This is a genomic window from Streptomyces sp. NPDC051286 (genome assembly GCF_044455345.1).
Lineage (GTDB): Bacteria > Actinomycetota > Actinomycetes > Streptomycetales > Streptomycetaceae > Streptomyces.
This window is the reverse complement of the sequence record NZ_JBITER010000039.1, coordinates 1-56372: the sequence shown is the minus strand read 5'-3', so window position 1 is coordinate 56372 and position 56372 is coordinate 1. Positions and strand designations below refer to the sequence as shown.

Below are 56372 nucleotides of genomic sequence, written 5' to 3'. Positions count from 1 at the left end.
GGTTACTGAGTCACCAGGGGATCACGGCCAGGGCTTCCACCTCCAGCATGAGCTCCGGCCGGTACAGGGCGGCCACCTGTACTGCGGTACTGGCCGGCGCACGCGCGGTGTCGATGTACGCGTCGCGGGCGGCCCGCACCTCCGGCAGTATGGCGACGTCGGTTACGTAGAAGGTGAATTTCGCGACCTCCGCGAACGTAGCGCCGCCTGCCGCCAGACAGCGCCGCAGGTTCTCGAAGACCTGACGGGCCTGGGCGGCGGCGTCGTTCTCCCCGACCACATTTCCCTTTTCGTCCAGTGCGACCTGCCCGGAGATGACAACCAGTCGCCCTTCGCCCACAACCACATGGCTGTAGCCGTTTCCCGGGGCGACCCCGTCGGGCGGGATGTGGGTGAGCATGGTCTCTTCTGACTCATCCGACACAGGTGTCCTCCTCGAACGACAGTTAACGAGGTAACGGTATAGGGAACCAACTACTGCCATGTCGCAGCCCGTTGAGCCGTGGTCGCAGCCTGTACCGCGTCTTAGCCACCTCCACCGGCGGAAGCCCGATGAGAGGTGATCTTCGAGTGAAGCCGCCTGTGACTCAGGCATCGCCGCAGCTCAGGAGTTGTGGCGAGCGACATCGCGCGACGAATCTCAGTAGAGACGTCACAACTCGACCTGGCCGCACTCGCGTTTGCGCGCGCCCCTGCGCACTTGCGTGCGCTCCGTGAGCGGGACCTACAGTCCGCTCCGGTTCAGTCACATGATGTCTCGCGAAGGGAACCCAGTGGACGAGGACGCACCCAAGCACACTGCCGAAGTACTGGACGAACTAAGTACCCCCTCGCACGTGCAGGTCCGCTCCTCCTCAGAACTGGCAGACAACATCGCTCATGCGGCATCGGTCGAAGACAAGAAGCGAGTTGAGGACGGGCGCGACCGCATGCGCCGGCGGACCGGCTATGGGCGGGTTCGTGGAGTTGAGCGGCAGGATCGAGTATCGGGGCCAGAGGCTCGGCCGGCCCAAGTTCGGCCAGCAGGCCGTACGCCTCCGGCCCAACACGTATCCCGGCTGCTCAGGAGGACCACCCCGAGAGGAGTTCCGCCGGGCCGTACGCAGCGTCGAGCCCCGCACAGTCGGTCCCGCTGCGCGAGACAGCGATCACAGGCACGGGAGCAGGCGTGAGCGCGGCGCGGTGTTGGTGCAGCGCCGCAAGATCATGCCGGTCGAACGGGGATTTCTCCAGCCACTTCACCGAGCCGACGAACAACAGCTCCTTGGCGATCGGCGCGCGGTCCGCTCCCACGATGTCGATCTCCACATCGTTGGTACGGGTCCAGTAACCGCCGATGGCGGGGGCGGCAGGGAGGTTCGCGTCGGGCAGCAGCCGTGCCAGCGCCTCACGCACCAGAGGTTCAACGGCCCTGCCACGCCAGCTGGTCCAGTTGTCACGGATGCGCTGCAGCGTCAGGTCACCCCGGCCCCGCTCGATCTCCTCCATCGCCGGCCCCAGGAGCTTCAGCCAGAAACGGAGGTAGGGATCCGCGACCCGGTAGCGACGATCCTTCGAAGGCCGCGTGGACACGGGAAGCTCCGCCGCGATCACCCGCTTGTCCGCAAGGATCCCCAGCGACCGCTGTAGCGGGGTCGCCCCAATGCCGCCGGCGGCGCGGGCAATATTGGAGAACGTCCGCTCACCGCTGCCGATCGCCGAGAGGACGGTGCGGGCTTGGACCTGCTGGGGGAACTCTGCAGCGAGCGAGCGCTCCGCCGACACCAGCAAGGCCGAGACCGGATCACTGAGTGCCGTCTGCAGGAACTCCCACATCCCGGCGCCGTGCGTCCACTCTGCACAGATCAGAGGCAGTCCACCAGTGATCAAGGCCGCATCGAAGGCCGAGGCGGGATCGAGGCCGAGCATCTCGCCCACCTCCGCCGGGTTGAGCGGACCCAGCACCATCTCCCGTCCGCGCTGGTGGAACGGGCGTCCATAGCTGTTCAGCGCTTCCATCATCGACAGGTCGGAGCCGATGAGAACCAACAGAACCGGCTTCTTCTCCAGCACTCGGTCCCAGGCCCGCTGAAGCATGCCCTCGAAGGCGCCCTCCGCATCCATCAAATAGGGCACCTCGTCCATGACCACCACACTCGCCCGGTCGTGCGGCAGTGCCGCCGCCAGTACATCGAAGGCGGCGTCCCAACTCGCCGGGCGGGCCGCGGACAGCAGATTCGCCAGCGGAAGGCTGGATGACTGCGCATCCTGGCTGAGCCGCTCCAGGTCCGCCCCCGGCGACGCCCCTGTGGCGGCATAGAAGAGGAACGGCGCACCAGACCTCTCGGCGAACCGCTCCACCAACCGCGACTTACCCACCCGGCGGCGCCCCCGAAGCATCACGCACCGCCCGGGCCTCTCCCCGCCGACCCCGGCCGTCACCTTGCCCAGCTCGCGATCCAGCGTCTCGAGCTCGTGCCGCCTGCCCACGAAATCTGCCATGTCGCCGCCTTCCCGAGTGTTACCCAACATCCTATGGTTACTAACATTACAGTTAGTAACATTAATGTTAGTGACAGCTAGCTCGAAGGAGCCTACTCACTCCGGACACCCACGGGGGAAAATCAGCCTTCGGCGCCACAGCATGGTCCGCCACTGGAGGCCCCACGGCCGCCGAATGCGTGGTGCGAGGGTGTGGTACGTCTCGATCTGCAGGTTCGGCGGCGCCGCGCCCATGCCCAAGGTAGGTAACGAGCGCCTTGTTGCAGGTGCCGAGCAGGATGCGTCCTCCGATTCTTGGAGCCGTGGCCAGGTGGTGAGCCCAGTGGGCCGCCGTCGTCGTCTTGCCGCCGCCCGCCGTACCGAGCACGACGCAGTGACAGTGTTCGTTCAGGAGGACGACGCCTCCCTGGTGACCCTTCGGTTCCGGTAACGAATGCCCCCTCGTGTCAGCGTGACGCGTCCATGATCATCTGGCATAGATGAGGCAGCGCCTTGCCCGACAGGCTGGTACGCGCCGCGCCCGCCGGGAGGTGGTGCGTCCAGCGACAAGGCCCCGACAGGCGCCATGCGCGCGAGCGAGCAGCCTGATCCCCATACCTTCTTCAATCGGTTGGAGGAACCGCGCTGCTCTGCTTGGCCGCGGTGCCGGTAGTCCAACAGCTGCGCCAGCGCAGCCAGCCCGCTCCTTGTAGATCTTGCTGGGCTCGCGTGCGCCGGTGCCCGCTCCACCGTAGGCAAAGAGCACCCGGGCGCGTGAGCGAACAGTCCGGCACGAGGTGTCAACGAGCGGGACTGAGCACTAGGGCCTGTTCTGTCCACAGAGGTTGGTGGCGGGGCTCTTGGCTCAGGGATCTCAAGGTGGGCGAGGGCCTTCTGGCCCGGTGTGGATTGCCACATCTGCACCGGCGACCAGAAAGGCCCTCGTGCCGCACGCTGACCGAATTCCGGGGGCGCCGCCCCCTGTGTGGCGCCCTGACCGGGTGGCGCTAGGGCAGCCGCTTCTCGTGGTTCTTGTCCTCGTCGGAGTCGTAGACCAGCTTGCTGTCGGCGTCATAACCCTTGATGCGCGGGGCCATGGTGACCTGCTGGTTCAGGACACCAGCGGCGACGAACCAGCCGTGGTCCAGGGCGGCCTGGCTGGTGGCGCCGCCGTAGGAGACGGTCACCCGGGCCACTGACGGCTCGACGGTGCCGATGACACCCCACCGGAACGGCAGCTTCCAGTTGCCGCGGTCGAGGACCGACTGCTGGTAGAGCTTGCCGCCGTTGATGTCGGCCATCACGGGGCCGGCTCCCGGCACATCGTCGGAGCCTACGCTGGCGTTGATGCCGGTTGCCTTGCCGTCCTTCACGTTGCAGATCAGTCGGGTCTGCTTCGGTTGCTCCTTCACCGCGACGACGTACATGCCATCGCCGGGCGCGTTGGAGTCGCCGATGCTGTTCATCGCCAGGATGATCCGGTACTCCTGGGCCGCGCCCAAGTCCGTGCGGAAGCCGGACGAGCCGCGTGTGTGCGACTGGTCGTATGCGAGGCACTTCTTCAGCCCGTTGACGGCCTGCCCGAAGGTGATCCCGTCAAGGAGCTGGTCCTTCGTGGCCGGCCGCGCGGGCCTCGCCGGCGACGCGGACGGCGTCGGTGTCGGCTTCGCTGATGTCCGCGGTGTGGCGCTGACCGACGGTGTCGATGCCACCGTGTTCCCACCTGCATCCCCGTCGGCCAGCGCGTACGCCCCCACGGGCATCGCCGCCAGCGTCACCAGGGCCGCCCCGGTCGCCGCCACCCGGCGTCGCCGCTCGATCGTGCCCCGGCGGCGGATCACCGGATACGGCACCGGCGCGGGCCGGATTGTGTTCGCGTCCTCGGCGAGCAGCTCGCGCAGCTGCTCCTCGAAGTCCCCGCTGGTTCCAGTCCCCTGCTGCTTCTGTTCCTCGTTCACCTGCTGCCTTCCTGCCCGGACGACACTCGGCTGCGGACAGGTTCGTCCACGACCTGCGCGAGCCCCGGATACGTACGCAACTTCGCCAGCGCCTTGGACGCCTGACTCTTGACCGTGCCGGGCGAGCAGCCGAGCATCTCGGCGACCTCGGCCTCGGACAGGTCCTCCCAGTAGCGCATGACGATCACCGCCCGCTGCTTTGGCGGTAGTCCGGCCAGCGCCGCGAGCAGGGCGCTGCGCTCGTCGGCCCACGAGACGGCCTCGTCGTGCCCGGCCACCTCCGGCGGCGCCGCGGTGAGAGCCTCCGTAACCCGCCGCTTGCGGAACCGGTCGCTGTTGCAGCTGACCAGTATCCGCCGGACGTACGCATCCGGTCTGTCGCTGCGCGAGACGCGCCGCCATGAGCGGTACGCCTTGGCCAGCGCCGTCTGAGTCAGGTCTTCGGCGTAGTGCACGTCGCCCGTGAGCAGATACGCGGTCCGTACGAGATGGGACCACCTCGCTCTGACGAATTCTTGGAACTCGGCCTCTTGTTCGGCCTGCATCGAGCACCCTCCCTCGCCCTCCAGACCACAGTTTCGGCGGATTCGGTTGCCCGGGATCCGGTGCCTCTTCGGTCAGGTGAGCGGGGCCACTGACAACCATCAGCTGGGACCGAAATGTCAAGCATCTCCCGGTACCGGACACAAGGCTCTCCGTCGGTGAGTTGCAACCTTCTCTACGAGTTCAAGGCACCCGACTCTGGCTGCGCCCGCGCTCCTGCCTTCGGCCCGTCGGACCGTTCAACCGCGGGAACCTGACGGTTGAGAAGTCCAAGGCCGAACTGCCCGCCGACGCCCCGGAGGATGGGGCGTGAGCGAGGTCAGCATGCCGGACGGGCGGCAGACAGTACGCTGAAGCAAGCGGGATCGGGCCCGCAGCGCAATGTCCGGGAGGTGCTTCATGACGGCCGAGATGGTGGCCCCGGCGTGGATGCATGAGCAGATCACGGTGGAGGAGTACGAGTCCTGGTCCGAGGAGCAGTGCGCCGGTATCGAGATCGTGGACGGGATGGTCGTAGTCAGGCCGAGTGCGTCCAAGCGGCACAACCGGCTGGCCCGGATTCTGGCGAACGCCCTGGATGCCGCCGCGGGCCCGGACTGGAACGCCGACACGGACTTCGACGTCCGGCTTCAGGACGTCCCGCTCACCAATCGCCGCCCGGACGTCGTCGTGTACCACGCGGACACGATCGACATCACCCCCACCCGCCCTGAGCACGTGCTGCTGGTCGCGGAGGTGGTGTCGCCAGGCTCGGAGACCACCGACCGGATCGTGAAGGCCGACCAGTACGCCAAGGCAGGCATCGGCTTCTACTGGCGGATCGAGCAGGCCGCGACGGGCGTGCCTCTCGTGTACACCTACGTCCTCGACCCCGCGACGAAGACCTACCGGGACGGCGACGTATTCACCGACGTCCTCAAGGTAGCGGCCCCCTTCCCAGTGGAGATCGACCTCGGCCAGATCTGACCCACGCGCTGCTCAGCAGCCCGCAGTGCGTGAGCGATGCGTGAGCGGACGGCCCGATACAGGGTGGCATGAGTCGGATCAAGCGTGCGTATAGACGTGGAGTGTGCGGGACGTGACGACCTCTCAGGCGTCGAGGTTCTCGATGGTTTCCTGCACCAGGCGGTTGCCCGAGCTGTAGAGCCATGCGGTCACCGGCGACAACTTGGTGACGGCCGCGCCCAGCCACTGTGGATCACCGAGGCGATCCAGTGCCTTCGCCTCGGAAAGCTTGCGAACCAGGGCCTTCAGCAGGAACACATGGCTGCCCGTGTAGTGGCGCTTGTGGTGCGTGTACCGCACCGACCACGGCTCGTGCGGGTGGCGGAGCAGCCCCTGCAGGGAGCAGCCGTCACGCCCGGTCCTATAAGGAGTCCTGCTGAACGCTCCGACGTGACCTCCGGTACGGGTGGCCTCCCACTTCCAGGAGGTCGCATGTACTCCCAGTTGCACGAACTGGGACCACTGGACAACGGACTGAGGCGCGGGTTCCGCGCGCCTGTAGTGCTCGATGCCCTCGGGCGTGAGCACCACGCACAAACCGTCCTTCCGCTTCGGATCCCCGATTATCCACCGGTCCCCGACCAGCTCCAGCGGCCCCAGGTGCTGCGCCACGATGTCCCCCTCGGTCCTGCCAATCCTCCGGACTGGCAACAGTATCCGGCGCCACAAGGGTCCCCGGCCCGGCACGCGGTCTACTACCGGTTCACCGCCCGGAACTGGGTGTGGCCGGCCGGCGACGACTTCCGATTGCCCTGGTTCCGGTCCATCTCGGCGTGTGGACCCTCCTCACCATGGCTCGCATCCGGTCCTTGAGCGGCCTGAAGGCTTGGTGGGCCGGGTTCATCGAGGGCATGCGGACGTCGTGCGGCCCGCGCAAGCCGATGAAGTGGCGCACGGTGTGGCGGATGACCTGGTTGGGGCGCCCGCCGATCCTCTGAGCTTGATTCGAGCCGACGGTGTTCAAGCTTTGGCTACACGGGACTTGGGTTCGTGAGGATGCGGTTGAGCTGTGTGATGATGCACGGACAACGACCGGCCCTGGGCGGGACCAGGTGTGCCAGAAGGGACGGGAACGCGTCGTAGGCAAGGACGGGGCGTCCATACCGGACGAGGAATGGGAGCGCTTCCTGCGGGAGGCCGAGGCCGGGACGCAGGGCGCGCCCAAGGAGCCGTCGGCGCGGGCCCGGATGGTGGCGCGGCGGATGCGGGAGGAGACCGACCCGCCAGAGGGGTGGCGGACTCACCAACCGGCCCGGCGGCGACAGGGCAAGGGCTGGTACCTGGTCGGTCTGCTGGTCGCGGTCGGCTTGCTGGTCGTGGCGCTGGATCCGGGGCGGGTGGCTGGATGGTTCGGAGGCGGAGACGGAGGCGGCGGGAGTGCCCCACTCGCCGCGGAGTCGGAGCCCCCGGATCACCCGCCGGCAACGGCGGCGGCAGCTCAAGCCCACAGTGAAACAGCCGTTCAGCGGGTCGTCGGCGGCACGGTGGGCCGACGGGGCGGCGGGGATCAGCCTTCCTGCGGCACGGGCGGCCGGCTGGATGAGCAAGGAGCAGGTCGCGCAGGCGCTCGATGGGACCCGGGACTTCCTTGTCGCGTCCAGCCTGGATCCTGATGTGCTGCGCGGGGAGCGGCCCACGAAGGCGATCGCGTTGATCAATCCGCATCAGCAGGATGTCCAGGACTACCTGGCGACCACGTTCCGCGCGCCCAGCCGGGAGAACGATCCTCTGCTGCTGTTCAGCCGATTCGCGAAATCGAAGGTGCGGCTCATCGGGAACGTGGTCAAGACACGAGGACGGATCACGTACCGGGAAGGTAAGCGCGGTGCGGTCGAGGTGACCACCGATGTCACGTACGTCTATCCGGTCGTACGTGCCGCATCGGGAAGCGACGAAGTCGCGCGCACCATCGTGCGCCGCGAGGTCGTGATGAGCTGGGACGACCCGGCGAAGGTGGTCATCGAGCCGGGGACGTTCTCCCTCGTCTCCTACAAGGTGGACACCACCAACGGAGGCTGTGACACCTTCACCGGCTACTTCACCCCCGAGTTCAGCGCCGAGCGCGCAGTCACGGACTCGGGAGACGGCCCCGAGGTCGACCCGTACGACCGGAGCACGTCGATGGACGCGCGCATGCGGGAGGCCGCCGAAGCGGGGTGCGGGACCGCCACACGGACTTAGCCAAGGGCTTCCTGTGCCACAACCGCGCCAGATCATGCGGGAACTCACGGGGAACTACGGGGGCCAGCAGGAGAGACGGCGAGTCCCCGTCGAAATGGGCGTGACAGGCCGCACGTTGATGGGGCGCGATGCGGGAACCTCACGCTCCATGCCGCCGGTCGCCTACGAGCCCGGTCTCGTAGGCGACGATCACGAGCTGGGCCCGGTCACGCGCGCGCAGCTTGGCGAGCAGGCGCCCGATATGGGTTTTGACCGTGGCCAGGCTCAGATGGAGATGCTCAGCAATCTCGGTGTTGGACAGCCCTCGGGCGATCAGGCCGAGCACCTCCAGTTCCCGGCCCGTGACCCCGTCCAACGAGCGATGCGGTGGCCGCCCCGGTTCCGGGCGGCGGGCGAACTCCGCGATGAGGCGGCGCGTCACCGAGGGGGCGAGCAGTGACTCACCCGCGGCGACGACGCCGATAGCTGTGAGGACATCGGCGGGCGGGGTGTCCTTCAGCAGAAACCCCGCAGCGCCGGCGCGCAGGGCGCCGTAGACGTACTCGTCCAGGTCGAAGGTGGTGAGGATGAGGACGCGGACGGCGGACATGGACGGGGCCGAGCAGATCTGGCGGGTCGCCTCGATGCCGTCCAGTTCCGGCATGCGTACGTCCATCAGCACGACGTCCGGCCGTTCGTGGCGCGCGAGGTCGACCGCTTCCCGCCCGTTCGCGGCCTCGCCCACGGCGATCATGCCGGACGTGTGGTCGACGAGCACACGAAAGCTCCCGCGCACCATCGCCTGGTCGTCGGCGATCAGTACCCGGACCAAGGTCTCGTCACTCACCCTTGTCGCTCTCCTTCAACAGGCAGCCGGACAGACACGGCGAATCCGCCATCCGGTCGGGGCCCCGCCGCGAAGCTGCCGCCGTACATCATCGCCCGCTCTCGCATCCCCAGCAGGCCGTACCCGCCCGGCAGTTCACCCCCCGCCGGTCGACGGCCGGCCGGTGGGCCCGCGTCGGTGATCTCGATACGGATCTCACGCGCATCCGCTTCGACCGTGACGTGGCAGCGGGTCGGTGCCGCGTGCCGCACGCAGTTGGTGAGGGCCTCCTGGACGATCCGGTAGACGGTCAACTGAGTCCCCTCGGCCAGGCCCTGTGTGCCGTTGACCGTCAGGTGGACCTCTACCCCGGCCCGGTCCGCCTCCGCGGCAAGCGTGTCCAGGCGGCCGAGGTCCGGAGCCGGCCCCAGGGGCGCACCCGAGGTGCGCAGTACGCCGAGGGTGCGCCGCATCTCGATCAGCGCGGAACGGCTGGTCTCCTCGATGACCTTGAGTGCGGCCCGTGCCTCCTGCGGGGCGGCCTCCGCGACATGACCGGCGACGCCCGCCTTCACGGCGATGAGGCTGAGATTGTGCGACACGATGTCGTGCAATTCACGGGCGATCCGCAGGCGTTCCTCGTCCAGCGCCCGCTCCGACCGACGCCGTTCCTCTCGCCTGGTCTCCGCGCGACGTCCGCGCACGATGAACCCCGCGCACCAGGCCCCACCGATCACCAGCAGCACGAGACCGGCCACCCCCACGGCACCCCGCCAGTCCTCAGCCGGGGTGACCACCGCTTCGCCGACGTAGACGGCGCCGCCCGCAACCGGCAATGCCAGTGCAAGCGCGCGCACGGATCGGCGTGTGGGTTCGGACAGAGCTACCGGATAGGCCGCCAGGCCCGCGGCGGCGTACGGCTCCCGGGTGATGTCGAGCAGCGACGCCGCGGCCAGCGCGGCGAGCACAATACCCAAAACGGCGAGCGGCCACCGGCGCCGTACCGCGACCGGAAGGCCGACCGCGGCGGCAACCAGGCAGCCCAGCCAGAACGGGCCTGAATAGGCGGGCTGACCGTCATCAGCGGTCAGCCGGACGAAGCTGACGTATACGGCAGTCAGGGCCAGCGCCGCGGTGAGGTCGAGAGCGTAGAGATGACGGCGGCCCCTGGGCTTCATGCCCCGACCGTATCCGTACGCACCCACTCAGCCGGCCTGCCCAAAGAGCACCATCAGACCGAGCGTCACCAGGGACAGGGGCACCCAGCGCAGCACCGCCGTTCGGCTGGGGCGGGGCCCCTGGCGCAGCAAGCCGCAGCCCAACGGCACCAGGCCGACACACAGTCCCACCAGTGCGACCAGCGACAGGGGCGTCGTCCCCTTGAGGACTCCAAGCGGCAGCGCCGCGGCCAGACCGAGGGCAATGGCTCGAACCGGGCCGAGCACACGGGTGCGCCACGCCCCGAGGGCGAGGACAACCCAACCCGCGACAATGGCGAGATTCAGCACGGAGAACACATGGAAGGCGCCGTAACCGGCCGAGACCACCTGGCCGGCGGACTCCACCCCCTGAGAACGCACCAGCTGGAAGGCCAGATGGTCCACCCCGGCGTGGAAGGCGCGGGCGAACAGCCCTGAGATGACCAACAACCCGCCCCACAGCCCCCAGCCCGCGCTGCGCGCGCCGATCCGGGTGGCGACCACGGCTACGGCAGGCCAGAGCAGCACACTCCCGGCAGCGAAGAGGCCGTACGCGGCCGCCATCAAGGTGGGATGCTGCGCGTACGCGGCGAGCTGGTCCGGGTAGAAGAAGTGGAAGCGGGCTCGGAGCAACGCACCCGCCAGCATCAGGAGCGGACCGAGCACCATGGCGGCGCCCCCCACCCAGCGTCCAGGGAAGCCGGCGGCCCCCAATCGCTCGACAGGCAGCACGCCGCGCAGCCAGGCGCCGACGGATGTAACCGGGGTGACCGTGAGGGCCGTTGGGTTCGTCATGTGGACGACGATGCCTTCGTCTCCCCTCCGGAGGCGTCGGATCAGGGGCTGGATTACGGGATCAGACCTGGGTATGACCCGTCAGCTGCGAACGCTTCCAGTCCGCACACCGTTCGCAGGGCACCCGGTCAAAACCGTCTGCACCGCTCAGCGAAGTTCCTCCGGGCACGGTGTGCCCGGCGAGAGCTGGTACGGCGCTGCCAGCCGGTACACCCCGGCGCGCGGCGCGAGCAGTTCCGTCCACTCGTCGCCGTCGGCGTTCTCGTCCGCCTTGATCAGGCAGCCGTTGGTGTTGACGAAGGTCCGCGGGCTGTCCTGGTCGGCGCGCTGCTTGGACGCCTCGGTCTCCTGCGGCCGCTCCACGCTCTTGCCCTCGTCGTCGACCAGGGCGAGCCAGCGCGAGTACGGAATCCGGATCAGCACCCGGCCCGCCCGCTTCACATGAATGGTCAGTTCGCCGTCGCCGGCCCGGTCCACGGTCGCCGGCGGATCGGCCAGCGGCACCGGGCTGTCGACCTCGAAGAGCTGCCAGTTGGAGTCGGACCAGATCCTGCGCAGATACGGCTGCCCCTTCTGGACGAGCTCCGCCTCCTGCACCGCGCCGGTGGCGTCCGGTTGCCCCTTGGGCAGCACCACGTAATGCACGGCCCAGCGGTCAAGCCACTGGCGGTAGTTCGCGGGGTTCAGGGTGTCGTCGTAGAAGAGCGGGTTGCGCTCCATGTCGGCCTGCCGGTTCCAGCCGCGGGCCAGATTGACGTACGGCGCGAGTGCGGACGCCTCCCGGTGGCTGCTCGCGGGCACGACCTCGACCCTGCCGCGCTCGGCGCCGACCTTCTGCAGCTCATTGACGAGCGGGGCCAGCTCACGCGTCCAGGAAGCGGTGGGGGCGGTCCGGACGATGTCGTCGACGCCCTTGAAGCCGATCCAGAAGTTCATCCCGACGAACGCGAGGACCAGCGCGTACCAGCGCCGGGAGCGCGGCACCGCGTACGGCAGCGCGGCGAGCAGCACCACACCGGCGAACAGCATCGCCATCCGGGTGACGTTCGAGCCGATCTGCGAGTCGACCACATAGGTCAGCAGCGTCCCGACGCCGTACACGCCGGCTGCGGTACGGACCGTCTTCCAGTCGCGCGGTACGAGGACGAAGACGAGGACCGCGAAGAGGAACGGCAACGACAGGGTCCCGATCGACATCGGCTGCGTACCGGAGAAGGGGAACAGCCACGCGGACAGCGCCACGACCGCGACCGGGGCCAGGCCCAGCGCGTACGCCCCCGGGCGCCGCTTGTTCAGGAACAGCGCCGCGGCGACCACACCCACGAAGAGTCCGGCCACGGGGCTGCTCGCCGTCGCGAGCCCGGCCAGCGGGGCGGCGACGGCTGCCTTCGCCCACCGCCTACGGGGGGCGCAGCGACAGTTGCTCCGGTGGAGCCGGTGCTCGCACCGGAGGTAGGGCCAGCAGAACACCGCGGCCACCGCACCCACCGCGAACATGAGGCCGAGCCCGAACGTCACGCGTCCGGACAGCGCGTTGCACAGATACGCGAACACCCCGGCGAGCGAGCAGGCGAGCGGATTGCGGACGGCCCGCACCCGGACCAGGATCAGCGCGGTCAGCGCCGCCGAGACGGTCCCGGCGACCATCATCGTCGTCCGCACGCCGAGCACCGACATCACATACGGCGACACGACGCTGTACGAGACGGGGTGCATGCCCCCGTACCAGGCGAGGTTGTACGCGGTACCCGGATGCCGGCCGACGAACTCGGCCCAGGCATCCTGCGCCGCGAGGTCGCCGCCACTGTTCGCGAAGAAGAAGAACCAGAGGATGTGGGTGACCGCGGCGGCCGCCGTCGCGATGGTGACGGGGTGACGCAGCAGCCGCCGGGCGCGGGTCCGCCCTGGCACCTCGGCCCGGGGTTCGGGGGTACGCGGGGCCGGCAGCCGGACGCCCGTGTTCCCGCCACCGCTGCCGCTCGTCACGTCGCCTCGCACATCGCTGCTCCCGGCCGCTGCACGGCCGGATCTCGGCTCCGCGGTGGTCACTACGGTCTCTCCCCGTCTCCGCCGGCCCCGTACCCCTGTCCCCGTACTTCGTGCCCGCGCCCCATTCGGTACACGTGTGAGGACGCGGTCCGGCGCTCCCCGGTTGTCCGGGGACGCTAACACGTGCGCAACAGGGAAGGGGGTGCCGGGACCGGCACCCCCTTCCCTGCAGGCGTCAGCTGATCCGGGTCAGCTTCTGGCCGAACGTCGGTTCCTTCATGTCCTGCTGAAGGGCCACCGGAGCACTGACCTTGCCGGCCCCCGATCCCACGGTCACCATGCCGACCTTTGTGCCCGCTGTCGCGGTGTTCGAGATCTTCTTGCCGTTCCCCGTCACGGACAGTTCGACCTTGAGGCCCGGCCAGCCCACCGCCTTGAGGTTCTCCGTCGCGACCACCGGCGTTTTGCCGCCGAAGCCGTCGTCCACGTACCCGACGACGTCGCCCTTCTTGACGACCGTTGCGGAGGTGACGGCCTTCTGCGCGCCCTGGATGAGCTTGAGGCTCTTGTCCAGCGACTGCTGAAGGCTGTCGTAGACCCGGCCGGTGCCGGCCTGCTGGCCCATGACGGCTCCGTAGATCCAGAGCTTCTTGCCGTCCACCATCGTGTTCGCGGACCAGAGGAGGTTGCCGCCGGCCGGGGTGGAGGAGCCCGTCTTGATGCCGCTCACACCGGGCTGCAGCAGAAGGGTGTTGTTGTTGTAGATCGTGCCGTCGATGCCCTCGATGTCGATCTGGGGTGTGTCGACGATCTGCCGGAACACATCGTTCTGCATCACTGCCTTGGCCAGCTTGAGCTGGTCCGCTGCGGTGGACATCGTGGTCTTCTTCAGACCGCTCGGGTCCGTGTATGTGGTGCTGTTCATCCCGAGCGCCTTGGCCTCGTCGTTCATCTTCGCCACGAAGGCCGCCTCGTTCGAGGCGTCCCAGCGGGCGAAGAGACGCGCCGCGTTGTTCCCCGAGGGGATCATCAGGAGCTGGAGCAGCTGCTTCTCGGTGAGCCGCTGTCCCTTCTTCAGAGGGGCCGTCGACTCCTCCGGGCGCTTGGACTCGTCCTCCGCCTGCTGATCGACGGTGATCTTCTCCCCCTCCTCCTTGCCCGTGAGGGGGTGGTCCTTGAGAACCACGTACGCCGTCATGACCTTGGCGACACTGGCGATCGGTACGGGCCTCTGCGCCCCCTCGGTACCGAGGGATCCCACACCGTCCACCGTCACCGCGGACTGGCCCTGTCCAGGCCAGGCCAGGCTCGGGTCACCCCCCTTGAAGGTGTACGTCGGGTCGGCCGACAGCGCCAGGACGGGCGTCGGCAGCGGACGCACAACCTGCACGATCGCAAAGACGACCAGGAGGAGCAGGACCAGCGGGGTCCAGATCTTGACCCGGCGAACGGCGGTACGGACCGGCGTCTCCGGGGGCGGGGGCGTGTTCGTCAGCTCGGCCAGCAGGTCGAGCGGCGGCCGGGGCGGCATCGGCTGCTGCCGGGTGCGCTCGGCTCCGCTGAGCGAGGGGGCGGGGGCCGGCTCAGGGCTCGGCCGGGCGGCCGGGGCGGCTGCGGATCCAGTCGTCCCGGGCTTGCGGGGCGCCGGGGCGGGGCGTGCGTCGTCGCGGCGGAGCGGTACGAACTGGCTGGTGCGCTCGGCTGGGCTCTCGGGCTCCGGCTTCTCCTCGGGCTTCGCCGAGGGACGGGTGATCTTCAGCGCGGTCGTCGGCTGGTCGATCCGGTCGCGCCGGACCGTCTTGAAAACGGCCGTGGGCTGATCGATTCCGCGCTGGTCCGCAGTGGGCTCGGTGCCGTCGGTGTCACCCGTGTCGTCGGTGTCGCCGGCGGGGTCCACGACATCGGCGCCGGTGGTCTTGGCGCCCTTGGCCACGGCGGCGGCGTCGGCGTCGGCAGCCGCCGCGGGTTCGCTGTCACCGGCGTCGCCGGCATCCTCGGCGGGGTCCGCAACGTCGGCGCCGGTGGTCTCGGCACCCTTGGCCGCAGCGTCAGCGTCAGCGTCGTCGGCCGCCGCGGGTTCGCTGTCACCGCCGCTCTTGTTGCCCGTGGCGTCCGCTGCGTGGCTCTCCTCGCGCCCCTCGGAGACCCGGGTCTCGTCGGAGGCATCGCCGGAGACCGCAGGCTCGTCCTCGCCGTCGTCCGCGTCAGTGGTTGCGGCTGCGGCTGCGGCTGCGACGTCATCGGACGCCGCAGGCTTGTCGGCGGCCTCGTCATCCGCATCGTGATCGGTGTCTGCTTCTGCTTCTGCGGCGTCGTCCGCCACTTCAGCCACAGCTGCCGCGTCCGCGCTCGATGCAGCCGGTTCGTCCGCGGTCGCTTCGGCGGAGTCCGTCCCACTCCCGCCCGCCTCTTCCGCCGGCGCGGTCGTGTCGCTCTCCGTGACCGCTTCGGGCTTCGCGACGTCGTCGGCGGCCTCGGGTTCGTCGGCAGCAGCGCCTGTGGCGTCGCCGTCACCCTTCTCCACCCACGCAGCCACCGCCGCACGCAGCCGCGCGTCGCCCTCCCCGGGCTCGGCAGGCCCGGAAGGCGTGGAGGTCGCCTCGGGGCCCTCAGAGGCGTTCTCCGTGCCCTCGGCACCCTCAACGTCCTCGGCGCGCTCCGCGTCCTCGCCGCTCTCGACCGGCTTCGTACGGAAGACCGCCGTCGCCGTGTCCTGCTTGCCGCCGGACTCCGCCGGGGAAGCCGATTCACGCAAGACGGCAAGCCGCGGATCGCGGTCGCTCCGAACCGTTCCCGACGACTTCCGCTGCTCCGACTTGTCGGGGGACTCGCCCGCCACCGATGCCTCCTCCTGCGCTGCGGGGCCGCCCCCGCGCTGTCCGAACCATCTACCAGTGTCCTGTGTGAACCCTCGGCTGCGTTGCCAGACGAGAACGACATACCTGCCGGTTCCCGCACGAAGCACCCAGGCACTCTCGACAGACCAATGTGAGAGGGGTCACCCTGTCATTCATCCACGCGGGGAGGCATGGATGGGCAGGAGCCGCAGAACAATTCCGGAGGAGCTTCTGCTGCTCGCTCTGGACCCGACCACGGGTACCACAGCGCAGCCGCAGTCGCTCGACCTCGGCCTCGCCGGAGCTCAGCTAGTGGAGCTGGCTCTGGCAGGACGGATAGCCCCTGACGGGGATCGTATCGCCGTGGTGATGCCACGGCCGACAGGAGATCCAACACTGGACTCCGCACTGGAACTGCTGCGCCGACGCGGCAGCCCGGTTCGGGCCGTCCACTGGATCGGCGGACCCCGACTGGGGTTGCGCCAGACCTATCTCTCGCATCTGGAGCGGTGCGGCATGGTGCATGCCGTGGCGGGCCAGATGTGCGGGGTGCTGCCGACGACTCGCTACCAGGCGACGGACACGGCGATCAGTCGGGAGATCAGATCCCGGCTGGACAGTGCGATCCGCACCGGTGTACCGCCGGACCCGCGGACCGCGGCGCTCGCCGCACTGGCCCACGCGGTCGGACTCGGCAAGCACCTCTACCCCGGGAACGAGGGGCGCTCATCGCGCTCCCGGCTCCGGGACCTGATCAGGCACGACCCGATGGGCGGTCTCGTGGCGCACGCCGTGATGGACGTCCAGAACGGGGCGATTGCCCAGCCGCGCCGCAACCCGGCGGCGGGAGGGCCGTTGCAACCGCAAGTGCAGTCGCAGTCCCGTCGCGACCGCATGGTGCACACCGCCGCCCGCTGAGGCAGCCCGCACCGCCGCACCACCGATCCGAATACCGCCGCACCGACGTCCCCAAGACCCGGTTCGGGAGCCGCACCACGCGCGGGGCAGCCGGCCCACCGGCTGCCCCGCGCGCCTGCGTGTGGCCATTTCCCAGCGCAACCGACCCCACGGGTGGCAATCTGCTGAGCAGTAGATACGCACAGCTACGTAGCCGGAGGTGCCGTTTCCGTGCCGTCCAACGTCAATCCCACTGTCAGGCGACGCCGGTTGGGCCAGGAATTGCGCCGCCTGCGCGAACTCAAGGGCATGACGGCCGAGGAGGTGGCGGAGCGACTGCTGGTCTCGCAGTCGAAGATCAGCCGCCTGGAGAACGGCCGCCGTTCGATCAGCCAGCGCGATGTCCGCGATCTCTGCGGGGTGTACGAGGTCGAGGACCACCGGGTCGTCGACTCGCTCATGCAGATGGCCAAGGACTCCCGCCAGCAAGGCTGGTGGCATGCCTTCGGCGACATCCCGTACAGCGTCTACATCGGCCTGGAGACCGACGCCGAGTCACTGCGGGTGTACGAACCGCAGGTGGTCCCCGGCCTGTTGCAGACCCGGAGTTACGCCGAGGCGCTGATCAGCGGCGCGCTGCCGGAGGCACCGCCGACCGACATCGACAAGCGCGTCAGCGTCCGTGCGCGCCGTCAGGACCGGATCACCACTCAGGAGGGGCCGCTGCGGCTCTGGGCGGTCATCGACGAGGCGGCGCTGCGCCGGATGGTCGGTGGCAGGCAGGTCATGATCGAGCAGTTGGAACAGCTCGTCGAGCTGTCGCACCTGCCCCATGTGACGGTTCAGGTGCTGCCGTTCGACATGGGCGCCCACCCGGGTATCAACGGGCAGTACGCCATTCTGGAATTCCCGGATGCCGCGGACTCCAGCGTCGTCTACATCGAGGGCGTGACCAGCGACCTCTATCTGGAGAAAGCCAATGATGTGCAGCGGTACAGCGTCATGTACGAGCACTTGCGGGCACAGGCACTGAACGTGGAACAGACCCGGCACTACATCGCCGACATCGCGAAGTCGTACGCCCAGCTCAGCACCGACTGACCAGCTGAACCAGACATTCCGCAAAGTCCGGCATGCGGGAAAAGGGGCGATGTTACGGGTGAGGCGACGGCACGGTACACCGTCGCCACATCAAAGCGGAAGGCCCGCATGGAATATGCCATCCGGTCGAGTGAACGGCCCTCTCGGCCGGCGATGTTGGCGAGTAGCGTCGATCACGCCAACGGTTACGCAGTTGGTGCGACTCACACAACTCTCTGAATCCGAACCGGAGTGAACATGGCTATTCGTCAGGGTGCCACGGACAATTGGACGAAGTCGTCGTATTCCGGGGGCAACGGCGCTTGCGTCGAGGTCAAGTCCCCCCTCGTCCAGTCGATCGCGGTGCGCGACTCGAAGGCCCCCGAGGGTCCTTCGATCACCTTCGTGCCCGGCGCGTGGAACGCCTTCGTGTCCGACATCGCAAAGGGCTCCGTCGACGTCTGACCCATGCCCACCCACAGAATGCGGCGCGGCACCGAAACGGTGCCGCAGGAAGCCCCCTCGACCTGTCCGCCGTCCTGGCCGAGGGGGCCCGCCGCCGGACGGACCGGTCAGCGCAGCTGATCCACGTACCTGTCCGTGCCGGGCACGGTCGGGATGAACGGCGCCACCAGCTCCACCCGTCCCAGGCCGGATTCCGCAACCGCCGCGTCGAGCCCGGTGAAGTGTTCCGTCCAGCACTCCCGCGGGTCCTCCTGGAGGAACCAGAGCAGGGTGAGCCGGGTGTCCACGCCCTCGACCTGCTTCACATAGGCCATTCGGTCACCGGGCAGCGGCGTGGGACGGAAGACGGTCACCATCGCCGCCGGTGAGCCGCCGAGCCGCTTCGGCAGATGCCGGGAGCGCAGCCATTCCAGCAGCTCCGATCGCTGCCCGGCCCCTTCGGCGTCGATCACCTGCAGCACGAGCCCGCGGTACGGGTGGTCGAGGGCGTGATGGTCCCGGGGGCCGGCGGCACCGTCCCGGTAGACCGTCACCTCGTGGTCCTGGAACGCGGTGAACACATGCGTGCGGTCCTGATAGACCCGGCCGTCCCGGTTCAGCCGCCTGTTGATCCCGACGGTCCACTTCATGTGGTCGTCGTAGCGCCCGCCCGTCACCCAGTACGTGGACAGATAGCACCCGGCGCCGACCGGCTGCGCGACCGCGGACTTCTCCGGATAGCGCAGCTCCTGGAGCTCCCGGGTGGCCACCCAGCGGCGCCCGGCGAACATCCAGGGCATCGCCATCGCGCCTGCGTAGTAGTGATCGTCTTCGTACCAGCGGTTGTACGCGTACTCATGGCCCGGGTGCGGTTCCACCATGGTGATCAGCGCGTGGCCGGGATGGACTCCGTACGGGCCCAGCGCGGCCAGTTCGGCGTACGTATCGCTGCGCGTCTCGTCGCTCATGCCGTTCCCCTTCCGTACTCCGCTGCGGCGTCCTACTCTGACGCCCCGTCAGACAAACTGCCAGAGCCGGGGGGCACCCGATGCTGCTCGCGGGGAAGACCGTCATCGTGTCCGGCGTGGGCGCCGGGCTGGGGCATCAGATCGCGGCGACGGTGGTACGGGACGGCGGCAGCGCCGTCCTCGGAGCGCGTACCGCGGCCAATCTCGCCAAGTCGGCCGCCGAGATCGATCCCGGGGGCAGGTACACCGCCCATCTGGCCACCGACATCACCGACGAGGCGCAGTGCGAGGCGCTCGCCGCGCTGGCACTTGAGCGGTTCGGGCGGATCGACGCGGTGGTCCATGTCGCGGCCTGGGACAGCTACTTCGGCGGGGTCGAGGACGCGGACTTCGCCACCTGGCAGTCGGTGATCGACGTCAATCTGCTCGGCACGCTGCGGATGACGCGCGCCTGTCTGCCCGGGCTGAAGGAGCGGGGAGGCTCCGTCGTCGTCATCGGCACGCAGTCGTCGGTCGCCGCGCCATCCCAGGTGCAGCAGGCGGCGTACGCGGCATCGAAGGGCGCGCTCACCTCGGCGATGTACTCCATAGCGCGGGAATTCGGCCCGCACCGGATCCGGGTGAACACCGTGCTGCCCGGCTGGATGTGGGGTCCGCCGGTACAGGCGTACGTACAGTTCACCGCACACACCGAGGGCGTGCCGGAGGCCGAGGTGCTGGGCAGGCTCACGGAACGGATGGCGTTGCCGGAGCTGGCCACGGACGGCGATGTGGCGGAGGCGGCGGTGTTCCTGGCCTCCGACCGGGCCCGGGCGATCACCGGACAGTCCCTGCTGGTCAACGCCGGCGAACTGATGCGCTGAGGCGCCGAGGCTCAACACGGACGGTGACGGGGACACCGCGGGCGCGACGGTTCCGGCACAGGCCGGTTCCGGCGACGCCGCGGTCGCGGAGGGTGTGAAGGACTGATCCCCCCTGCCTCCGTACGTCGGTCAGCCGCGCGGGTAGCGGGTCAGCCAGCCCGGCGCGACGGTCGACGGGCTGTGCAAGGCCGGGCCCTGGGGCATCCCCGTGGGCCGTAGCGGCTCTATAGTGAAACTATGGCTACTACGACCATCCAGGTGCCGAAAGAGACGCGCGACCATCTCGCCCAGCTGGCCAAGGAGCGCGGGCTGAGCCTGGGCCAGCTCGTCGACCAGCTGGCCGCCCAGCAGCCCACCGCGGCCCAGATCGCCGAGCGGGTCGCCACCACTCGCAAGGTGCTGCGTGAGCGCATGGGCTGCACGCTGACCGACGAGGAGTTCGAACAGGGACCGGACGTCCTCGCCAATGTGTACGCGATGGCAGCCGAGAAGATGCACGCCCGGCGAGGCACCGCCGCGTGATCATCCTCGACACGAGCGCGGTGTCGGAACTCGCGAAGGGACATCGCGCCCTGCACCTTCTCGCGGGCAACGTTGCCGCCACCTCGGGTGACTGGCTGCACGTCCCCGCCCTGTGCCTGATGCAGGCGGAGGCAGCCGACAAGGACCTCGCTCGCAACGTGCTCGCGCTTCCCGGCATCCTGGTCGATCCGCTCGACCAGACCGCAGCCGCCACAGTCGGCGGAATGGTCCGCGACGGCTGGGGCGGCCCCGACACCTGTCATGCGCTGTACGTCGCGACACCCCACCAGGAAAGCGGCGGCATGTCGATCATCCTGACCGGCCGCGAGGGCGACTATCCCCCCGGCATCCTCACGGTCGACATCGACTCGCCCGGCATGCTGGGCTTTCACTGAGCCTCGGCTCCGCCGCCCTCGGTGATCTGCTGCATCGAGTGACGGTGCAGCCGGGCTGAAGGCCTGCGGCTCAGTTCGGCAGTACCGGCAGCAGCTCCGGAAGGTGTCCGTCGGACGCGGCAGCCGCCGCCACCCGCTCCTGCGGCACCTCCCCGTAAAGCGTCGTACGCGGCTTCGCCGGGCGGCCCGCGAGTTCCGCGATCGCGACCAGGTCCTGGATCGAGCGGTACGAGCCGTAACTCGATCCCGCCATGCGGGAGATGGTCTCCTCCATCAGCGTGCCGCCCAGGTCGTTGGCGCCCGAGCGCAGCATCTCGGCCGCGCCCTCCGTGCCGAGCTTCACCCAGCTGGTCTGGATGTTGGTGATGTGCGGGTGCAGCAGCAGCCGGGCCATGGCGGTGACGGCGCGGTTGTCGCGGTCGGTCGGGCCGGGGCGGGCGATGCCTGCCAGGTAGACCGGGGCGTTGGTGTGAATGAACGGCAGCGTCACGAACTCGGTGAAACCGCCGGTCTCCTGCTGGAGTCGAGCAAGCGTGCGCAGATGGCCCAGCCAGTGGCGGGGCTGGTCGACATGGCCGTACATCATGGTGGAGGAGGAGCGCAGACCCACCTCGTGGGCCGTCCTGATGACCTCCAGCCAGGTCGCCGTCGGCAGCTTCCCCTTGGTGAGGACCCAACGGACCTCGTCGTCCAGGATCTCCGCCGCCGTGCCCGGGATCGAGCCGAGCCCGGCCTCCTTCGCGGCGATCAGCCAGTCGCGGATGGACATGCCGGTGCGGGTCGCGCCGTTGACGACCTCCATGGGCGAGAAGGCATGGACGTGCATGTCGGGGACGCGTTCCTTCACCGCCCGCGCGATGTCGAAGTACGCGGTGCCGGGCAGGTCCGGGTGGATGCCGCCCTGCATGCAGACCTCGACAGCACCGACGTCCCACGCCTGCGCGGCCCGGTCGGCGACCTGGTCCAGGGAGAGGGTGTACGCGTCGGCATCGGTGCGCCGCTGGGCGAAGGCGCAGAAGCGGCAGCCGGTGTAGCAGACGTTGGTGAAGTTGATGTTCCTGGTGACGATGTACGTGACGTCGTCGCCGACCACGTCGCGGCGCAGGGTGTCCGCGATCCGGCACAGTTCGTCGAGCGCCGGGCCGTCCGCGTGGAGCAGGGCGAGCGCCTGGTCGTCGGTGAGCTTCGTCGGGTCGTCGGCGGCCTGGCCGAGCGCGGCCTTCACGTCGGTGTCGATCCTGGACGGGACCATGCCGGGAGCCGCCGCCTCGCGCAGGGCCTCCCAGTCCCCGTACACCTCGTCGAAGTCATCGCGGCGGTCGCCGGTGCGGCCCTCCGTGTCGATGGTGCGGTGCAGATCGGTGCGGCCGGACGCGCCGAACTCCTCGTCCGGCTCCTGCCAGGGCAGGCCGACGGGGGTCGCGCCCTCCTTCGCGAGGCCCGTCTCCGGGTCGGCGAGGGCGCGGACGTGCGGGAGGAGGCGGGGGTCGAGCCAGGGCTCACCGCGCTGGATGAACTCCGGGTAGATGGTGAGCCGTTCACGGAGCTCGAAGCCCGACTCGGCTGTCTTCGCTGCGAGTTCGTCGATGTGCGGCCATGGACGCTCGGGGTTCACATGGTCCGGGGTGAGCGGTGAGACGCCGCCCCAGTCGTCGATCCCGGCGCCGATGAGCAGTGCGTAATCCGCGTCGACGAGGTTCGGCGGGGCCTGGATGCGGGCGGAGGGGCCGAGGATGTGCCGGGCCACGGCAATGGCGGCGGCCAGCTCCTCCAGTTCTGCGTCCGGCATCCCGCGCATCGCCGTGTCCGGCTTGGCGCGGAAGTTCTGGACGATGACCTCCTGGATGCCGTGGTAGGCGCGGGCGGTCTTACGCAGCTCGAAGAGGGAGTCGGCGCGCTCCTCGTACGACTCGCCGATCCCGATCAGGATGCCGGTCGTGAACGGGACGTTGGACCGGCCCGCGTCCTCGAGGACGCGGAGGCGGACGGCCGGTTCCTTGTCCGGGGAGCCGTGGTGCGGGCCGCCCGGCTCGGACCACAGGCGGGTGGCCGTCGTCTCCAGCATCATGCCCATGGACGGGGCGACGGGCTTGAGGCGCTGAAGGTCGGTCCAGGTCAGCACGCCCGGGTTGAGGTGCGGAAGGAGACCGGTCTCCTCCAGGACGCGGATCGCCATGGCGCGTACGTACGCAAGGGTGTCGTCGTACCCCTCGGCCTCCAGCCACTCCCGCGCCTCGGGCCAGCGGTCCTCGGGCCGGTCCCCGAGGGTGAACAGCGCTTCCTTGCAGCCCATGGCCGCGCCCTTGCGGGCGATGTCGAGAACCTCGTCGGGCGACAGGAACATCCCGTGCCCGGCCTTGCGGAGCTTGCCGGGGACAGTGACGAAGGTGCAGTAGTGGCACTTGTCGCGACAGAGGCGGGTCAGCGGGATGAAGACCTTGCGGGAGTACGTGATGACGCCCGGCCGGCCGGCGGCTTCGAGGCCGGCGTCGCGCACCCGGGCGGCGGACGCGGCAAGGTCCGTCAGATCGTCGCCGCGCGCCTGGAGCAGGACGGCGGCCTCGGCCACATCGAGGGCGACACCGTCACGGGCCCGCTTGAGCGCGCGCCGCATGGAGTTGGTGGTCGGGCGTCCGCGCTGAGGATCGGTCATGGAGCGAGCATACGAGCGAGGCCCCCGCCCCGGGCCGGGGCCTCCACCCTGTCACCTGCTACGGGCGACGGCGCCCATCCGGCGTGGGCCGACGCCTATCCAGCCTGGGCCGACGCCCCGCCATGGCGGCGAAGGTAGGCCAGGACGGCGCGGACGCGGCGGTGGCCGCTGTCGCCGGCCGACAGGCCGAGTTTGTGGAAGACGTTGCCGATGTGTTTGTGGACGGCGTTCTCGGTGATGACGAGCCGTTGGGCGATGGTCGCGTTGTTGTGGCCCTCGGCCATCAGCGCGAGGACCTCGCGTTCGCGAGGGGTGAGGGCGTCGACGGGATCGCCTCGGACGGCGAGGAGCTGGGTGATGACCTCGGGGTCCATGGCGGTGCCGCCGGCGGCCACGCGGCGCAGTGCGTCGGTGAATTCTGCGATGCGGCTCACCCGGTCTTTGAGGAGATAGCCGATGCCGCCGCGGGTGTCGGAGAGGAGACGGCCGGCGTATTCCTGCTCGACGTACTGCGACAGGACCAGGACGGGAAGTCCGGGATGGTCGCGGCGGGCCTGGACTGCGGCCCGGATGCCCTCGTCGCGGAAGGCCGGGGGCAGCCGCACGTCCACGATGGTGACGTCCGGTCGGTGGGTTTCGACGGCGGTGAGGAAGCCGGGGGCGTCGGCCGCGATCGCGACGACCTCGAAGCCCTGGGAGCCCAGCAGGAGTTCGAGTCCGGATGCCAGCAGGACGTTGTCCTCGGCGATGACTACGCGCACGGCAGCTCCACAGTGATGACGGTCGGCCCGCCCGGCGGGCTGCTGATCTTCATGGTGCCGTCCAGAGCGGCGGCGCGGCGGCGCATTCCGTCCAGGCCGGACCCTCGCGCGGCGTCCGCTCCGCCGGTCCCGTCGTCGGCGATCTCCGTGCGGAGCAGCGCGCCGTTGCGGGTGACGCGAACCGAGGCATGGGTGGCCCGGCTGTGCCGGGCGATGTTCGCCAGTGCCTCGGTGGCGGCGAAGTAGGCGACCACTTCGACCGCTGCGGGGATCTCACCGAGCGCGCCGATGTCGATGCGGGTCGGCACCCCGGCCCTGGTGGCCAGGGTGCTGAGCGCGCCGGACAGGCCCTGGTCAGCCAGCACCGGGGGATAGATGGTGCGGATGACGGAGCGCAGCTCGGTCATGGTCTCCTCGGTCTCGGCTTGGGCCTGCCGTACCAGAACGGCGGCCGCGTCGGGGTCCTGGGGAAGGCTCTCCCCGGCCACGGCAAGCCGCATGGCGATGGCCACGAGCCGGGCCTGGGTGCCGTCGTGCAGGTCGCGTTCGATCCGGCGGAGTTCCGCACTGTGCGCCTGCAGGACGTCGGTACGTGTCCGGGTGAGTTCGGTGACGCGCGCGGCCAGTTGCTCCGCGGGAGACGGTGCCAGGACTGCCAGGCAGCACCGCGCGTGCACCCGGGCGAGCGGTGGCAGGGCGATGGTCGCCAGCGCCGCAAGGAGCAGGAATTGCGCCAGGCTGATCGTCAGCGCGGGGGCCCAGCTGCTGATACGGACACCGAGCAGCGGCAGCCGTGGCGGACCCGACGTGGGAAAGGCCCACCACCCCACGGTGACGACAAGGGTGAGGAGCAGGTTACCCAGGCACAGCAGGGCGAGTGTGCCCGCGGGCAGGCCGATGGCCACCTGAGTCACGAGCCACGCAAGGTCGCGGCGGAGGGCGCGCGGGCGCGGCTCCACCGGTCGGCCCAGCAGCGCCCCGGCGCGCCGACGGTGGCGCTCCGCCCAGGGAGCCGCCAGCGACGGTACGCACAGCAGTGGCGCCGCCACGAGCGTCACCACCGCGGTCATCAGGGTGCCGAGTAGGTAACGTCCGCTGCGCCCGGTCTGGACCGACCATGCGCGGGACTCACCGATCACGCCGTGCACTGGATTCGCCTTCGTCTGTCGTACGGGACCGTGAGCGGTCCTCAGGCGCGCCACTGTAAGTGCCGGGCGCCCCTGCGGCACTACAGCCACCTGTAGGTTTCCATCGGCCGCCTGTGGTAGCGACACGCAACTCGGTGCTTACCTAGCGTGGGATTCATGAGATCCACAACTCCGGCCTCCGCGCCGCAGCACCGCCCGTCCCCGCAGCGTCACCGCCGGATCGGCCGAAGGTGGCTGGCCGTCGCGGCGGTCGCACTCAGCACAACGGGTGTGGCCATAGCTCTCCAGCCCTCGGAGGACGCGTCCGCGACGTCCGCGCCCGGCTACCGGCAAGACGACCTGCGCCTGGACACCGATGCCATCCAGGCGCTGGGGCTCACCGGCGTCCAGGCGCGGGTGACCACCGCCTCCGGCCGGGATCTGGTCGCCACCGCCGGCGTCGCCGTGGCGGGCACGAACCGCCCGGTGCCCCGCAACGGCTACTTCCGGATGGCCAGCACCGGCAAGGCACTCATGGCCACTGTGATCCTGCAGTTGGTCGACGAGGGCAAGCTGTCGCTGGACGACACGGTGGACAGCCGGCTGCCCGGTGTGATCGACGGCAACGGCAACGACGGACGGAAGATCACCGTGCGCCAGCTCCTTCAGAACACCAGCGGCCTCCACGACGACCTTCCCGGCTTTGACACCCCGCAGGACTACTACCGGCACCGCTACGACACCTACACCCCCGAACAGATCGTCGCCCGGGCGATGAAGCACCACCCGGACTTCAAGCCCGGCACCGGCTGGAGCTACTCCAACACCGGCTACGTCGTCCTCGGCATGATCGTCGAAAAGGCCGCCGGCCGCCCATGGCAGGAGGAGGTCCAGAGCCGGATCCTGAAACCGCTCGGCATGAACCACACCTACCTGCCGGGCACCACGTCCACCCTTCGTCGCCCGCACGCCGACGGCTACCAGGTCTTCGCCTCCGGCAAACCGACCGACGTCACTGAACAGATCGTCCCCGACCTCGGCGGCTATGTCTCCACCACGGCGGACGTCAACCGTTTCTTCCAGGGACTGCTGGGCGGCAAGCTGCTGTCCAAGGCGCGCATGGCCGAGATGCAGCACACCGTCCCGGTCGACAAGCGGATCGAGGCGTTCTGGCCCCGCGGACGCTACGGCCTCGGCTTGGTCAGCCGCCCCCTGACCTGCGGCGGCAGCTACTGGAGCCACGAAGGAGGCGAAGCCGGCTACATCACTCTGAACGGCGCCACCGACGACGGCAGCCGCACCGTCACCGTCTCCATGTCCACCAGCTTCAACGACCTCGATAAAACGCTCCGGCAACACAAGGCCGCCAGCGACCTCGCCGACCACGCGCTCTGCGACACGCCCGGCAACGGGCAGGACACGTAACGGCCTTGCCCGGCATCCGGGCATGGGCGACCGTGGACGGTGTCGGCGGCGAGTGGAACGAGGCGAAGGTCGCCGGCAAGGTCCGCAGCCGCTCCAGCTCCGAGACCCTTGCCGTCCGGCACCAGCAGCAACCCCGTCAGTGCCCTCCTAGCAGCCGTCCGACGCGCAACGGGCCTCTCGCTGGACCACCTTGCTGACCGCGCCGGAGTCGAGCGCCGCACTGTCCAGCGGTATGAGCGCGGCGAACATCATCCGCGCTGCACCGACCTGCTCACGCACCCGGGCAACACCGGTCACGTCCGGTTCAGCGAGCCGTGGTCAAGTGGACCCAGACCGTCTTGCCCACGACCCGATCGCTCACACCCCACGACGTCGCCAGCGCCTCGACCAGATGCAGGCCGTAACCGGATTCCGCACCGGGCCGGGGAGGGCGCCGCTCCGGTCCCCGCTCGCCCCGCGCGTCCGACACCTCAATACGGAGCGCGTCCGCCAGGCTGAGCAGCCTCAGCTCGAAGTCCCGCCCCTCCACGTGCCCGTGCAGCACCGCGTTCGCCGCCAGCTCGGCCACGACGACAGCGGCGTTGTCGGAGAGCTCGCACCCGTACGGCACACCCCACTCGTCGAGTTGATGGACAGCAAGCCGACGGGCGAGCCGCGCCCCGCGGCGGGTGGCGCTGAACCGCTGGACGAACTCGGCGCCCGCAAGGGTGATTTCGACGTTCATGTGACTCAGCGTGTCCGGTCCCTCGTACGCTGACCAGGAGTGACACCACGACACCGAGTAGCTGTACGGGCACGCCCGGTCGGCTGTACGGGGCGTCGGCCGTGACCGAACGGACAGAGGCGGTACGGGGTAGATGGCGAACGCGGAACGCGAAGAACGACCGGAGCGCCCGGCCGAGACGGATGGGACGGCACACCTGTTCAGGGCGCTGGGCAGACAGCTCAAGAGGTTCGCCAACTGAGCTGGATGTCGCACCGGTTGGCTGGCATATGCTCGCCGCGACAACCACAGACATGCGTCGGCCCCCGGCCGGGACTGCAATCCCGATCGAGGGCCTGACCACCGAGGAAGCGAACCCTTCCCGATGGATACCCAGCAGATTAGCGTGCCCTCGCACGCCCCGTCCCGCGTACCCGGGAGCGCCGCGCCGTCATCCGGTGTCGTGCACATCAACTCCCGGCACACCAGCCGCTTCACGGTCGTCGGCAACCATCTCGCCCAGCACCGGGAGCTCTCGCTCCTCGCGATCGGGCTCGCCACCCACATCCAGTCGCTGCCTGCCGGAGCGAAGATCGGCATCAAGACCCTCGCCGAGCGTTTCCCGGAGAGCGAAGCCCGTATCGCCGCCGCGTTGCGCGAGCTGGAAGCTCACGGCTACCTCCGGCGCACCCGGGAACGCCTCCCCGACGGCCGCGTCGTCACCCGCACCTGCTCGTACAACCAGCCGGGCGCCACTCCGCACGCACCCCCGGCACCCCAGCCGCAGCCCCGACCGAGGCCGCGCCCCGGACGCCGTGTTCCCGCACCCGAGCCGTGTGCGGCGCTCACACCGGTCGCGTCGCCCGCACCTGTATCGCAGCCGCCCGCACCCCTGGCTCCCCACCGGCCCGCAGCGCCGCCCGCGCCGCTCCCCGCACCCCACGCCGCCGGCGCCGAGCTGCTCCGCACCGCGGCTGATCTCCTCGCCGACCTGCGCCGGGACACCCCGCAGCTGGTCCTCTCCGAGCGCGACGTCGACCGTCTCAGCCCGGCCATCGCCGCCTGGCTCGAACGCGAAGCCACCCCCGAGACCATCAGGCGCGCTCTGACTGCCAACCTGCCCGTGCCCCTCAAGCATCCCGCGAATCTCCTCAGACACCGACTCGTCGCGTTCCTCCCACCGCCGCTCCCCCTCGCCCCGGTACGCCGGGAGGTGACGCGCTTCCAGACCTGCGACGGCTGCGAACGCGCCTTCCGCTCACCCACCCCTGGCCGCTGCCGGGACTGCCGGCCCGACGATCCCCACCCACCCGTCGGCCAGAGGACCGAATTCCCCCACGGCGTCGGCTCGGCCCTCCTCAGAGGGCTGTCGGTGGGCGCCCGCGCTCGCCCTCGGCGCTCCGGTACGTGAGCAGGTCGCCCGGCTGGCAGTCGAGGACCTCGCAGATGCGGGTCAGCGTGGTGAAGCGGATCGCGCGGGCCCGGCCGTTCTTCAGGATGGACAGGTTCACGTTGGTCACGCCGACCCGGGAGGCGAGCTCCGCGAGGGTCATGCCTCGCTCGCTGAGCATGCGGTCGAGATGGACCTCGATCGCATGGCTGTCGTTGTCGTCCGTCGTCATCACACCGTCCCTTCCAGATCCTCCCGCATGGCCACCCCGGCGCGCATGACGCGGGCGAACGTGAGGATGCCCAGAGCTGTGAAGACGAGTGCGTAGGGTGCCTGCAAGGTTCCCAGCCAGCTGTCTGCATTGAAGGTGTAGTCCTGGGTCAGGGTCGCCAGGAGCGCCGCGTGCGCGCCGGCTTCCACCACCTCTGCGACCAGGCAGCCGATCAGCAGCCACCAGCCTGCGACCCGCAGGTGCTTCACGGTCCGCGCGGTGAAGACTCCCTCGCGGGACGCATCTTGTATCAAGCGGTTGAGCAGGAAAAGGATGCCCAGGACCAGCAGCAACGAGGGGAAGCCGCCAAGGAAATCGAAAAGCCGCTGGGCACTGTCGACGTGATCGGTGCAGTACGACGGGCGGGCCATGACCTCGACCCCCTCATGGGGCCGGAACCTGCCGGTGAACCCGTCCGTGCTGAAGTCCGAGCGGGACTCGGCACACACGTACGAACCGCCCCATATCAGGCGCAGCTGCGTGCCGGCCAGGGGTCCCACGGCGCCGACAACGAGGCCCACGAGAAACAGACGGTAGACGCCTCGGACCACGGTGGCGACCGGCTCCAGCAGCCTGGCCTCGGCACGGTTTTCCTGTGACGTGGAGCTCTGTACCTCAGCAGACATCAGCAACCGCCCCCTCTTATCGAATATCGATGCTATCGAAGAACGATAAGAGCAACCGCGTCAGTGGTCAACACGTCTGAGCACCCGTCAACGCGCATCGCGAGCAGGGGTGCCCGGTCGCACATCTTCCGTACGCCCACGACGAGTTCGGAATGTCCATGGGCGTCAGCGAACCGCATGCATCCCCGTTGTCAGACGTGTGTCCTAGCCCACCGGCCGCCGACCGCCGGCCGCCAAACTCGCCGGGAGGGGCCCTGGTCCCCCAGCATCGCCTGCATCACGCGCCTAGGGCCTGTTCTGAGTTCCCCGTCGTTCGCGCGAAGCGCGGGCGCAGCGGCGGTCGGTGCGTGCGATCGGCATGCGGTGTCGCAGGTCATGTGGCGGAGCCACCTGTCCTGCGGGGCCGTGCGGCGAGTGTGCGTGCCGGGCGTCGGGGCGCAGGCGGGGAACTCAGAACAGGCCCTAGCGATCGGCGCGCCCGTGCGGCGGTTCAGGGCTGCGCCAGGTAGCCCGCAAGGGTGCCACGGGTGCGCCGAAGAGGGTGACGAGTTGTGCTGCGCGGTTGGTGAGGTGGCGCCGTTCCGGTGTGCTGGTGGTACGTCGGGCGGCGTCGCGGTAGGCGTCCGCCGCCGCGTCGTGCTCGCCGAGCAGTTCCAGGAGGTGCGCCCGGGTGGCGAGCAGGCGGTGGTGGCCGGCCATCCTTTTGTCGGACTGCAGTGCGGCGAGGAGGTCCAGCCCGGCGGCGGGTCCGTCCACCATGGCGACGGCGACTGCCCGGTTGAGGGTGACCATCGGGTTCGGCGCGATCTGTTCCAGGAGCCCGTACAGCACCAGGATTTGCGGCCAGTCCGTGGCATCGACGTCCTCGGCCTCGTCATGTACGGCGGCGATGGCCGCCTGCACATGGTAGGCGCCGACCTGGCCGCGGGGCAGGGTGCGGCTGATCAAGTCGGTTCCCTCGGCGATGAGTCGGCGGTCCCACATGCTGCGGTTCTGCTCCGCCAGTGGCACCAAGTCACCGTCGGGTGTGGTGCGTGCCGGGCGGCGGGCGTCGGTGAGCAGCATCAGTGCCAGTAGCCCTGCGGTTTCGCCGTCGTCGGGCAGCAGACGGTGCAGCAACCGGGTGAGCCGGATCGCCTCGGCCGACAGTGTCGGCGCGGTCAGGTCGATGCCGTCTGTGGTGGTGTACCCCTCGTTGAAGATCAGGTACAGCACGTGCAGCACCTCGCCCAGCCGCTCGGCGCGCTCTGCCGCCTGCGGCATGCGCAGCGGTGTGCCGGAGGTCTTGATGGTCTGCTTGGCCCTGCTGATGCGCTGGGCCATGGTCGCCTCGGGGACCATGAATGCGGCCGCGATCTGCGCGGTGGTCAGGCCGCCGACCGCGCGTAGCGTCAGCGCGATCCGGCTGGGCTGGGACAGCCCTGGGTGGCAGCAGAGGAACAGCAGCGCGAGGGAGTCGTCTCGGTCCGCCTGGGGCGTGGCGTCGGCGGCGGCGCTGAGCATCTCCGACTCCGGGGTGGCCAGGGCGATGCGGTCCTCGCGGTTCCTGCGTGCCTGTTCGCCGCGCACGTGGTCCACCAGCTTGCGAGAGGCGACGGTGACCAGCCAGCCCCTGGGGTTGTCCGGTACTCCCTCGGCCGGCCACTGGAGGGCGGCGGCGAGCAGCGCCTCCTGGACGGCGTCCTCACACGTGTCGAAGACGCCGTACCGGCGGACGAGCGCGCTGAGGACCTGCGGCGCCAGCTCGCGCAGCAGATCCTCAGCGCTTCGGTCCATGCTCACACGTCCGCTGCGGACTCGTGCATGACGGGCCACAGTTCGACGGGCTCCACGTCGGCGAAGGGCATGTCCGCCGCGATCTGCTGCGCGCGCTCCTGGCTTTCGCAGTCGAGCAGGTAGAAGCTGGCGATGTACTCCTTGGTCTCCAGGTACGGGCCATCGGTGACCGCCGGGGCCCCGTCCTTGCGGCGCACCAGCTGGGCGTTGGCCGCGTCCGCCAGGCCGTAGGCGCCCACAAGTTCCCCGCTCTCACGGTACTTCTTGTTGAACGCCTCCTGCTTGACGATGGCCTCCGGCCACGCCTCGGCCGGGAAGGAGTCCCACTTGGCCTGGTTGCCGTAGATCATCGCTACGTACTTCATCTCTGGTGTCCCCTCGGTCCCGCGCGCCCCGTCGGCACACTGTCACCCCTCAGTCGGAGCCGGAAGCCGGTCCTCGACATCCGACGACAACTTTCTTGAACTCTCTTTCCGGGCCGCCGTTGAGCAGCACGAACGCCCCGGCGACACAAACGATCGACCTACCCGGCACCCGGTGTACGGCAGCACCGAACGGATCACCTCGGCGGGCAGTCCCGCGTTCATGCGACCGCAGCAGCGGGATGCGGGGTCACGCGCGAGGCGTCGGCCATTCCTGGGCGTCCGTCCATGCGGCGTACGAGGTCCAGGGGACGGTGGGGAACTGCGCCCGCAGCGCTTCCAGGTCCACCTGGTATCCGGTGTTCGCCAGGAATCTGTACATGGCGAACATGTCGGGGCTGCTGGTGCGCAGGTCCTCCAGTGGCGTCTGCCGGAACGCGACCGGGCCGCCGGCGGCCCGTCCGATCTCCTCGGCCATCCGGACCGGTGTGGGATCGTCGCCCGCGACCTCGATCCGCTGCCCGGTCCAGCGGTCCGGATCCGCCACGACCGCGGCCACGACCCGGCCCAGATCCTGCCGTGCCACCTGCTGGAGAGGGGTGTCACCGGGGAGCGGCATGGTGAGGAGGCCGGCGGCGACCTCGTCCAGCGCGCCCAGCGCGTTGTCGTAGAAGTAGGTCGGTGCCACCACTGTCGCCGGAAGTCCGGAGTCGGCGAGCAGTTCCTCGGTCCTGGCCTTGGTCTCGAAGTGCGGGACGCCGGTACCACGGTCCGCACTGGCGACGGAGGCCAGCACCAGATGCGGCAGTGCGACGTCCGCGGCGGCCCGTACGATCGCCGCACCCTGGGCCACCTCCGCGTCCAGACCGTCCTGGAACGGGGTGGTGACGGCGAACGCGGCCGTCGTGCCCCGGAACGCCTCGGCGAGCGAGGCGGCGTCGAACAGATCCCCGGGAACGACCTCCGCTCCGGCCGCCGCCAGCGCCTTGGCCCGTCCGCTGCCGGGGTCGCGTACCACGGCGCGCACGCCGTGCCCTGCCTCCAGCAGGGCGGCGGCCACCGCGCCGCCCTGGCCTCCGGTCGCTCCGAGTACCGCGATGGACATGGGCTCTCCTTGATCGAGGGGCATGGGCCCCATGCTGACCGGCAGCGGCCCGAAATGCCACCAAGAGGGGATGGTCGTGACCCACCCGGCCTCACCTCCTGTTCTCCTCGATCCTGTCCCTCTCGCTTCTGCCCTCCCCCACCCTGCCCCCCTCGCGCCTTCGCCGACCGTCGGACCGTCCCTATCCTGGCCGGATGACCACGATGGCTGCGCCTCCCCTTGAACTCGTCATATTCGACTGCGACGGCGTGCTCGTCGACAGCGAAAAAATCGCCGTGCGCGTCCAGGTCCAGGTGGGCGCCGAGCTGGGGTGGGCGCTGACGGAGGACGAGGTCATCGAGAAGTTCGTGGGCCGGTCGAACGCGTCCATCGGCGAACTGATCGACGCCCGCCTGCCGGGCCGGGCCCCGGCCTGGCAGGAGCGGTTCGAGCAGCTGCACCGCGACGCGGTGGACACCGAACTCGTCGCGGTCGACGGCATCCACGAAGCGCTGGCCGCCCTCACGCTCCCCAGCTGCGTGGCGTCGAGCGGCAGCCACGAGAAGATGCGTCACACCCTCGGCCACACCGGGCTCCACTCCCACTTCGAGGGCCGGATCTTCAGCGCCAGTGAGGTCGCACGCGGCAAGCCCGCCCCCGATCTCTTCCTCCACGCGGCCCGGCGGATGGGGGTCGAGCCGTCCGCCTGCGTCGTCGTCGAGGACAGCAAGTACGGCGTCCAGGCCGCCCGTTCGGCCGGGATGCGGTCGCTGGGCTTCGCGGGCGGACTCACCCCGGCACACTGGCTGGAGGGCCCGGACACGGTGGTCTTCGACGACATGCGCGAGCTGCCGGCGCTCCTGTCCGACATCTGAGTGTCACTCGGGCCGGCCAGATGCGCATGACGGGCGAAGGGTTGCACCGGGGGCGGGCCCGCGGAAGGGGGCGCGGGCCCACCCGGCCGGGTTGTCGATCATTCCCGATCACCGACCCACGGGAGGCATGGCGCGCCCGTCCTCCCGGAGGTGCACGGCGGACATCACCCGAGCGGTCCCCGCCCGCGGTACCGTCCCGGCCCTGCCTCGGTCACAGATACTGCGCGTAATCGTCGAGGCTGCGCAGGACCTCCGCCTCCCCCGCCGGGGGAAGCTGCAGGACGACCTCCTCGATGCCCAGGTCCGCGTAGTGCGCCAGCTTCCCCGCGCTCGGCAGCACCGCGTACGGCACCACGTGGAGCTGCTTCGGGTCCCGGCCCGCCGACTCCCAGGCCTCGCGCAGAACGGGCACCGATTCCGTCAGCCCCCGGCCACCGATCGGGAGCCAGCCGTCCGCGTACTCCGCGATGTGGGCGAACAGCTTCGGCCCGGCCGCGCCGCCGATCAGGGTGCGCGGGCCGGTCACGGGGCCGCGCGCCTCCTGGACCGGCTTCGGGTACGCGTGGCTGGCCCGGACGGACCCGAACTCGCCCTCGTACCCCGTGGGTTCGTCCGCCCACAGGGCGCGCATCAGCGCCATCCGGTCGCGGCCCAGCTCCCGCCGGGTCCGCCAGGTCACTCCGTGGTCCGCGGCCTCCTCGACATTCCAGCCGAAGCCGAGTCCGAGCGTGAACCTGCCGCCGGAGAGGTGGTCGAGCGTGGCGATCCGCTTCGCCAGGTCGATCGGGTCGTGCTGGGCGATCAGGGTGATGCCGGTGCCGAGCGTCAGCCGCTCCGTCACCGCAGCCGCCTGGCCGAGGGCGACGAACGGATCGAGCGTGCGGCCGTACTCGGGCGGGAGATCGCCACCCGCCGGATACGGGGTGTCCCTGCTCACCGGGATGTGCGTGTGCTCCGGCAGATAGAGGCCGGCGAATCCCCGCTGTTCGAGCTCGCGGGCGAGCCGTACCGGCGTGATCGTCTCGTCGGTGAGGAAGATCGTTGTGGCGATCCGCATTCGAGAACACCTCCGTCGTCGTCTGGCCCCAACCTATGCCGTGCCGATCAGGGGGAGCCCCTAACGTTGTCCACTGTGAGCTTCGCGAACGCCGCGCCCGGCAAGGACGGCGGCACGGACCGGGCCGACCTGACGAAGACCGTGCGCGGCACCCTGCCGGCCGGGTCGCCCGACTTCGTCTATCTGCCGGTCGACGTGCCCCGCGGCGTACGGGAGATCGCCGTCGCGTACACGTACGTGAAGACACCCGTCCCGGCCGGCACCCAGGGCAACGCCCTCGATATCGGGATCTTCGACGAGCGCGGCACGGAACCGGGCGGGCGCGGGTTCCGGGGCTGGTCCGGCGGGGCGCGTGACTGCTTCTTCATCCGGGCGGACGACGCGACACCCGGCTATGTCGCGGGTCCGGTACGGGCCGGGACCTGGCACATCGCGCTGGGCCCGTACACCGTCGCACCCGAGGGTCTCCCGTACGAGGTGACGATCACCCTCCGTTTCGGCGAGGCCGGCACCACTCCGACGCCCGTGTACCCGCCCGAGCGCGCCGGAGGACGCGGCCGCGCCTGGTACCGCGGGGACTGCCATCTGCACTCCGTCCACTCGGACGGCACGCGCACCCCGGCCGAGATCGCCGCCGCCGCGCGCGCCGCCGGGCTCGACTTCATCAACAGCAGCGAGCACAACACCCACACCGCACACAGCGCCTGGCAGGGGCTGTGGGGCGACGATCTGCTCATCCTGACGGGCGAGGAGATCACCACGCGCAACGGCCATGTGATCGCGCTCTCCACCGACCCCGGCACCTTCGTCGACTGGCGCTACCGGGCCCGCGACAACCGCTTCGGGCACTACGCGAAGGCCGTCCGCCGGGCGGGCGGCCTGGTCGTCCCCGCCCATCCGCACGCCACCTGCATCGGCTGCCACTGGAAGTTCGGCTTCGGCGAGGCGGACGCGGTGGAGGTGTGGAACGGGCCGTACACCTCGGAGGACGAGATCGCGCTCGCCGAGTGGGACAACTCCCTCGTCTCGGCTGTCCGCGTGTCGAAGCCGTGGATCCCGGCGATGGGCAACAGCGACGCACACGGCGAGCCGGACACGGTGGGGCTGCCGCAGACCGTCGTCCTCGCCGAGGAGCTCTCGCGCGACGCGATCCTCGCGGGCATCCGGGCCGGGCACTCGTACATCGCCGAGTCGTCCGCGGTCACCCTCTCCTTCGGCGTATCGGACGGGCGCGGCGGGCACGCGGGGATCGGTGAGCGGCTGCGGGCCGGCGCGGACGGTCCGGTCACCGTACGGCTGGAGGTCACCGGGGTGCCCGGCTGCACCGCCCACTTCGTCACGGACCAGGGCACGCTGTTCACCTCCACCCTGCCGGAGTCGGGCTCGGGCACGGTGGAGTGGCGTACGACCCCGGTGTACGCCGCCTACGTCCGCGCCGAGGTCCGCCACCCGGCCACGGTGCCGGGGCTGCCGGGGGCACTGGCAGCGCTCACCAATCCGGTGTTTCTGGACATGCCCTCCTAGATCCTGTCCTGTCGATCTTCGTGGATCAGCCCGGGGCGTCCGCTGCGGTGCGTCGCACGGCGGAGGATCGACCTCGTACTGGACGTACTCGGGCGACTGACGACAACGCGGCGAGGTGCCGTGCCAGGCGTTCCGGGCCCACGACGACCCGCTCCCTGGCCGCGTACGTACGCAAGGAACTGGACGTCGCCAAGGAGCGGGTGAACGCACCGGGTTACTGACGCACGGCCTGATCATCACGCCGCTGCGGCCGTCGGTTCCGGTCCTGAACCTTGGTCCGGTACAGCCAGAGCAGCACCCCGGTCGTCAGCACCGCAAGGGCGATGCCGAGCTCTTTGTAGCCGCCGTACCCGGTGACCGAGAAGCCGGTCGCGCCGACGACCAGCACGACCGACATCGACGCGGCCAGCAGCCAGGCCAAGGGGACGAAGAGCCGGTGCAACCGGATCGGCCGGGGCAGGTCCGGCCGGTCCCTGCGCAGCAGCGCGAACCCGGAGATGGCCAGGATGTGCGTGAGGATGTAGCCGAGGTTCCCGGTGACCAGGATGGCCAGCGGGGTCTTCAGGACCACCAGCACCAGCACATTGATGACGAGGGCGACCACCAGGGCGCGGGCCGGGACACCGCGCCGGTCGAGGACGCCCATCTGCCGGATCGTGGTGCCTTCCCTGCCCATGTTGAACAGCACCCGTGAGCCGTCGGCCAACCCCGTGATCATGATGAGCAGCAGCGAGGCGATGAGGAAGACGGTCATCAGACCGCCTGCCCCGCCGACCAGTTGACGGAACGCGCCGACGTAGAACGTCGTCGGCTCCTCACCGATCGTCTGCTCCCCCAGGTATCCGGAGAGCGCGAGCGGCAGCAGGACGAACACGCCGAGGGAGAACAGCACTCCGGCGCGCAGGGCCCGGGAGGTGTCGCGGACGGTGTCCTTGTACTCGGGAGCGAAGGTCGCGCAGACCTCCACGCCGAACGAGGTCCATGCCATGACGTACAGCCAGACGAGCGCCTCGCGGACACCGCTCAGCCCGTGCAGGTCCCAGTGGAGTCCGGCCGTGGACCATTCACCGCTGAAGAACGGCACCACGAGGAAGACCGCGAGCGGCACCATCAGCATGCCGCCGGTCAGGTAGATCACCCACATCGCGACATGCAGCCCGATCATGGCGGCGCAGAACAGCAGCACGATGACGGCCAGGCCGACGACGATGGGGAAGCTGAGCTGCGCGGGTCCGAGTTCAACGGTCCAGGTCTGGTCGGGGAACCACTGGGCCTGTACGAACGAGCCGATGATGCCTGCGTAGATGGCGAGCGATGTCGTCCACGGGAACCAGTAGCCGACGCTGGCCAGCGGGCCGACGACCGGGGCACGCGACTTCCAGCCCTCGGTGGCGTAATGGGCGATGCCTCCGGACGATTCGGGGAACATCGCGGCGAGCTCGGTGTAGATCCAGTTGGTGGCCGTGGCCAGCACCATGGAGACCGCCCACAGGACGATGGCGCCCCAGGCGCCGAGACCCCCGATCGACGCGCCGAGCGAGGCAACGAGGGCGGCGGGCATCGTCAGTGACATGGCGAAACCGTCGTACCAGCGCATGCGTTTGGCGAGGGCGGGCTGCTCCTGCCCGGTGCCTGCGGTGTCCTCGGACGACGTGGCGAGGTGGGACATGGGTGACCCCTTGGGAGAGCGCACGGAGTGCGGGGAGAAGAAAGGGGGCCGACGGTTCCGGTGAACGCACCGGAACCGTCCGGCAGGTGCGGGGAGGCGTGTCCGTCCGGCTCAGAGGTCGAGGACGAGCCGTGCTCCGCGGCAGCGGGATACGCAGATCAGCATCGTGGTGCCGGCTTCCTGTTCCTCCGGCGTGAGCAGTGCGTCGCGGTGGTCGGGAACCCCGTCGATCACCGCGGTCTCGCACGTGCCGCAGATGCCCGCCTCGCAGGAGGATGGCACCTCGCCGCCCGCGGCCCGGATCGCGTCCAGGACGCTGGTGCCGGCAGGCACGTGCAGATCGAGACCCGTGCGGGCCAGCCGCACCTCGAAGGCGTGGTCGCCGTCCGGGGATCCGGCCGGATCCGGGGCGGTGAAACGTTCGGTGTGGACCGGGCCATGGTGCAGTGCGCGCACGGCGTCGAGCAGGCCGCCGGGGCCGCACGCGTACACCGTCGCGTCCGGCGCCGTGGCCAGGTATCCGGCCAGGTCGGGCCGGCCCGCCTCGTCCTGCGGGACGACGGTGACCCGGTCCGGCGGGAGCTCGTCCAGGAACGCCATCGTGGCGCGGGACCGGCCGCCGTACAGCATGCGCCAAGGCTTGCCGAGGGCGGTCAGGCGGCGGGCCATGGCCAGCAGCGGGGTAATCCCGATGCCGCCCGCCACCAGGAGGTATTCGGGGGCGTCGACCAGTTCGAAGTGGTTACGGGGCTCCGAGACCGCGACCGTGGCCCCCGCCCGGATCCGCTCGTGCACGGCCGCCGAACCGCCGCGCCCGTCCGGCACGCGCAGCACGGCGATCCGGTAGTGGCCGGTGTCGTCCGGGTCCGAGCAGAGCGAGTACTGCCGGACGATCCCCGGCTCCACGTGGAGATCCACATGAGCGCCGGGTGTCCAGTGCGGGAGCGGGGCGCCAGAGGGGTCGGCGAGCGTCAGGGACAGCACCCCGTCGGCGGCGGCCACCGCTTCCCTCACCTCCAGCAGCCGGGTACCGGCCGGGGCCGCCACGTCACACACGCGGCTCATGGGGCCACGCCGCCCGCCGCCTCGACATGCCGCGCCGTGCGGTTCATCAACTCGGAGAACGCGCGGCGGTAGTTGAGGGTGAACAGATCGGCGGGGACGGAAAACTCCGGCACCTCCGCGTCCCAGGGCACCTCGCGCGGCGAGAGGTTCTCGACGACGGGCATGTCCTCCAGGTAGACCATTTCCTCGACCCGCAGGCACTCCTCCAGGGAGTCGCCCTTGAAGTCGCGGTCGTTGGCGACTCCCCAGAAGATCTTGACCTGCTCGTACGACACCGGGGACGGAAAGCCGGCGACGACCCGGAGCCCGGCCTGCTCGTAGTGGTAGCTGATGCCGGCGAAGCCTGGGGCCGTGCAGTGGTACGCCATCATGCAGTCGCCCTGGTTCGCCCAGTCGCCGTCACCGGCGTCCAGCGGGCGCTCCATGTGGACGTCGATGCCGTCGCGCCGCACCTGGAGCGGTTCGACGACCTCCGGGGTCGGTCCCATCGACACCTGGTGGACGAACGGGAAGTGGGCGACGTCGCGGAAGTTCTCGATCGCGGCCGCGACACCGGTCGGCGAGTTCAGCGGGTCGGCGGCCAGCCAGACCAGGTCGTGGCCGTGCCACTCCTCGGGGTCGTACAGCTCCACGACCGGCTCCTCCAGCGCCGTCCACACATGCCCGAACCGCTCGACGGCCGGGTAGCTGCGGATCGCCGCCTTCGGCGGGATCTTCGACTGGTCGGGCAGCGAGGGCACATACGTGCAGCCGCCCTCGGCGCCGTCGAACCGCCAGCCGTGGTACGGGCAGCCGATCGACCCGCCGGTGACCTTGCCGAGCGACAGATCGGCGCCCCGGTGCGGACATCGGCGGGCGGTGACCCGGGCTGTCCCGCCGGCGTCACGGAAGACCACGAGCTGCTCGCCGAGCAGTACAGCGGGTTCCGGGGTGGTCAGGTCGACGGAGCGGGCCACCGGGAACCAGGAGTGGCGCATGGCGCGCTCGGCCTGCTCCCGTTTGGTCAGCGGGGCGGTGGTGAGGGGAGTGGACATGAGGGATCGTCCTGATTCGCGAGGGAGCCGAACGAACTACGGCCCGGACAGATGGGGTTGGGGGCGGCTCAGATGCCGACGAGCAGAGCGCCGCCGTTGACGGGGATGGTCTGGCCGGTGACGAACGCACCGGTGTCGGCGGCCAGGAAGGCGACCGTCTCGGCGATCTCGTACGGCTGGGCGAGTCGGCCGACGGGGACAGCGGCGACCTCGTCCGCGTAGTTCTCCGGCGGCACCATCCGGGTGGCGACCGCGCCCGGGGTGACCGCGTTGACGGTGATCCGCTCGGCCGCGAACTCCTTCGCGAGGGTCTTCATCAGGCCCAACTGCCCGGCCTTGGAAACCATGTAGCCGTAGGAGTGCCCGTCGGGGACCTGGCCCCACTGGGAGGACACGAACACCACGCGGGCGGCGGCGCTGCGGCGCAGGTACGGCAGGGCGGCCCGGGTCAGGTACAGCGGAGCGCGTACGTTGACAGCGAGGAGCCGGTCGAAGTCGGCGTCGTCGGTGTCGGCGAGCCCGGTCATGGAGAACATCAGGCCCGCGTTGTGGACCAGGATGTCCAGCCCTCCGAGCGCCGCGGCAGCGGACTCGATCAGGGCGTCGGCGCCTTCGCGGGAGGTGATGTCGGTGGTGAAGGTGTATGCCCGGCCGCCCGCCTGCTCGACAGCGGCGGCGGTCTCCGCCAGCTCCGCCGGGTCCAGGTCGGCGAGCGCGACCGTGGCCCCGCGGCCGGCGAGGGTCAGCGCGTGGGCGCGGCCCATGCCCCGTGCCGCACCGGTGATCAGTGCGGTCCGCCCGGTCAGATCGTGTACGGAGCCGGGGGCGCGGACTTCCCCGTGCACGGCGGGGGCGCTCATGAGGCGGCCTCGGGGTGCGGCTCGGTGACGTACAGCATGTTGCCGTCGGGGTCGTAGAACGGCCGGTAGCGGTACCAGACGCCGCTCGGGTGCTTCCAGACGATCTGCTGGTCGGTGACCCATTCGACCTTGCCGTCCAGTTCGGCGACGGCCGCGTCGAGATCGTCGACCTCGAAGGCGAAGGAGTCGAGGCCGGGCGCGTTCTCGGCGTTGACCTCGGTGCGGCGGGGGGCGTGCTCGCCGGCCTCGGACGTGAAGAGGTAAAGGGTGACGTTGCCCAGGTCGATGGCGGCCCAGCCCTCCTCCGGCTCGTACGGCAGGTGGAACGGAAGTCCGAGGACCCCGTGGTAGAAGTCCGCAAGCCGCGGCACGTCGCGGCTGAGGATGTCCATGTTGTCGATGCGCTTGAGCTGCAACACGCTGATCACTCCTTGTCGTTCGTTGCGTGGTGGACGCACGGGGGTCCGGGGATCACCCGCAGGGCGCGGGCTCCCGTGTCGAGGAAGACAGTCGCCAGGGTCCGGAACTCGTGGGGACCGGGCGTGGCGGGATGGATGCACACCCCGCCGGTGTGGTCGCGGAGCGCGGCCAGTGCCTCGTCCGCGGTGAGGTCGGCGCCCCTGCCGTGGAGCCGGCGGCGCAGCACCTCGTAACGGACGAGCGTGTCCGGGTCGGTGACGGGTTCGGTGTCGCCGTCCGCGCCTGGGCGGGTCAGGAAGTGGTTGGTGTGGATCAGCAGCCCGTCCGGGTCGGGCAGTACATGCCCGATGCCCCCGGGCCGCAGCTCCGCCGAGATCGCCGTCTTTCCGGCCGCTTGCCCGCCGACCACGGTGAGGGTGGTGGATCCGGTGGCGCCGGCGGTCGCCGCGCTCCCGGCGATCCGCAGGGCGTCGGTGACGGTGTCCGACTCGTCGAGCAGCCGTCGCGCCACGACATGGACGGGTACACCCATCCCTGCGCCGTCATTGACGTGGTGCAGGATATTGAACAGGCAGCCCACGCCCCGGTCGTTGATGCCGATCTTGCCGACCACGCCGAACTCGGTGAGGGTGCGGGTGCGGCGGCCGTCCGGGTGCGGGATCTCCCACTCGACCCAGCTGTCCGCGAGGGACTCGTACCAGTCCCAGTTCTGCCCGGCGACCGGTTCCTGACCTGGCCCGCCCAGCGCCACCACGGTCGTGCACTCGCCTCGTCCGGGGCCGCGCCGCCCCGAGGCCAGTACCTCCGTGCGGGCGTTGAGTGCGGCCACCCGGTCCACCGGCAGTCCGGCTCCCTCGGCGATGCCCCGGATCTCCTGCGCCAGCTCCGGCGCCCAGGCGTGGATGCGGGTCAGGGCCTGCGCACCGGCGGCGTCCGGATCCGCGACACCGGCGCGTGTGAAGAGCGCCAGATACGCGTCGGCCGTCGCCCGCACCCGGTCCCGCCAGTGCTCGCCGAACTCCCGTCCCCGCGCGTGCGGTCCGAGGACCGTCGAGGTGAACCGGCGTTGTCCGTGCGGACCAGCGCCGACGCCCGTCATGACGCCTCCAGCAGCGGCCGCACATGGGCAGCGACCTCGGCGAGCGGCGCCTGCCAGGTTCCGCCGCGGCGCCCCATCTCCTCGACCAGCCGCACCAGTTCGGCGAACCGCTGCGGGCGGCCGATGACCTCAGGATGCATGGTGTACGTGACGTGCCGCCGCTCTGCGTGCGCCGACGCGAACTCCGTCAGCCAGGAGCTGTACAGCTCGCCGGGGGCCGCGGTGTTTCCGCCGGTGTCGATGTTCCAGCCGTACCGGGGCCAGTCGTCCAGGGACCAGTGCACCGGCAGCTCCAGCAGCGAACGCCCCTGCCAGGTCTCCCAGTACGGGCGGTCGTCGCCCATGCAGGAGGAGTCGTACGCGAACCCGTGCTCCACCAGCAGATCGAACGTCTCCGGGGTCAGCTCCCAGGAGGTCGAGCGGTACCCGGACGGGACCGGGGCTCCCACCCGGTCGAGCGCTTCGAGCCCGCGCTCGATCTCCTCGCGCTGCTCCTTCGCGCCCGCCTTGTCGCTGCGCAGATGCAGATGCCCGTGGTGGGCGACCTCGTGCCCACCGTCGAGGATCGCGCGAACGGTGTCGGGATGAAGCTCGGCGGTGTGACCGGGCACGAAGAACGTGGCCCGGACGGAGTGGGCGGCGAGCAGCCGCAGAATCCTGGGCACCCCTCTGACCACCCCGTACCGCCCCTCCGAGAGGGTGGTCAGCCGGCGGGCGTACGAGGGGCCCTCGCCGAGCCAGCCGGCCTCGGCATCGACGTCGAAGGTGAGGGACACCGCCGCGTCGGCACCACCGGGCCAGGCGAAATCAATGGGTTCGGAGAGCTCTTTGACCGGCTCTGCCAGATGCATCGTCACGACTCTCTTCTGTACGCGACCACCAGGGACAACTACGGGCAACTACGCATTGCGCAGCACTTCATGGGAATGGCTACGCGTTGCCACATGCGAATCAGCGTACGATGCGCAATTCGCCACCACAAGAGGATGGACACCACGTAATCCAGAGGAGAATCAGCCGCTTCTACGCATTGCCCGCCGTCGATCGCCCCGCTGCTACGCAATGCGCGGCAGACCGTCGCCCCCGGAATGCCTAGGATCGACACCATGACCGACCTGGACGACCTCGATCACGCGATCATCGCGGCCCTGGAAGAGGACGGCCGCCGCGCCTTCCGCGAAATCGCCCGCTCGCTCAATGTCTCCGAGGGGACCGTGCGGGCCCGCTACCGGCGGCTGGAGGAGACCGGCGTACTCAAGATCGCCGCCTTCGCCGACCCGGGCCATCTGCGCACCGGCCGACTGGCGCTGCTCTTCCTCCGGGTCGCCCCCGCCCACCACGACGCGGTGGTGGCCGCACTCAGCCGTCACCCGGAGATCAGCTACGTCTCCACGACACTGGGCCGGGCGGACGTCTTCGCCCAGGTTCTCGTCCAGGACGACAACGAACTGTGGAGGTTCCTGCAGAACCAGGTGCGCCCGCTGGAAGGGGTCCTGGACACCGAGGCGGTGCTCGAAGTGGCCGTCCACAAGCTGTGGTTCAACGGCCGGGTGCCGCTGTCACCGGCCCCCGCTCCATGAATCGCCACACGTCGCAATGACCGGGGAACGAATCCCCGGTCCGGCTCCTCTGTGGGGTGACGCATCCCGTCACCCGTTCTTCGCCAAGGAGCCGTCATGCGCCCGACCCGCCCCCTCGCCACCCCCACCGCGCTCGCCGCCGCCATCGCCGCGGTCCTGACCACAGACGCCCTGCTGCACCTCTTCTGGTGCACCGGCTCCACCTGGCCCGCGCAGGACGCCACGACACTCTCGTACGCGGTCCTGGGCGCCGACGTGCCGTTCACCCCGCCGGTCCTGCTCCCCCTGGCCACCGTACTGCTGACCGGATCCGCACTGGTCGTGGCCCGCGCCCAGCTCGGCCGCCGCCACCGCCTCGGCCGACTCCTGCAGGCCGCGACACTGGCGGTCGGCTGCGGTACGGCGGTTCGCGGACTGGCGGGCGCCGCCTGGGCGTTCGGCGTACGGGCGGGTCTCGACGACGGGGCGGGAGACACGTTCTACTGGCTCAACCTGGCCCTGTACTCGCCCTTGTGCCTGGCCATGTCCATGGCCGCGTTCCGCCTGGCGGCAACGGACGACTCCACGAAGAACGAGACCGCGACGGAGGTAGCCCCCGCCCGTGTCCGATGACCACGACCGCGCGGTGCTGCTGGTACGCGCCGCCCAGCGCGGCGACACGATCGCGATGAACGAACTCCTCGACCTCCTCATCCCGTACGCGGGCCGCATCTGCACGCCCATCGCGCTCGCCGACGGACCGGACGCCGTGCAGGAGACCCTGGTCGCCGTCTTCCGCGGTCTGCGGACGCTGAAGGAACCGGCCGCGCTGTACGGCTGGGTGCGCGCGATCGCCTGCCGCGAAGCGGTCCGTGTCGCCCGCCGCACCGCCCGCGCCGTCCCCGCCGACCTCACCTCGCTGCCCGGCCGCGGCGACCCGCAGCTGGCCGCCGACATCGACGACACCCTCGCCCGGCTCTCCCCCGAACACCGCGCGGTCCTGGTCCTGCGCGACATCGAGGGTTTCGACGAACAGTCCGCCGCCGCACTGCTCGGCCTGCGCGTAGGCACCGTGAAGTCACGGCTGCACCGGGCCCGGGACTCCTTCAGAAAGGCCTGGTCGTCATGACCGACAACCGCCCCGCCCCGGGATCCGTGCCGCAGCCCGCCACAGCCGGCCTCGACCCGGTCCGCCGCCTGCACGCCCTTGCGTCAGGCGTCCGCGGTGCCCGTGTCACCACCCACGAGATCGCCGCCCCGTACGACACGATCGCCCCGCTCCTCGCGGACCTGGACGGCGAACTGGCCCGCCTGGTCCCGGACATGCGCGGCCTGCGCCTGACCCGCGCCGACGGCGACCGCATCGAGGCCGTGGCCGTGGGCCGCCTCGGCCTGCGGGCCCGCTTCGACGGCATCCGCCGCCCCGGCTGGGTATGGCTGCAGAGCCGTTTCCTCCTGATCGGTATGGCGGCCACTGAGTCCGCCACCGCCCCGGATCGCACCCTGGTGGCGTTCACCGGCGGTGTACGCGTCCCGGGCCGTGCCGCTCTGCTTCCCGTGGCCGTGGGGCGGGCGGGGCGACGGGTGCTGGGACGGCTGGAGGAGCGGGTGGCGGGGTGACCGCTCGGGGCAGGCCGTCAGTCCTCGACGACGAGCGCCGGGGTGTCCTTCGTCAGCACCTCGCCACGGAAGAACGCGGGGCTCCTGCGCTGCATCGCCATCATCAGGACCACGCCGAGCAGCAGCAGCCCCACACCGATCACGAACACCGAACCGACCCCGAAGACCGCCGAGCCGGAGCCGTAGGCCGGGTTCCACATGTCGTAGAGGGTCTTGCCGAAGACCGCGGTGAGCAGGATGCCGCCGAGGACCGGGAAGAGGCCCTTGAAGGCGAAGTCACGGGCGGAGCGGAAGATCTCGTTGCGGAAGTACCAGGCGCAGGCGAACGCCGTCAGCGCGTAGTAGAAGCAGATCATCAGGCCGAGCGCGTAGATCGTGTCGACCAGGACGTGCTCGCTGACCAGGGACATGACCGTGTAGAAGATGCCGGTGGAGACACCCGCGATGACCGTGGCCTTGCCGGGGGTCTTGAAGCGGGGGTTGACCCGGGCGAAGGAGGCCGGCAGGGCCTCGTACGTGGACATCGCCAGGACCGTACGGGCAACCGGGAGGAAGGTGGTCTGCAGGCTGGCCGCGGCCGAGGCGAGGACGGCGACGAACAGCAGGATGCCGAGGCCCGGGCCCATGATCGGGCCGGCCAGTGCGGCGAAGACGTTGTCGGAGGTGTCCGGGTTGGCCAGGCCGAGACCGCTGGCGCCGGAGCCGACGGCCATCTGGGCGGCGACGCCGGTCGCCAGGTAGGAGCCGACCAGGACGACCATCGCGATGAGTGCGGCGCGGCCGGGGGTCTTCTCGCTGCCGACGGTCTCCTCATTGATGGTCAGGCAGGTGTCCCAGCCCCAGTACATGAAGATCGACAGGGAGAGGCCGGCGGTGAAGGTGGCGAAGGAGTCGACGGCGAAGGGGTTCAGCCAGGACAAGGAGAAGTCGGCGCCGGTCGGGAAGTCGATGCTGCCCGCCTTCTGGATGGCCATGACCACGAAGATCGCGAGGACCGCGAGTTGGAGGCCCACCAGGGCGTACTGGACGCCTTTGGTCGCGGTTATGCCGCGGTAGCTGATCGCGGTCGCGACGGCGATGAACGCGAGACAGGTGACGATGTGGACGGCCTTGTTGCCGTCCAGGGCGGCGATCTGGTCGCTGCCCGTGATCTCACCGGCCAGCAGCCAGAAGAACGAGGTTGCGACCCCGGCGAGGTTCGACAGCACGATGATCGTCGCAATGACCAGGCCCCAGCCGCACATCCAGCCGATCTTCGGGCCGAAGGCCTTCACGGTCCAGGTGAACGAGGTGCCGGCGTCCGGCATGACCTTGTTGAGTTCGCGGTAGGCGAAGGCGACCAGCAGCATCGGCAGGAAGCCGGCCAGGAAGACCGCGGGCATCTGGACGCCGACCTCGCCCGCGGTGGAACCGAGGGTGGACGTGAGGCAGTAGACGGGGGCAACGGTCGAAATGCCGATGACCGCGCTGCCCATCAGGCCGACGGAGTTGCCGCCCAGACCCTTGCTGCGAACACCGCCATCGGCCGAGGAGGCGCCCCGGCCCGTGTCTCCGGCCTGCGGCCGCACGTCCAACTGAGTCATAAAGAGGACGGTATGCGCTGCGATTTCCACATCCGGAGTGTGAGACTCCGGGGCCTCACCCTTCGATTGGTTGGTCAATTATCGCTGAACGGAAATGAATTGAATGTGAACATCACGGATCGCCACTCAATTGATGGCCCCGCTCGACTGGATCAATGTACGAGAACCGCAGCACCGTCCGATTTATGGTGATTCGAAAATTTCCCATGATTGTCCGATATTCGAACGGCGCCCCGCCCTGAGGCTCAGCCCGGCCAGACGATCGCCTGGAGTTCGCTGTACGCGTGCAGCGCGTACGAACCCACGTCACGCCCCACCCCGCTCCTCTTGAAACCGCCGAACGGGGCCTCCATGTTCCGGCCGATCGTGTTCACCCCGACCCCGCCCGCGCGCAGCCGCCGCGCCACCCGGAACGCCCGCGCCACGTCCCCGGACCAGACGTAGTCGATCAGTCCGTAGTCGCTGTCGTTGGCGAGTGCGATGCCCTCCTCCTCGTCGTCGAAGGGGACGACCACGACGACCGGGCCGAAGATCTCCTCCCGGACGACCCGCATGTCGTTGGTGCAGTCGGCGAGGAGCGTCGGTGCGACATAGAAGCCGCGGTCGTGTCCCGTCGGCCGCTCGCCGCCCGTGACGACCCGGGCGCCCTCCTTCCGGCCCAGTTCGACATACGACTCGATGCGGTCGCGGTGGGCCGCGGAGATGACCGGTCCGACGACCGTCCCTTTCGCCGCCGGGTCACCGACCGGAAGATGGCCCGCGTACGCGGTGAGCCTCTCGATCAGCGCGTCGTGGACGCCCCGCTGGACGAGGACGCGCGTCGGAGCCGTGCAGATCTGGCCGCTGTAGAAGGAGAACGTCGTACCGATGCCCGCCACCGCCGCGTCCAGGTCGGCGTCGTCGAGGACCACCGCGGCGCCCTTGCCGCCCAGCTCCATCAACTGCCGCTTCATCCCGCGCCCGCACACCTCGGAGATGCGCTGCCCGACGGCCGTGGAGCCGGTGAAGCTGACCATGTCGACGTCCGGGGAGTCGACGGCCGCCTCGCCCGCCGCGGGGCCCGAACCGGTGACGACGTTGACGACGCCCGCCGGTACGCCCGCCTCCGCGAGCGCCTCGACCATCCGGTAGACGGAGAGCGGATCCTGCGGGGCGGGCTTCACGACGACCGTGTTGCCCATCGCGAGTGCGGGGGCGACTTTGCCGGCCGGGTTGGCCCAGGGATTGTTGTACGAGGTGATGCAGGTGACGACGCCGACCGCCTGTCGCACGGCGAGTGCGCCGAAGACGCCTGCCCTGCCCATCGGTCCGGCCTCGTTGATCTGCGGGGGGATCGCCAACTCGGCCGGCTCCAGGGCGCCCCTCGCGTACCGCCGGAAACGGGCCGTGCCGACCGCGACCTGCATGGACCGGGCCGTTCCCGTCGTCGCGCCGCTCTCCGCCCGGGCGAGTGCGGCGTGGGCGGCGAAGTCACGCTGGATCAGATCGGCGGCGCGGTCGAGGATCGCCGCGCGCTCCTCGGGGCGGGTGCGGGACCAGGCGGGGAAGGCTTCGCGGGCCGCGGCGGCCGCCGCGTGCACCTGTGCGCGGCTCGCCTCGGGTGCGAGACCGACGACGTCCTCCGTGGCCGGGTTGATCACCTCGTAGTGACCGTCGTCGGGATCGGTCCACTCTCCGCCGATGAAAAGGCGCTGGGGTGTGGTCACCGGGTGCTCACCGTCCGGGTGTCGCGGCCGGAGCGGAGCACCGTGCCGGGGACCGCACCGGTCACCTTGTCGTCCCGCAGCGTCTCCACGCCGTTGACGCGGACCGACACGATGCCGAGGGCCCTGGAGTCGAGGCGCGGGCTGTCACCGGGCAGATCGTGTACGAGGGTGGCGGGCCCGGCGTCGATGCGCTCGGGATCGAAGAGGACGAGGTCGGCGTGGAAACCCTCCTGGATCCGGCCGCGGTCGCGCAGCCCGAAGAGCCGGGCGGGGTCGTCGGTGAGCATTTTGACGGCGGCGGGCAGGGAGACGAGTTTCCGGCCGCGCAGGCAGTCCCCGAGGAAACGGGTGGTGTACGGGGCTCCGCACATCCGGTCCAGATGGGCGCCCGCGTCGGAGCCGCCGAGCATGACGTCCTCGTGTTCCCAGGTCCGCTGTCGCAGCGCCCAGGAGTCCGGGTCGTTGTCGGTGGGCATGGGCCACAGCACCGTACGGAGTTCGTCGGCGGCGCAGATCTCGACGAGGCAGTGGAAGGGGTCCTGGCCGCGCTCGGCGGCGATGTCGCGGACGACGCGCCCGCTGAGCCCCTCGTTCGCCGCGCTGTACGTGTCGCCGATGACGTACCGGCTGAAGTCGGCGAGGCGGCGGAAGACTCCTGCCTCCTTGCTGTCCGCGCGGCGGAGCATCTCGGCGCGGGTGCCGGCGTCATGAAGCCGTTCGATCCGCTCGGGGACCGGGAGGGAGAGGATCTCGCCCCAGCCGGGAATGAGGTTGAGGGCGCAGAAGGTGCCGAGCGACATGTTCATAGGGGTGAGGATCGGCATGGTCAGGGCGACGATCCGGCCGCCCGCGCGGCGGGCCCGTTCGCTGGGCACGAGCTGGCGCGGTACCCGTGCAGGGACGGCGGCATCGATGGTGAGGACGTTCCAGTTCAGGGGGCGTCCGGCGGTCGCCGTCATGTCGACGAGGAGATCGATCTCGTCGTCGGAGAACTGGTCGAGGCAGCCCGCGACGATCGCTTCGAGCTGGGTGCCTTCGTGTTCGCCGACGGCGCGGGAGAGCGCGAGGAGTTCCTCGGGCAGGGCGTGCCGGGAGGCGACGGGCCTGCCGTCGCCGTCGGAGTGGGTGGCGGACTGGGTGGTGGAGAGCCCCCACGCCCCGGCGTCCATGGCGTCGTGGAAGAGGCGCAGCATCGCGTCGAGCTGGGCGGGGGTGGGCTGCCCGCCGACCGCGTCGGCGCCCATGACGTGCCGTCGCAGGGCGCAGTGACCCACCATGAACCCGGCGTTGACCGCGATGCGTCCTTCGAGGGCGTCGAGGTACTCGCGGAAGCTGGACCAGGACCAGTCGACGCCTTCCTCCAGGGCCTTGAGGGCCATGCCCTCGACCTTGGACATCATGCGGCGCGTGTAGTCGGCGTCCTCGGGCCGGTCGGGGTGGAGCGGGGCGAGGGTGAAGCCGCAGTTGCCGCCGGCGACGGTGGTGACGCCGTGGTTCATGGACGGGGTGGCGTACGGGTCCCAGAAGAGCTGGGCGTCGTAGTGGGTGTGGGGGTCGACGAAGCCGGGGGCGAGCACGAGTCCGGTGGCGTCCTCCGAGGTCACGGCCTCCTCGGTGAGGGTGCCGGGCTCGGCGATGACGGCGATGCGGCCGTCGCGGATACCGAGGTCGGCGGTGTACGGGGGAGCGCCGGTGCCGTCCACGACGGTCGCTCCGCGGATGAGGTGGTCGAGCATGACGGGTTCCCTTCTGCGGTGGGTGTGCAGCCGGGGTGCGTACGACCGCGGTACGCACCCCGGCTCGCGGAGCGACGGTCCGGGAAGACGCCGCTCGTGTGGGGGCGGGGGTGATCCTGCGGGGCTGCCCCCACCCGCCCCTTCCCGCAGCCGGGGGAGGAGGCCCGGCTCCGGCAAGGGACGGGTGGGCGAACGGGCCCGCGCCGGGCGCCCCCGGCTACGCCGCCTCGCGGAACCGCGTCGTGCGGTGCACCGGATCCGTGTCGATCTTCGGAATCACGTGCTCACCGATCAGCCGGATCGAGTTCATCGTGTCCTCGGGACTGATTCCGATCGGCAGCCCGAAGCTCAGCTGATCCGCCCCCGCCTGCTCCCACCGCTTGCACTGCCGCAGCACCTCGTCCGGATCCCCGCAGATCATCAGCTCCTCGGCGATCAGCAGCTCGATGATCTCCTCGCTGTACTCGGGCAGCAGCTCCGGCCACTCCGGAATGCCCTCGGGCCGCGGGAACGTGTCGTGGTAGCGGAACAGCAGCGACTGAAGGTAGTTCAGCCCGCCGCCGACCGCGATCTCGACCGCTTTGGCGTGCGTCTCGGCACAGATGGCCGTGGACGTCACCATGACGTTGTCGTTGACGAAGCCACCGACCGGCTCCGCGTCCTTGACGGCCGTCTTGTACGACTCGACGACCCACTCCATGTCGGAGACCTTCTGCACGCTGAAGCCCAGCACGCCGAGGCCCTTCCGGCCCGCCATGGCATACGAGGACGGCGACCCCGCCGCGTACCACATCGCCGGGTGGGACGTCCCGTACGGCTTCGGCAGGATCTTGCGGGGCGGCAGCGACCAGTGCTTGCCCTGGAAGCCGACGTACTCGTCCTGGAGCCACATCTTGGGGAACTCGGCGATGGTCTCTTCCCAGAGTTCCTTGGTGTGGTTCATGTCGGTGATGCCCGGCATGAACCCCAGGATCTCGTGGCTGCCGGCCCCGCGCCCCGAACCGAACTCGAAGCGGCCTTCCGACAGATGGTCGAGCATGGCGACCTTCTCGGCCACCTTCACCGGGTGGTTGACGGGGGCGAGGGGGTTGAAGATGCCGGATCCGAGGTGGATCCGTTCCGTGGCGTGCGCGAGGTACCCCAGGTACACGTCGTTGGCCGAGAGATGCGAGTACTCCTCCAGGAAGTGGTGCTCGGAGGCCCAGGCGTACTTGAAGCCGGACCTGTCCGCCTGGATGACGTACTCGGTCTCCTCGATCAGCGCCTTGTGCTCTGCCTCGGGGTCGGTCTCGGCGCGCGCGGCGGGCACGTACCCCTGTACAAACAGCCCGAATTCCAAGGAGGTTCACCGTCCTCAATCATTTCTGACACACCGTCAGATTGTGATGCGACCGACTGTTCCACCGGCCACCCAGCCCGTCAATACCTGACGCCTCGTCAGCTCGTGGCGCCCTCAGAAAAGGCTGACCCCGGCCAGCCAGCCGCCGTCGATGACGAACGGCTGCCCGGTGATGTACGAGGAGTCCTCCGAGGTCAGGAAGAGCGCCAGGGCCGCGACCTCCTCCGGCTGCCCGATCCGCCCCAGCGGCACGAGCTTCCGGTAGAGCTCCGCCACCGCCGCCCGGGACTCCTCCGGGTCCGCGGCCGGATCGAGTGCGGCCGGGTTCGTCATCGCCGTGTCCACGGCCCCCGGGCACACCGCGTTGACCCGTATCCCCCTGCCCGCGAGCTCCACCGCCGCGACCCTGGTCAGCCCGAGCACGGCATGCTTGGTCGCGGCGTACGCGCCGACGAAGGCCATGCCGGTGAGCCCGGTGTACGAGGCGGTGTTGACGATCGTCCCGCCGCCCGCGGCCTCGATCTCCGGCGCGACGTTCTTGATCCCCAGGAAGGCGCCCACCTGATTGACCTGCACCACCTGCTGGAACTCCTCCAGAGGGGTGGTCACGAGCTCGTTGAACCGGAGAATCCCCGCGTTGTTGACCAGCCCGTCGATCTTCCCGAAGGCGTCCCTGGCGGCGGCGACCGCGCCCTGCCACTCCTCCTCCCGGCTCACATCGAGATGCACGAACCGGGCTACCCCCTCCCCCAGCTCCTTCGCCAGCGCCTCCCCCTGGTCGTCGAGCACATCGGCGATCACCACCCGGGCGCCCTCCGCGGCAAAGAGCCGCGCCTCCTGCTCGCCCTGCCCACGCGCGGCGCCACTGATGAGGACAACACGCCCCTCCAGCTTGCCCATGTCGGTACTCCTTACTGCTGGTCGAGGTAGGGAGCGACATCGGCGGCGAACGCCGCCATCTGATCAGTCAGTTCGCTGCGGCTCCGGGTGCGGAACCGCACCTGGATCTGGTGCACCCCCATCGCCCCGTACCCGCGCAAGGACTGGGCGAGCGCCTCGGGCTTCCCACTGAGCGTGTGCCGCCCCACGGCCCAGCCCGGCTCCCCGACGTACAGCGGCTCGGTGATGGCACCGACGACCAGCGGCGCCTCGATACCGGCCTCCTCCCGCAACGCCCGCACCCTGGCGATCTGCTGCGGCAACCGGTCCCTGGGATCCCCCTGCGGCAGCCACCCGTCACCCCGCAGCGCGGCCCGGCGCACCGCGGCGGGCGAGGAACCGCCCACCCAGACCGGAACCCGCTCCTGCGCGGGCCGCGGCCGCTGCCCGAGCCCGCTGAACGAGAACCGTTCCCCGGCAAACTCCGGGTACTCCTCCGGCCCGAGCGCCGCCTTCAGCGCGTCGATGGTCTCGTCGAGCACGGCGCCGCGCCCGTCGAAGTCCACCCCGAGCGCCTCGAACTCCTCCCGCACGTGCCCGGCCCCGACCCCGAGAATCAGCCGGCCGCCGGACAAATGGTCGAGCGTGGCGTACTGCTTGGCGGTGGCGAGCGGATGACGCAGCCCGACGACGGCGACATGGCTCATCAGCAGGACGCGCTCGGTGATCCCGGCGAGAAAGCCGAGGGTGGCCACCGGGTCGTACCAGACGGTGCTCATGACATCGGCGAGCCGGCGCGGAATCGCAACATGGTCGCAGCTCGCCAGATAGGCGAAGCCGGTGCGGTCGGCGGTGCGGGCGATCTCGGCGAGATCGCCCGGGCCGGCCGAGGCCTCCCACGCTTCCGTATAGATGGTGCTCTGCGACTGGACCGGGAGCTGCATCCCGTACGACAGCCGCCCGGCGGGCAGTATCGGCACCGGGTTGCCTCCCTTCCTCCGTTTCCACCCCGACCGGATCTGACACTTCGTCATTTTCGAGGCGGGTGCGTGCCATCGTCGTACCTGACGATGCATCAGGCAAGAGAGGGGGGAAGAACGGCGAATCCGTCACCCCGTGCGTGATCCACCGGGCGGCGTCCGCGCACCGCGGCGGAACAGGGCCGTCCACAGGAACGGTTCACCGAAATACGGGGACTCGGGCGGTTCGTCGTGCATGCGGCGCAGTTCGATCTCCGTCAGATCGGAGAAGATCCGGCGCAGGGACTCCGGTGTGTAGGCGAGCCCGCCCTGGAGGCCGGACCGGCGGTAGAACTCCGCGTCCGGGAGTTCGGAGCCCATCGCTCCGGCTGCAAAGCAGGAAAGGGCGAGATGGCCGCCCGGGGCGAGGGCGCGGTCGAGCAGGGCGAGGTAGCTGATGCGGCGGTGCGGCGGCAGGTGATGAAAGCAGCCGGAGTCGTGGATCAGGTCGTACGGGCCGCCCAACTCGGCATCGGCGAGGGCGAAGGCGTCACCGCAGCGGAACCGGATGTCGGCACCGGCCTCGCGGGCGCGCTCCTGTGCCCAAGAGATGGCTGCCGGGGAGAGATCGACGGCGTCCACCTGGAAGCCCAGGGAGGCGAGATGAAGGGCGTTACGACCCGGACCGCACCCGAGGTCGAGCGCGCGGCCCGGCGTGATCAGGGATCGGTCGAGGTACGAGACCAGGTTCTCGTCCGGCTTCGCCACGAAGAACGGCACAGGCTTCGAGCGGTCGGTGTAGAAACCGTCCCACCAGCCGGCCCCGTCCGCCGTCCAGCGATCGGCCTCCGGCGCGAACAGGCCGTCCAGCAGCTTCAGCACGTCGTCGACCGTGCGTATGTTCCGGTCCATCGGATCCCCTTTCGCGATGGGGAAACGGTAGGGCCGCGCGACGTAGAAGCCCAGCTCAGAGGCTCTTGCACAGAGTCGCGGACGCCCGCCCGAGAGGCTGCGCGGGGCCGCCGCACCATCACCCACGCGGCCATGGCCGCAGGGCTGCCCCTACCCCCGCCGGACGCCGCCAAGGCGGCATTCCCGATGACGCTCGCGCACGTTTCCGGACGGATTTCCGCGCGGACTCCACGCACTGTCCCGACCCGCGCACACCCTCGCCCCGGTGGTCCCGCCCGCCCCCTCCCGGGGAGCGGGCGGGACCACCCACCGGACCGTCAGCAGTTCGGAATGACCGTGCCGTTGTTGTCCCGCGCCTCGTCGTTGCCCCAGCGTGAGAGGTAGTACGCGGAGACGTACGCGCCGCGACCGTTCTTGCCCGCGTAGACCGTGTCCAGGTCGGTCTTCAGCCACCAGTGGTTGTAGGCGCTGCCCGAGCCGACCTGGGCGCCCCACACCTTGCAGTAGACGTAGTTCGTGCCCGCGTTCAGTACGCCCTGTGCGTCAACGGTGTTCGCTGCGGCGTAGCCCGTCGCATTGGCGAAGGTGTCCACCCAGTACTTCCCGCCACCGCCACCGCAGCCGTTGTCGCTGGTCAGGTACTTGCTGTAGTACGAGCCGGGGTACGGGGCCAGCGACTGGCCGTTGATCGCAATGGTCTGGCCGACACCGTTGTACAGCTGCTCGTAGTGGATGTGGGCGCCGGAACTGTTGCCGGTCGTGCCCGTCACGCCGATCTGCTGGCCCTGGTTGACCGAGGCGCCGTCGGCGACGGAGTAGGAGGCGAGGTGGAAGTAGTAGGTCTGCCAGCCGCCACCGTGGTCGATCACGATGTAGTTGCCCGCGCCGCTGGGCTGGGAGTAGCGGTGTGCGGTCCCGCCGGACGAGGCGAGGACCGGGGTCCCGGCGGTGGCCCCGCCGTCCGTGCGGACGAAGTCGAGCGCCGATCTGACCTCCGCCGAATGATGGCTGTAGGTCCAGGTCTGGCCGCAGGGGAACGGTGCCTTGAAGTTCGGCGCCGCTGCGGCGGGAGTTGCGGTGAGCAGTCCTGCGAGCAGAGCCATGAGGGCCAGCAGGGCGATACGTAGGGATCGCATACGTCCTCCGAGTCGAAATCCGGGCGTGGAGTGCGGTGCGGAGCATCAATCCGGGTTGAACGGACTCAGAGTGCCGGAGTTTCAGCCGTTCCCACAGACCCACCGGGCCCAGAGGGCGTATGCGTAGACTCTGCTGCTCAATTCCGTGCGGCGTGACGGTGGGCGCGGGATGATCGTCCGTGCGGCCGTTGTCCCGTCGTGCGGCCGTGGGGGTGATGCGA

Annotated in this window: 52 protein-coding genes and 3 pseudogenes; 18 read left to right on the top strand and 37 right to left on the bottom strand. The window is 69.9% G+C overall.

Translation table 11 applies throughout. The annotated features are described in order from the left end of the window. Nucleotides 1–10: 10 nt before the first annotated feature. From ACIBB8_RS29235 to ACIBB8_RS29220, 4 genes are all read right to left on the bottom strand, one after another. Nucleotides 11–400: a RidA family protein gene (locus ACIBB8_RS29235; protein ID WP_366689170.1), complete on the bottom strand. Its 390-nt coding sequence runs from the start codon at nt 398–400 to the stop codon at nt 11–13. A gap of 662 nt (nt 401–1062) precedes the next feature. Beyond that, nucleotides 1063–2481, bottom strand: coding sequence for an ATP-binding protein (locus ACIBB8_RS29230; protein WP_366689143.1), 1419 nt, complete (start codon nt 2479–2481; stop codon nt 1063–1065). A 986-nt stretch (nt 2482–3467) separates the two neighbouring features. Next, entirely contained in the window at nt 3468–4418 is a 951-nt protein-coding gene (locus ACIBB8_RS29225) for a hypothetical protein (protein ID WP_398957124.1), read from the bottom strand. Further along, nucleotides 4415–4963 (bottom strand): SigE family RNA polymerase sigma factor, encoded by a 549-nt coding sequence (locus ACIBB8_RS29220; RefSeq protein ID WP_398957122.1) that lies wholly within the window; start codon nt 4961–4963, stop codon nt 4415–4417. The genes ACIBB8_RS29225 and ACIBB8_RS29220 overlap by 4 nt, the downstream gene beginning before the upstream one ends. Nucleotides 4964–5360: 397 nt before the next feature. On the opposite strand from ACIBB8_RS29220, the gene ACIBB8_RS29215 reads away from it, so the two are divergent. Then, a complete protein-coding gene (locus tag ACIBB8_RS29215) occupies nt 5361–5927 on the top strand; it encodes a Uma2 family endonuclease (RefSeq protein ID WP_398957119.1) in 567 nt (188 codons plus the stop codon). A 123-nt stretch (nt 5928–6050) separates the two neighbouring features. On the opposite strand, the gene ACIBB8_RS29210 is transcribed toward ACIBB8_RS29215, so the two are convergent. After that, nucleotides 6051–6578: a hypothetical protein gene (locus ACIBB8_RS29210; protein WP_398957117.1), complete on the bottom strand. Its 528-nt coding sequence runs from the start codon at nt 6576–6578 to the stop codon at nt 6051–6053. Between the two features lie 51 nt (nt 6579–6629). Between ACIBB8_RS29210 and ACIBB8_RS29205 the strand changes: the two are divergent. Together ACIBB8_RS29205 and ACIBB8_RS29200 are read left to right on the top strand one after the other, a co-directional pair. Beyond that, nucleotides 6630–6904 (top strand): annotated as a pseudogene (locus tag ACIBB8_RS29205) (glycosyltransferase family 2 protein); the annotation flags it as partial. A gap of 114 nt (nt 6905–7018) precedes the next feature. Beyond that, a pseudogene (locus ACIBB8_RS29200) lies at nt 7019–8147 on the top strand (hypothetical protein). Between the two features lie 139 nt (nt 8148–8286). Here ACIBB8_RS29200 and ACIBB8_RS29195 read toward each other — a convergent pair. From ACIBB8_RS29195 to ACIBB8_RS29175, 5 genes are all read right to left on the bottom strand, one after another. After that, a complete protein-coding gene (locus tag ACIBB8_RS29195) occupies nt 8287–8973 on the bottom strand; it encodes a response regulator transcription factor (protein WP_366689137.1) in 687 nt (228 codons plus the stop codon). Next, a complete protein-coding gene (locus ACIBB8_RS29190) occupies nt 8970–10130 on the bottom strand; it encodes a sensor histidine kinase (protein WP_398957115.1) in 1161 nt (386 codons plus the stop codon). The genes ACIBB8_RS29195 and ACIBB8_RS29190 overlap by 4 nt, the downstream gene beginning before the upstream one ends. A 27-nt stretch (nt 10131–10157) precedes the next feature. Further along, complete coding sequence (locus ACIBB8_RS29185) at nt 10158–10946, bottom strand: hypothetical protein (protein ID WP_398957113.1); 789 nt, start codon at nt 10944–10946, stop codon at nt 10158–10160. 147 nt (nt 10947–11093) lie between these two features. After that, nucleotides 11094–12995 carry an MFS transporter gene (locus ACIBB8_RS29180; protein ID WP_398957111.1) on the bottom strand — a complete coding sequence of 634 codons (1902 nt, stop codon included), beginning with the start codon at nt 12993–12995 and terminating at the stop codon, nt 11094–11096. A gap of 175 nt (nt 12996–13170) precedes the next feature. After that, nucleotides 13171–15774, bottom strand: coding sequence for a serine hydrolase (locus tag ACIBB8_RS29175; RefSeq protein WP_398957109.1), 2604 nt, complete (start codon nt 15772–15774; stop codon nt 13171–13173). A gap of 193 nt (nt 15775–15967) precedes the next feature. Here ACIBB8_RS29175 and ACIBB8_RS29170 point away from each other — a divergent pair, with 193 nt between their 5' ends. The 3 genes from ACIBB8_RS29170 to ACIBB8_RS29160 all read left to right on the top strand — a co-directional run bounded on the left by ACIBB8_RS29170 (nt 15968) and on the right by ACIBB8_RS29160 (nt 18214). Further along, a complete protein-coding gene (locus ACIBB8_RS29170; protein ID WP_398957107.1) occupies nt 15968–16690 on the top strand; it encodes a GPP34 family phosphoprotein in 723 nt (240 codons plus the stop codon). A gap of 210 nt (nt 16691–16900) precedes the next feature. Continuing rightward, nucleotides 16901–17770, top strand: coding sequence for a helix-turn-helix domain-containing protein (locus tag ACIBB8_RS29165; protein WP_398957105.1), 870 nt, complete (start codon nt 16901–16903; stop codon nt 17768–17770). A 237-nt stretch (nt 17771–18007) separates the two neighbouring features. Further along, nucleotides 18008–18214: a DUF397 domain-containing protein gene (locus ACIBB8_RS29160; protein ID WP_266984619.1), complete on the top strand. Its 207-nt coding sequence runs from the start codon at nt 18008–18010 to the stop codon at nt 18212–18214. 107 nt (nt 18215–18321) lie between these two features. Here ACIBB8_RS29160 and ACIBB8_RS29155 read toward each other — a convergent pair whose 3' ends face one another. Next, nucleotides 18322–19161 (bottom strand): hypothetical protein, encoded by an 840-nt coding sequence (locus tag ACIBB8_RS29155; protein WP_398957103.1) that lies wholly within the window; start codon nt 19159–19161, stop codon nt 18322–18324. A gap of 80 nt (nt 19162–19241) precedes the next feature. On the opposite strand from ACIBB8_RS29155, the gene ACIBB8_RS29150 reads away from it, so the two are divergent. The 3 genes from ACIBB8_RS29150 to ACIBB8_RS29140 all read left to right on the top strand — a co-directional run bounded on the left by ACIBB8_RS29150 (nt 19242) and on the right by ACIBB8_RS29140 (nt 20941). Then, a complete protein-coding gene (locus ACIBB8_RS29150) occupies nt 19242–20024 on the top strand; it encodes an SDR family oxidoreductase (RefSeq protein WP_398957100.1) in 783 nt (260 codons plus the stop codon). Between the two features lie 237 nt (nt 20025–20261). Then, on the top strand, nt 20262–20546 hold the full coding sequence (locus tag ACIBB8_RS29145) for a hypothetical protein (protein ID WP_329163035.1): 285 nt from the start codon (nt 20262–20264) through the stop codon (nt 20544–20546). Next, nucleotides 20543–20941: a hypothetical protein gene (locus ACIBB8_RS29140; protein ID WP_398957098.1), complete on the top strand. Its 399-nt coding sequence runs from the start codon at nt 20543–20545 to the stop codon at nt 20939–20941. The genes ACIBB8_RS29145 and ACIBB8_RS29140 overlap by 4 nt, the downstream gene beginning before the upstream one ends. A gap of 70 nt (nt 20942–21011) precedes the next feature. On the opposite strand, the gene ACIBB8_RS29135 is transcribed toward ACIBB8_RS29140, so the two are convergent. From ACIBB8_RS29135 to ACIBB8_RS29125, 3 genes are all read right to left on the bottom strand, one after another. After that, the gene (locus tag ACIBB8_RS29135) at nt 21012–23594 is read right to left on the bottom strand and encodes a bifunctional FO biosynthesis protein CofGH (RefSeq protein WP_398957096.1); all 2583 of its coding nucleotides are present in this window, start codon (nt 23592–23594) and stop codon (nt 21012–21014) included. Nucleotides 23595–23689: 95 nt separating this feature from the next. After that, a complete protein-coding gene (locus tag ACIBB8_RS29130; RefSeq protein WP_398957094.1) occupies nt 23690–24355 on the bottom strand; it encodes a response regulator in 666 nt (221 codons plus the stop codon). Next, nucleotides 24346–25494, bottom strand: coding sequence for a sensor histidine kinase (locus ACIBB8_RS29125; RefSeq protein WP_398957091.1), 1149 nt, complete (start codon nt 25492–25494; stop codon nt 24346–24348). Before ACIBB8_RS29125 ends, ACIBB8_RS29130 begins: the two co-directional genes overlap by 10 nt. Nucleotides 25495–25659: 165 nt before the next feature. Here ACIBB8_RS29125 and ACIBB8_RS29120 point away from each other — a divergent pair, with 165 nt between their 5' ends. Together ACIBB8_RS29120 and ACIBB8_RS29115 are read left to right on the top strand one after the other, a co-directional pair. Beyond that, complete coding sequence (locus ACIBB8_RS29120; RefSeq protein WP_398957089.1) at nt 25660–26907, top strand: serine hydrolase domain-containing protein; 1248 nt, start codon at nt 25660–25662, stop codon at nt 26905–26907. Between the two features lie 39 nt (nt 26908–26946). Continuing rightward, nucleotides 26947–27114 (top strand): annotated as a pseudogene (locus ACIBB8_RS29115) (hypothetical protein); the annotation flags it as partial. Here the strand turns inward: ACIBB8_RS29115 and ACIBB8_RS29110 are convergent. Together ACIBB8_RS29110 and ACIBB8_RS29105 are read right to left on the bottom strand one after the other, a co-directional pair. After that, nucleotides 27055–27204, bottom strand: a complete 150-nt coding sequence (locus ACIBB8_RS29110; protein WP_398957087.1) for a hypothetical protein — start codon at nt 27202–27204, stop codon at nt 27055–27057. The pseudogene ACIBB8_RS29115 and the gene ACIBB8_RS29110 sit on opposite strands and share 60 nt — an antisense overlap. Nucleotides 27205–27211: 7 nt before the next feature. After that, a complete protein-coding gene (locus ACIBB8_RS29105) occupies nt 27212–27631 on the bottom strand; it encodes an ATP-binding protein (RefSeq protein WP_398957085.1) in 420 nt (139 codons plus the stop codon). Nucleotides 27632–27995: 364 nt separating this feature from the next. Between ACIBB8_RS29105 and ACIBB8_RS29100 the strand changes: the two genes are divergently transcribed. Further along, a complete protein-coding gene (locus ACIBB8_RS29100; RefSeq protein WP_398957083.1) occupies nt 27996–29021 on the top strand; it encodes a helix-turn-helix domain-containing protein in 1026 nt (341 codons plus the stop codon). Here the strand turns inward: ACIBB8_RS29100 and ACIBB8_RS29095 are convergent. The 5 genes from ACIBB8_RS29095 to ACIBB8_RS29075 form a co-directional block, all read right to left on the bottom strand. Beyond that, the gene (locus ACIBB8_RS29095) at nt 28969–29232 is read right to left on the bottom strand and encodes a helix-turn-helix domain-containing protein (protein ID WP_398957081.1); all 264 of its coding nucleotides are present in this window, start codon (nt 29230–29232) and stop codon (nt 28969–28971) included. The two genes, ACIBB8_RS29100 and ACIBB8_RS29095, sit on opposite strands and share 53 nt — an antisense overlap. Then, nucleotides 29232–29897 carry a DUF2975 domain-containing protein gene (locus ACIBB8_RS29090; RefSeq protein WP_398957079.1) on the bottom strand — a complete coding sequence of 222 codons (666 nt, stop codon included), beginning with the start codon at nt 29895–29897 and terminating at the stop codon, nt 29232–29234. The genes ACIBB8_RS29095 and ACIBB8_RS29090 overlap by 1 nt, the downstream gene beginning before the upstream one ends. A 462-nt stretch (nt 29898–30359) precedes the next feature. Further along, nucleotides 30360–31673, bottom strand: a complete 1314-nt coding sequence (locus ACIBB8_RS29085) for an RNA polymerase sigma factor (RefSeq protein WP_398957077.1) — start codon at nt 31671–31673, stop codon at nt 30360–30362. 2 nt (nt 31674–31675) lie between these two features. Next, complete coding sequence (locus tag ACIBB8_RS29080) at nt 31676–32038, bottom strand: YciI family protein (RefSeq protein ID WP_398957075.1); 363 nt, start codon at nt 32036–32038, stop codon at nt 31676–31678. 247 nt (nt 32039–32285) lie between these two features. Then, on the bottom strand, nt 32286–33140 hold the full coding sequence (locus ACIBB8_RS29075) for an NmrA family NAD(P)-binding protein (RefSeq protein ID WP_398957073.1): 855 nt from the start codon (nt 33138–33140) through the stop codon (nt 32286–32288). Between the two features lie 203 nt (nt 33141–33343). Here ACIBB8_RS29075 and ACIBB8_RS29070 point away from each other — a divergent pair, with 203 nt between their 5' ends. Next, nucleotides 33344–33994: an HAD family hydrolase gene (locus ACIBB8_RS29070; protein ID WP_398957129.1), complete on the top strand. Its 651-nt coding sequence runs from the start codon at nt 33344–33346 to the stop codon at nt 33992–33994. Nucleotides 33995–34205: 211 nt separating this feature from the next. Here ACIBB8_RS29070 and ACIBB8_RS29065 read toward each other — a convergent pair whose 3' ends face one another. Further along, a complete protein-coding gene (locus ACIBB8_RS29065; RefSeq protein ID WP_398957071.1) occupies nt 34206–35051 on the bottom strand; it encodes an LLM class F420-dependent oxidoreductase in 846 nt (281 codons plus the stop codon). A gap of 66 nt (nt 35052–35117) precedes the next feature. Here ACIBB8_RS29065 and ACIBB8_RS29060 point away from each other — a divergent pair, with 66 nt between their 5' ends. Continuing rightward, entirely contained in the window at nt 35118–36575 is a 1458-nt protein-coding gene (locus ACIBB8_RS29060) for a CehA/McbA family metallohydrolase (RefSeq protein WP_398957069.1), read from the top strand. Between the two features lie 214 nt (nt 36576–36789). Here ACIBB8_RS29060 and ACIBB8_RS29055 read toward each other — a convergent pair whose 3' ends face one another. The 7 genes from ACIBB8_RS29055 to ACIBB8_RS29025 form a co-directional block, all read right to left on the bottom strand. After that, nucleotides 36790–38244, bottom strand: a complete 1455-nt coding sequence (locus tag ACIBB8_RS29055) for an APC family permease (RefSeq protein ID WP_398957067.1) — start codon at nt 38242–38244, stop codon at nt 36790–36792. Nucleotides 38245–38355: 111 nt separating this feature from the next. Further along, entirely contained in the window at nt 38356–39309 is a 954-nt protein-coding gene (locus ACIBB8_RS29050) for a PDR/VanB family oxidoreductase (protein ID WP_398957065.1), read from the bottom strand. After that, nucleotides 39306–40343: a Rieske 2Fe-2S domain-containing protein gene (locus ACIBB8_RS29045; protein WP_398957063.1), complete on the bottom strand. Its 1038-nt coding sequence runs from the start codon at nt 40341–40343 to the stop codon at nt 39306–39308. The genes ACIBB8_RS29050 and ACIBB8_RS29045 overlap by 4 nt, the downstream gene beginning before the upstream one ends. A 68-nt stretch (nt 40344–40411) precedes the next feature. Further along, a complete protein-coding gene (locus tag ACIBB8_RS29040) occupies nt 40412–41203 on the bottom strand; it encodes an SDR family NAD(P)-dependent oxidoreductase (protein WP_398957061.1) in 792 nt (263 codons plus the stop codon). Continuing rightward, on the bottom strand, nt 41200–41622 hold the full coding sequence (locus tag ACIBB8_RS29035) for a VOC family protein (RefSeq protein WP_398957059.1): 423 nt from the start codon (nt 41620–41622) through the stop codon (nt 41200–41202). The genes ACIBB8_RS29040 and ACIBB8_RS29035 overlap by 4 nt, the downstream gene beginning before the upstream one ends. A gap of 5 nt (nt 41623–41627) precedes the next feature. Continuing rightward, on the bottom strand, nt 41628–42722 hold the full coding sequence (locus ACIBB8_RS29030) for a C45 family autoproteolytic acyltransferase/hydolase (RefSeq protein WP_398957057.1): 1095 nt from the start codon (nt 42720–42722) through the stop codon (nt 41628–41630). Beyond that, nucleotides 42719–43573: a polysaccharide deacetylase gene (locus tag ACIBB8_RS29025; RefSeq protein WP_398957055.1), complete on the bottom strand. Its 855-nt coding sequence runs from the start codon at nt 43571–43573 to the stop codon at nt 42719–42721. Before ACIBB8_RS29025 ends, ACIBB8_RS29030 begins: the two co-directional genes overlap by 4 nt. A gap of 255 nt (nt 43574–43828) precedes the next feature. Between ACIBB8_RS29025 and ACIBB8_RS29020 the strand changes: the two genes are divergently transcribed. The 4 genes from ACIBB8_RS29020 to ACIBB8_RS29005 all read left to right on the top strand — a co-directional run bounded on the left by ACIBB8_RS29020 (nt 43829) and on the right by ACIBB8_RS29005 (nt 45901). After that, entirely contained in the window at nt 43829–44302 is a 474-nt protein-coding gene (locus ACIBB8_RS29020) for an Lrp/AsnC family transcriptional regulator (RefSeq protein WP_366689105.1), read from the top strand. 96 nt (nt 44303–44398) lie between these two features. Continuing rightward, nucleotides 44399–44914 (top strand): DUF3995 domain-containing protein, encoded by a 516-nt coding sequence (locus tag ACIBB8_RS29015; protein WP_398957053.1) that lies wholly within the window; start codon nt 44399–44401, stop codon nt 44912–44914. Beyond that, complete coding sequence (locus ACIBB8_RS29010) at nt 44904–45410, top strand: RNA polymerase sigma factor (RefSeq protein WP_266984581.1); 507 nt, start codon at nt 44904–44906, stop codon at nt 45408–45410. The genes ACIBB8_RS29015 and ACIBB8_RS29010 overlap by 11 nt, the downstream gene beginning before the upstream one ends. Then, a complete protein-coding gene (locus ACIBB8_RS29005) occupies nt 45407–45901 on the top strand; it encodes a hypothetical protein (RefSeq protein WP_398957050.1) in 495 nt (164 codons plus the stop codon). The genes ACIBB8_RS29010 and ACIBB8_RS29005 overlap by 4 nt, the downstream gene beginning before the upstream one ends. 17 nt (nt 45902–45918) lie before the next feature. Here the strand turns inward: ACIBB8_RS29005 and ACIBB8_RS29000 are convergent, their stop codons facing one another. From ACIBB8_RS29000 to ACIBB8_RS28965, 8 genes are all read right to left on the bottom strand, one after another. Beyond that, nucleotides 45919–47484: an APC family permease gene (locus tag ACIBB8_RS29000; RefSeq protein WP_398957048.1), complete on the bottom strand. Its 1566-nt coding sequence runs from the start codon at nt 47482–47484 to the stop codon at nt 45919–45921. A gap of 245 nt (nt 47485–47729) precedes the next feature. Beyond that, nucleotides 47730–49190, bottom strand: a complete 1461-nt coding sequence (locus ACIBB8_RS28995) for an aldehyde dehydrogenase family protein (protein ID WP_398957045.1) — start codon at nt 49188–49190, stop codon at nt 47730–47732. Then, nucleotides 49187–50926 (bottom strand): amidohydrolase family protein, encoded by a 1740-nt coding sequence (locus ACIBB8_RS28990; protein ID WP_398957043.1) that lies wholly within the window; start codon nt 50924–50926, stop codon nt 49187–49189. The genes ACIBB8_RS28995 and ACIBB8_RS28990 overlap by 4 nt, the downstream gene beginning before the upstream one ends. A gap of 217 nt (nt 50927–51143) precedes the next feature. Beyond that, the gene (locus ACIBB8_RS28985; RefSeq protein ID WP_398957041.1) at nt 51144–52265 is read right to left on the bottom strand and encodes an LLM class flavin-dependent oxidoreductase; all 1122 of its coding nucleotides are present in this window, start codon (nt 52263–52265) and stop codon (nt 51144–51146) included. Nucleotides 52266–52379: 114 nt separating this feature from the next. Beyond that, nucleotides 52380–53165: an SDR family NAD(P)-dependent oxidoreductase gene (locus tag ACIBB8_RS28980; protein WP_398957039.1), complete on the bottom strand. Its 786-nt coding sequence runs from the start codon at nt 53163–53165 to the stop codon at nt 52380–52382. 11 nt (nt 53166–53176) lie between these two features. After that, complete coding sequence (locus ACIBB8_RS28975) at nt 53177–54088, bottom strand: LLM class F420-dependent oxidoreductase (protein WP_398957127.1); 912 nt, start codon at nt 54086–54088, stop codon at nt 53177–53179. A 165-nt stretch (nt 54089–54253) separates the two neighbouring features. Beyond that, nucleotides 54254–55015: a class I SAM-dependent methyltransferase gene (locus ACIBB8_RS28970; protein WP_398957037.1), complete on the bottom strand. Its 762-nt coding sequence runs from the start codon at nt 55013–55015 to the stop codon at nt 54254–54256. A 317-nt stretch (nt 55016–55332) separates the two neighbouring features. Continuing rightward, nucleotides 55333–56151 carry a M23 family metallopeptidase gene (locus ACIBB8_RS28965; RefSeq protein WP_398957035.1) on the bottom strand — a complete coding sequence of 273 codons (819 nt, stop codon included), beginning with the start codon at nt 56149–56151 and terminating at the stop codon, nt 55333–55335. Nucleotides 56152–56372: the final 221 nt, after the last annotated feature.

Coding starts and splice junctions, on each gene's coding strand:
- ACIBB8_RS28990 (WP_398957043.1), bottom strand. CDS start 50,926: ATGCTCGACCACCTCATCCGCGGAGCGACCGTCGTGGACGGCACCGGC.
- ACIBB8_RS29005 (WP_398957050.1), top strand. CDS start 45,407: ATGACCGACAACCGCCCCGCCCCGGGATCCGTGCCGCAGCCCGCCACA.
- ACIBB8_RS28980 (WP_398957039.1), bottom strand. CDS start 53,165: ATGGGCAAGCTGGAGGGGCGTGTTGTCCTCATCAGTGGCGCCGCGCGT.
- ACIBB8_RS29055 (WP_398957067.1), bottom strand. CDS start 38,244: ATGTCCCACCTCGCCACGTCGTCCGAGGACACCGCAGGCACCGGGCAG.
- ACIBB8_RS29065 (WP_398957071.1), bottom strand. CDS start 35,051: ATGCGGATCGCCACAACGATCTTCCTCACCGACGAGACGATCACGCCG.
- ACIBB8_RS29230 (WP_366689143.1), bottom strand. CDS start 2,481: ATGGCAGATTTCGTGGGCAGGCGGCACGAGCTCGAGACGCTGGATCGC.
- ACIBB8_RS29085 (WP_398957077.1), bottom strand. CDS start 31,673: ATGGACCGAAGCGCTGAGGATCTGCTGCGCGAGCTGGCGCCGCAGGTC.
- ACIBB8_RS29040 (WP_398957061.1), bottom strand. CDS start 41,203: ATGAGCGCCCCCGCCGTGCACGGGGAAGTCCGCGCCCCCGGCTCCGTA.
- ACIBB8_RS29170 (WP_398957107.1), top strand. CDS start 15,968: ATGGGCAGGAGCCGCAGAACAATTCCGGAGGAGCTTCTGCTGCTCGCT.
- ACIBB8_RS29045 (WP_398957063.1), bottom strand. CDS start 40,343: ATGTCCACTCCCCTCACCACCGCCCCGCTGACCAAACGGGAGCAGGCC.
- ACIBB8_RS29050 (WP_398957065.1), bottom strand. CDS start 39,309: ATGAGCCGCGTGTGTGACGTGGCGGCCCCGGCCGGTACCCGGCTGCTG.
- ACIBB8_RS29070 (WP_398957129.1), top strand. CDS start 33,344: ATGGCTGCGCCTCCCCTTGAACTCGTCATATTCGACTGCGACGGCGTG.
- ACIBB8_RS29215 (WP_398957119.1), top strand. CDS start 5,361: ATGACGGCCGAGATGGTGGCCCCGGCGTGGATGCATGAGCAGATCACG.
- ACIBB8_RS29155 (WP_398957103.1), bottom strand. CDS start 19,161: ATGAGCGACGAGACGCGCAGCGATACGTACGCCGAACTGGCCGCGCTG.
- ACIBB8_RS28970 (WP_398957037.1), bottom strand. CDS start 55,015: ATGGACCGGAACATACGCACGGTCGACGACGTGCTGAAGCTGCTGGAC.
- ACIBB8_RS29020 (WP_366689105.1), top strand. CDS start 43,829: ATGACCGACCTGGACGACCTCGATCACGCGATCATCGCGGCCCTGGAA.
- ACIBB8_RS29075 (WP_398957073.1), bottom strand. CDS start 33,140: ATGTCCATCGCGGTACTCGGAGCGACCGGAGGCCAGGGCGGCGCGGTG.
- ACIBB8_RS28965 (WP_398957035.1), bottom strand. CDS start 56,151: ATGCGATCCCTACGTATCGCCCTGCTGGCCCTCATGGCTCTGCTCGCA.
- ACIBB8_RS29190 (WP_398957115.1), bottom strand. CDS start 10,130: ATGAAGCCCAGGGGCCGCCGTCATCTCTACGCTCTCGACCTCACCGCG.
- ACIBB8_RS29030 (WP_398957057.1), bottom strand. CDS start 42,722: ATGACGGGCGTCGGCGCTGGTCCGCACGGACAACGCCGGTTCACCTCG.
- ACIBB8_RS29150 (WP_398957100.1), top strand. CDS start 19,242: ATGCTGCTCGCGGGGAAGACCGTCATCGTGTCCGGCGTGGGCGCCGGG.
- ACIBB8_RS29000 (WP_398957048.1), bottom strand. CDS start 47,484: ATGACTCAGTTGGACGTGCGGCCGCAGGCCGGAGACACGGGCCGGGGC.
- ACIBB8_RS29235 (WP_366689170.1), bottom strand. CDS start 400: ATGCTCACCCACATCCCGCCCGACGGGGTCGCCCCGGGAAACGGCTAC.
- ACIBB8_RS29080 (WP_398957075.1), bottom strand. CDS start 32,038: ATGAAGTACGTAGCGATGATCTACGGCAACCAGGCCAAGTGGGACTCC.
- ACIBB8_RS29015 (WP_398957053.1), top strand. CDS start 44,399: ATGCGCCCGACCCGCCCCCTCGCCACCCCCACCGCGCTCGCCGCCGCC.
- ACIBB8_RS29100 (WP_398957083.1), top strand. CDS start 27,996: ATGGATACCCAGCAGATTAGCGTGCCCTCGCACGCCCCGTCCCGCGTA.
- ACIBB8_RS29160 (WP_266984619.1), top strand. CDS start 18,008: ATGGCTATTCGTCAGGGTGCCACGGACAATTGGACGAAGTCGTCGTAT.
- ACIBB8_RS29105 (WP_398957085.1), bottom strand. CDS start 27,631: ATGAACGTCGAAATCACCCTTGCGGGCGCCGAGTTCGTCCAGCGGTTC.
- ACIBB8_RS29135 (WP_398957096.1), bottom strand. CDS start 23,594: ATGACCGATCCTCAGCGCGGACGCCCGACCACCAACTCCATGCGGCGC.
- ACIBB8_RS29185 (WP_398957113.1), bottom strand. CDS start 10,946: ATGACGAACCCAACGGCCCTCACGGTCACCCCGGTTACATCCGTCGGC.
- ACIBB8_RS29095 (WP_398957081.1), bottom strand. CDS start 29,232: ATGACGACGGACGACAACGACAGCCATGCGATCGAGGTCCATCTCGAC.
- ACIBB8_RS29220 (WP_398957122.1), bottom strand. CDS start 4,963: ATGCAGGCCGAACAAGAGGCCGAGTTCCAAGAATTCGTCAGAGCGAGG.
- ACIBB8_RS28975 (WP_398957127.1), bottom strand. CDS start 54,088: ATGCAGCTCCCGGTCCAGTCGCAGAGCACCATCTATACGGAAGCGTGG.
- ACIBB8_RS29090 (WP_398957079.1), bottom strand. CDS start 29,897: ATGTCTGCTGAGGTACAGAGCTCCACGTCACAGGAAAACCGTGCCGAG.
- ACIBB8_RS29025 (WP_398957055.1), bottom strand. CDS start 43,573: ATGCATCTGGCAGAGCCGGTCAAAGAGCTCTCCGAACCCATTGATTTC.
- ACIBB8_RS29145 (WP_329163035.1), top strand. CDS start 20,262: ATGGCTACTACGACCATCCAGGTGCCGAAAGAGACGCGCGACCATCTC.
- ACIBB8_RS29120 (WP_398957089.1), top strand. CDS start 25,660: ATGAGATCCACAACTCCGGCCTCCGCGCCGCAGCACCGCCCGTCCCCG.